Genomic DNA, 57425 nt, shown 5'->3' on the forward strand with positions numbered 1-57425 from the left:
GGGCGCTCGCGCATGGTGCTGTGCTCGGGGGAAGCGGGCATCGGCAAGACCCGGCTGCTCGGCGCACTGGCTCGCGAGGCCGCCGACGCCGCGGTCCCGGTGCTGTGGGCGCGCTCGGTCGAACTCCACGATTCCCCGCCGTTCTGGTTATGGCGGCAGCTGATGGGCGAATCCGGCGTGGCCGACACGCTTTCCGAAGCCGGTGACGCCGCCGAGCGCGCCCTGCTCTTCGAGCGCATCGCCGCCTGGCTGGACGAGCTCACCGCCGCGCACGGCGCGCTGCTCATCGTCGACGACATCCAGTGGGCCGACGAACCCTCCCTGGACGCGCTGCTGCACCTGGTCCGCTCGCTGCGCCGCCATCGCCTGCTGATCTGCGCCGCCGAACGCACCGCCGCCGACACGGTATTACCCGGCTGGCGCGCCGTCCGCCCCCGCCTGCTCCCCGAAGCCGATGTCGAAACGGTCCTGCTGCAAGGACTCTCACACCCCGACACCGCCGCCTACCTCCGCCGCGAATCCGGCCGCGAACTACCCGTGCCGCTCGTGCGGCAAGCCCACGCGCTCACCGCCGGAAACCCCTTCTACATCCGTGAACTCGCCCGCGGCCTGCGCCACCCCACCCCGAATCCGATACTCCCGCAGTTCACCTCGGAACCGCGCGCGTCCCGCCGCAGCGACCCGGCGCCGTCCACCTTCACGGTGCCCGCCGCCCTCGAACAGGATCCGCCGCTGCGCCCCGGCGACGACGAGATCTCCGAGACCGCCGGCCTCGACGTTCCGCCCCGCCTGACCGATATCGTGACCGTCCGCATCTCGATGCTGTCCCCGGCGACCCAGGAATTCCTGCGCGCCGCAGCGATTCTCGGCCAGGAGTTCGACCTGGCGGTGGCGGCGCGACTGGTCGAGCGGACCACGGCGCAATGCCTGCCCGAGGTGGACGAGGCGGTCCACGCCGGTGTGCTGGCCGAGACCGCGCCGCCGGGCCGCGTCGAATTCGTGCACGGTCTGGTGCGTTCGGTCTTGATGTCCGGCCTGTCCCTGCACCGCCGCACCGAACTCCATCACCGGGCCGCGGCGGCGATCGAAGCGCTGTACCGGGACTGCCTGGACGCCCACCTCGCCGAATTGGCCCACCACTGGTCGACGGTGGCGGTGACGGGCGACCGCCCGACCGCCGTCGCCTGGTGCACCCGCGCCGCCGAATACGCCCTGTCGCAACTCGATTTCGACGAAGCGCAACGCCTGTACGACCTGGCCTCGGCGACCGCCGCGGAATCCCTGCCGCTCACCGCGCGCGGTCACCTGGCCCTGGCGAAGGCCGACGCCGCGTTCCGAGCCGGCCGGCTCCCTGCCGCCCGCCAATGCTGCCGCGATGTCGTTTTCGCCGCCCGCCGCGCCGGCGACCCGCTGCTCCTGGCGACCGCCGCCCTCACCCTCGAACCGATCGGCCGCCTGGACTGGGACCGCGACCTTCGAGACTGGTGTGATGCCGCCCTCGCCGCCCTCCCGCTGTCCGGCCCGGATCGCACGTCGATGGTGGAAGTGCTCGCAGCCAGTGACGATCGACTGACGATAGGGGAGTTGCGGGCGCGGTTGGTGGCGCGGCGGACCGAGGCGGCGGTGTATTGCGGGGCGGGTGGGGATGCGGAGGTGGTGTCGGCGGCGGCGTTGATCGCGGCGGATCGGGCTGGGGGTGAGGCGGTGGTGGATGCGCTGCGGTCGCGGCAGTGTGCCTGTGGGGGACCGGAGTTCGTGGAGGAGGGGGCGCGGCTGGCGGGGCGGTTGATCGAGATCGGGGTGACGGAGCATCGGCCGGAGGTGGAGTTGCGGGGGCGATTATGGGCGGTGGAGGTGTATGGACAGCGGGGGCGGCTGGATCGGATGGATCGGGAGATCATCCGGATGGGGTGGTGTGTGGAACGAGTAGGCGGGCCGGTGGCGCGGTGGCAGTTGCTGCGGGCGCGGGCCGGGATGGCGCAGGCGCGTGGGGAATTCGAGGCGGCGCTGCGGCTCGGGCGGGAGGCGTTCGAGACGCTGGAACCCGGTGGTTATCCGCGGGTGCTCGCCTATGCGGGGCTGCTGACCATGGTGGGTCACCACTATGGGCATCGGCCGGAGTTCGTGGGGGAGTTGCTGACCCGGGCCGAAGGCGAGGTGCGGGCGGAGTTGTTCGTACTGCTCGCACCCGCCTGGATCGCCGCCGATCAGGGTCGCGTCGAGGTGGCCGAGCACCTGTTCCGCCGCGCGGGACCGCCTGCCGCGTGGGATATTCCGGACGATCTCCGGCTGGCCTACTACGCCGTCGGCGCCCGGATCGCCGCCGCGATCGGCGATCTCGACGCGGTCCGCTTCTTCCACGGCCGCCTGAGCCCGTGGCGCGGCCGCCACATCACCTGCACCGCGGGCAGTCTCGGCCCGGTCGAACTGATCCTCGCCGTCTGCGCCAGCGCGCTCGGCGAAGGGGAGAAAGCCGCCGCCGAACTCACCGCCGCCGCGACGGCCTGCGTCGGCAGCGGCGCGGCCGGTTACGCCGTCGAGATCGCCTGTCTGCAAGCCGAGGTCGCGCGCCGGTCCGGAGACCACGCGGCCGCAACGGCTTTCGCCGAACCGGCAGTGAGCGCCGCCCACGCCCTCGGCATGATCCCGTGGGCCGAACGCCTGTGCGCCGTCCTGGAACCGCCGCAACCGGTGACACGGCTGCGCGCCGCCGACGCGCCCCCGCCCGCGGCGGCCCCGCTGTCGGAACGGGAATGGCAGGTGGCGGTGCTGGTGGCGGCCGGTGCGACCAACCGCGCCATCGCCCGCGAACTGGTGATCTCCGAACGCACGGCCCAGAACCACGTGCAGCACATTCTCACCAAACTCGGTTTCGGCAGCCGCAGCCGAATCGCCGCCTGGGTCACCGGATTGCGATGAGTAGCGGATGAGTAATTCGGCGGATTCGGTCGTTGCGTTCGGTCGCTACCGTGAGTACAAGTCTGTCCCCGACCACCCGAAAGGCATTCGTACGCAACGCGGTACTGGGGCTCGAGGGGTGCTCCGGATCGCCGGCCGGTCCGCAATGAGCAGCGGCGGCGCGGACCCTGCCCGCGCCGCCGCTCGGCGATGTCACGCCGGCTCTCAGACGTTGACCCCGTAGTCGCGGGCGATACCCGCCAGCCCGGACGCGTACCCCTGCCCGATGGCCCGGAACTTCCACTCGTTGCCGTGCCGGTACAGCTCCCCGAACACCATGGCGGTTTCGGTGGAGGCGTCCTCGGTGAGATCGAACCGCGCCAGCTCGGCGCCCGTCATGGCGTCGACCACGCGAATGTAGGCATTGCGGATCTGGCCGAAGGACTGCCGCCGGATCTCGGCCTCGTGAATCGAGACCGGGAAGAAGATATTCGTGATGTGCGGCGGCATGCCCGCGAGATCGACATTGATGGTCTCGTCGTCGCCCTCGCCCGCGCCGGTGAGGTTGTCACCGGTGTGCTCGATGGTGCCTTCCGGCGAGCGCAGGTTGTTGTAGAACACGAAATGCGCGTCCGACAGCACCCGCATATTCGCTCCACAGGCCAGCGCGCTCGCGTCCAGGTCGTAATCCGCCCCGGTGGTGGTCCGCACATCCCAACCCAGGCCGACCGCGACCTTGGTCAGATTGGGGGCCTGCTTGGACAGCGAAACATTTCCGCCCTTGGCCAGACTGACGCTCACAGTTCTCCTTCCCCGCGGTGCCGTCACACCGCATCCCCACCCGATTATGGTCGATGCGGGGACCCCTCGCGCACGTTCAATTACGCCGTCCGGCCGCCATTTCCTGCAGCGTCGCCACGCGCGATTCCAGGTACTTCAGTTCGGCGGGGTCGAGCACCGTGCGCTGAATGCCGGTGAGTACCGCGAACGCGGACTGCCGGTGATCGTCGATCACCTCCACGTCGATGGCGACCGCCGCGTAGTCCGCGGTCCCGGGCATCGGATCGGCCAGCACCCGCGCCCGGCCGCGTGCGCACAGGGCCACATTCCCGCCGCCGAGAATCAACAGCGCCACCTCCGGCCGCTCCCGCAGCCGGGCCAGTGACCCGCGATCGGATTTCAAGCTGAGCAGCACCTGCCGGTCACCCGCGCGCACCGGCCACGAGACCGGAATCGCGTGCGGCGCCGGATCGGTGGTCACCAGCACCGCGATGGTGTCCCGGGGCCACTCCGGCAGGGTGTCGAGTTCGGGGTGGTCCGGGTACATTGGCGTCGAGGGCTCCTGACGTTCCCGCGCTTCGGCTACCATCCGCGTCACCTCACCATCGGTTTCGCACAGCGGGCTGGACTGTGCTGTCACGAGTGTATGTCGTTGTCGCCGTACCGTGCTGGCGTCCGAATCGAGTGGCCGCAGGGCGCGTCCGGCGCGACTCGCCGGTTACGAGTGTGAAAACACGGCCGGACCTGCGGGGTAATGGATTGACGAGAAGCGATAACGGCTGCATCATTCGTTACAGTCCCCCGTCCAGTCGGGGTCTTGCGAGTAACCGGCCGATGACCGCCCGGTGAAGATCGTCCGTCCAGTTCTTGGCGGAGACGAACGCAAACCAGCAATGCCAACGTGACGCGCCCGCGTCCATCGAGTGAGAGAGGTGAACCCGAATGATGTTCCGGACCGATCCAGATCAGTTGCCCGCTACCTCGGGCGTCACGCTCTCCGCACCGTTCTTCTGAATGCGCACACCGGGTTTCGTGGCGAGCGCCGGTTCCGGGTCATCCGGGACCGGCGCGGACCGCGGCCACGCGGTGATCGGTCGTGAGGTGTAGCAGCGCAACAACAGAGCGGAGACGGTGATGGTGGATATGGGTTCGGGGCAGCAACCGGTACCGGGTGCGGTGGAGATGGTGTCGAGCGCCACGGTGGCGAATCTGGTGGTGTCGGCGGCGGTGATCGACGACTTGCGTTATCTGCGAGCCGAATTGACCGCGGCCGAGGTGTCCTTCCTGCTGGTCCGCGATGCCGATCACCGGCTGGTGCTGGCGGTCGACAGTACGCATCGCGCGGCCCTGCGCCGGGTGCTGGGCGCGGCGATGGTGGCGGGGTTCTCCTGTAACGAGAAGCAGCACAATGTGTTCCGGCTGGGGCGTGACCTGGATCCGGCGCATCACGTGGAGCTCGAACTGTGGGATCACCACGGCGACACCGTGGAATGCCCGCGGCCGAACGCGTTGACCCGCAATGTCTTCGACGTCGCCGATGTCGAGCACACCACGGTGCTGCTCTACGACGTCGGCTGGCCCACCCTGGCCGGCATGTTCGCGCCGCATCCCACCGATGTCGGCTTCGATATCGATCTGGTGTTCTCCTGGGTGGACGGCACCGATCCCGAGTTCCGCGCGCGCCGTGCGGGAATGCTCGCGCAGGTGGTGGTCGGGGAGGGCGATGACGCCGACGCCCGCATCCGGCAGATCGACGAACTGCGGTACGCGTTGCGTTCGGTGCACAAGAACGCGCCGTGGATCCGCCGCATCTTCATCTGCACCGATTCCCGGGTGCCGGACTGGCTGGCCGAGGATCCGAAGGTGACCATCGTGCGCGCGGCGGATCACTTCTCCGACCTGTCCGCGCTGCCGGTCTTCAATTCCCATGCGGTGGAATGCCAGCTGCAGCACATCGAGGGCCTGTCGGAGCATTTCCTGTACTCCAACGACGATATGTTCTTCGCCCGCCCGGTGCGGCCGTCGATGTTCTTCACCCCGGCCGGGATCAGCCGCTATATCGAGGCGGGCACCCGAATCGGCCCGGGCGCCAACAACGAACGGCGCAGCGGTTTCGAGAACGCGGCCCGGGTGAACCGCCGCCTGCTGGCGGATCGCTTCGGCCACATCATCATCCGGCATCTGGAGCACACCCCGGTGCCGTTGCGGCGCAGCGTGCTGCACGAGATGGAGGCGGCATTCCCGGAGGATTTCGCCCGCACTCGCGCCAGCCGTTTCCGCGCCGCCACCGATATCTCGGTGACCAATTCGCTGTATCACTACTACGCGCTGCTCACCGGCCGCGCGGTGCCGCAGGAGGCGGCCAAGGTGCGGTACGTGGACACCACGCTCTACACCGGCCTGGCGCATCTCGACGGGCTCGCCAAGCGCCGCAATGTGGACTTCTTCTGCCTCAACGACGGCAGTTTCCCGGAAGTCCCCGAGGTGGAACGGGTGCGCGCGGTATCGGAGTTCCTGGAGACCTATTTCCCGGAACCGGCGCCGTGGGAGAAGCCCGACACTGTCGCGGGCGGTCTCACCGCCTTCGAATCCGGCGCGGCCTGAACGGGATTCGCCGCGCCGGACGGAACCGCTAGCCGACCGTCTCGCCGTCGGTTTCGGTGGCGGCGGCGCGGCGGCGCAGCACGTGCGGAATGCCGCCGGCGGGCGGGATCACGATCCCGGCGTCGGCGAGCCGCTTGGCCGCCTGCTCGGGAGTGGCCGGTTCGCCGACCGTCGGACCGGCCCCGATCGGCACCACCGAATGCACGATGGTGTCCGGGTAGATGTGCACGTAGTTGAAGCCCTGCGCCCCGTCGCGCCCGCGCAGGCCGCCGGTCTCCACGGCCAGGTCCTGGGTGTAGCAGGTGGCCGAGGCGACCGAGACCGGGATGCCGGCGAAGGTGGCGCTGGTGGAGAAGTGCAGGTGCCCGGCCAGAATCGCGCGCACATCGGTGCCGTCCAGCGCATCGGCCAGCCGGCGCTGATCGCGCAGCTCCACGGTGACCGCCAGATCCAGCACGCACGGGATGGGCGGATGGTGCATGGCCAGCACGGTGCCGAACGGCGCCGGTTCGGCCAGCACGTCGCGCAGCCATTCCAGCTGCTTGTCGGTGACCGCGCCCCAATGCTGCCCGGGCACCGTGGTGTCGAGCGCGACGACCCGCAGCCCGTCGAACATGTGCACGCTGTCCAGCGGTGTGACAGCACGCTTTTCGTCCAGCAGATGCTGGCGTAGCTCGGCGCGATTGTCGTGATTGCCCGCCACCCACACCAGCGGCGCGCCGATGCGGGCGGCCCACGGCTCCACCAGCTCCCGCAGCTTGCGGTACGCGCCGGGCTCGCCGCGATCGGTGAGATCACCGGTGAAGACGATGGCCGTCGGCCGGATCCCGCTGTGCTCGGCCTGCCCCAGCAGGTCCCGCAACCGCGCCACGGCGTCCACATCGCCGTACAGGTCTTCGTCCGGTGCGATCAGGTGGGTGTCGCTGAAATGGAACAGCACGTGGTCGGCCTTCGGGTACTCGGCGACTCTCGAGATGTGCACGGATCCTCCCCGGCTCTGGGTGTGCGCCTCTGGCTTGCCGATTCAGTTCGCCAGAATAGCGAAGCCCTTTCTTCCAGCGTGCCCGTGGCCAGTGACGGCATGCTTGCGAGAAGGTGAGTTTTACGTGTCGGCTCAATGCCCGAGGCTACCGGCCAGCACCCGCGGATGTTCCTGCTCACGTTCGTGCAACAGGGTGAAGTAGCGGCGCAGCATCAGCACAGCGGTGGTGGCGAGTCCCGCGGTCAAGCCCCACCACACCCCGGCCGCGCCCAGATGCGCCGGAAACGCAAGTAGCAATGCGGTGGGCAATCCCACAGCCCAGTACCCGACCAGGGACAACCGGAACCCGGCCTTGGTGTCCTTCAGGCCGCGCAGCAGGCCGACGCCGATGTTCTGGGCGGCATCGAAGAACTGCAGCACGATGGCGATGAGCAGCAGCGTGTGCGCCAGCGCGACGGTATCGGCGTCGGTGTCGTCCAGGAACGGCCGCAGCACCCAGTCCGGGGCCGCCACGTAGACGATGCCGGTGAGCGCCGCCACCGCCGCCGCGTAGCGCAGCGCCAGCCACGCCACCGAACGGGCATGCGGGAACTCGTCTTTCGCGACCGCCTTGCTGACCAGGATGGACGCGCCGTGCGAAAGTCCGATCGCCACTTGGAAAACGATGTAGACGATCTGGTAGACGACATTGTGCGCGGCCAGCGCGGCGGCCCCGATACTGCCCATGACCAGTGCCAGCACCGAGAACATGCCGGCCTCGGAGCCGTAGGTGAGCGCGATGGGAAAGCCCAGGCGCAGTTCGGCTTTCACCGTTCCGGCGTGCACCGGCCACATCCGGATCGGCAGCGTCGCGCCGAGTTTCGCGTCCCGGCGCACCATCGCCCAGAACACCCCGAAGGTGATCAGGAAGACCAGCGAGGTGGCCACGCCGATACCGGTCAGGCCGAGTTCGGGCAGGAAGAACCAGCCGTGCATGAGCGCCAGCGCGAGCACCACGTTCAGCGCCACCGAACCCAGCGTCACCAGCAGCAGCGCCTGCGGGCGCTGCATGCCGACGGTGTACTGGCGCAGCACCTGGAACCACAGGCAGGGCAGCAGGCCCGGGGCGAGCGCCACCATCATGGGCCGGGCCTCGGCCAGCACCGCGGCGTCCTGCCCGAGCCAGCGCAGCGCCCAGCCCAGGCCGATCAGCAGTGCGCCGCCGACGATTCCGGCGAAGGTGGCGATCAGGAAACTGGAGCGCACCACCTCCCGCACCTCGGCGTCGGCGGTGCGCCCGCGCTTCTCGGCGCGGCTGACCACCGTCGCCACCTGATTGCCGGTGCCGGTGATCAATCCGACGCACATGGTGCGAATCTGGTTGAACAGCACCAGCGCCAGCCCGCCCGCCGCCACCTGCCGCACGCCGAGCGTGCCCATCAGCGCGATATTGGTGGTGGACACCGCCACCTGCGCGAGCTGCGTCAGCGCGATGGGCGTGGCCAGCGCGGTGAGCTGGCGCCCGTCGGACTGCCGGAGGCCGAGGTTCATTCGGCCACGACCCCGTCCTGCTGACCGGCGGGCACGAGAATGGTGTGGGCGTAGGACGGGCGGCGCGGCTGGTTCCGGTGCCGCGGCCGGTAGCGATCCAGCAGTGCGGCGATCCGGCTCTCGGTATCGGCGTCGATCAGATCGCGATCGCTCATCCAGTCGTCGTCGAAGACGGTGTCGAGGTACTTCTCGCCGCCGTCGCAGACGATGCTGACCACGGTCGACCCGGCCGGGAATTCGTCCATGCGCTCCAGCGCCGCGCATACCGAGCCGCCCGCCGAGCCGCCGATCATCAGGCCGAGTTTCGAAGCCACCACGCGGGCCGCGGCGAAGGCGTCCACATCGGAGACCTTGACGCCCTCCTTGAGCAGCCCCAGATCCTCGGCCACGATCTTGCCCGGATCCGCGCCCTCCGGCGTGCCGGTGCCGGACTGCCAGTACGGCCCGGCCGGACCGCCGAAGGCGATGGAGCCCACCGGTTCCACGCCGTACAGCAGCGGTTCGTGCCCCAGATCGCGCAGCCGCCGGGCCGTCCCGAACATGGAGCCGCCGGTGCCGACCGCGGAGATGAGCACGTCCACGCAGCCCAGCGTCTCCAGCAGTTCGTCCGCCAGCGCGTAGTAGCCCAGCGCGTTGGCGTCGTTGTTGTGCTGTTCGGTGAAGTAGGTATTGGGGGTGCGCCCGGCCGCGAGCGCCGCCGCGCATTCCTCGCGGGCCAGCCGTTCGGCCAGATCCTCGCGGGCCGAGGTCGCCAGGCTGTCGGAGTCGCCGCCGTCATCGACGTAGACCAGCTGTGCGCCCATGGCTTTCATTGCTCGCAGTTTGTCCTTGCAGGCGTGGTGATCGACGACCGCGGTGAAGCGATACCCGCGTTCGGCCGCGACAACCGCCAGCCCGAGTCCGGTATTTCCGGAAGTGGACTCGATGATATGCCCGCCGGTTGCCAGCAGGCCGCGGCGTTCGGCGTCGTCCACCATGGCGCGGGCCATTCGAATTTTCGCCGTCCCGGTGGGATTCATATGTTCGAGCTTGAGGAACAATCGCGTACCGGTTTCGGTGGCGGCCAGCTCGAATAGCGGCGTCTGCCCGATGAGGTCTGTCACGCGGGTGGTGACAACCTGCATGTCCGTATCTCCTTGCGGGTGAAATGTGCGCGGATGAGTTGGTGCGGCCGGTCAGCGGAGCGCCGTTGTCCCGTCGAGGGTCCAATCGAATTTTGCACCCTCGGCGTCACGCAGGACGACCTTGGGGGGAATCGGCAATTCGTGAAACGTCGATTCGTTGCTGTCCATCTGATAACCGGCGGTATTCGGGTAAATCAGCAGATCGCCCGGACGGGCGGCGCGGGGGAACGGAATGCGCCGCCAGCTGATCATGTCGTCCTCCAGGCAGCTGGCCCCGCCGACACAGGCGGGGGTGACGCGGCCCGGGCGGGGTGGCCACAGCGCCGGATCGGGCAGGTATTCGGTGTCGAACCACTGCTCCGACAGGCTCAGGCTGGAGCCGTTCACGGTCAGGATGGAATACGGATGACCGTGTGCGGTACGGGTTTTGACGCCCTGCACCGCGAAAACCGTGCTGCCCGCGCGATCTACCAGGGCGCGGCCGGGCTCGATGGCCAGCCGGATATCGGCGGTGCGCAGCCGGGCGCCCAGTTGCCGGTGCGCCAGAATGGTTTCCAGCATGGCCGGACCCGGCGCGGGGCAGTGATAGGGGTAGAAGGATTCCGGCTTCGGCGCCCGATCCCGGTGGAACCACAGCGGATTCAGGCCGCGCAGGAAGGAGCGCCAGTGCTCGGCGGGCACGTAGTCCACGCCGAAGCCGCCGCCGATGGAGATGGTGTCGGCCGGATGCCCCAGATACCGGGCCTCGCGGCAGTATTCGATCAGGCGCAGCGCCAGCTCGGCGCGCGGGGCGGCCTCGTAGCCGCCGAGGTGAAAGCTGAAGCCTTCCAAGCGAATCGCGTCGCGGTCGAGGGTGGCGAGCGCCTGCTCGACCTCGCCGGCGGTGAGGCCGAAGCGGCTGTCGGAATGCGGCGGCAGCACCCGCAGCAGCACCCGCGCGCCGGTGCCCGCCAGCCGGTCCAGCTCGTCCGGCGCGTCGACGGCGACGAGGGCGTCGTGCCGCACCGCCGCGCCCAGCAGTTCCTCGGACTTGGCCGGTCCGGTGACGACCAGATCGGCGCCGCGCACCCCGCCGGCCAGCGCGGCCTCCAGCTCCCCGAGGCTGGAAACGTCAACGCCCGCACCGGCTTGCACGCAGGCTGCCACCACGCACGCGGCCTTGTTGGCCTTCTTGCCGTAGTAGATGGTGCCGGGGACGCCGGTGCGCTGGAACACCGCCTGGAATGCCCGGATATTGCGGACCACCCGGGCGGGATACATGACGTGGAACGGCCCGCCGATCGCGGTGGCGAAGACCTCGAGCATTTTCCGGTCCGCGAGCAGTCGCTGTTCCCATTCGTCACGATGGGCCGGCATCGGCAAAGCGGTGATTTCGGATGAATCGGGTGAAAAGTCCAAGGTTTTCGCGGCGGTCGTCAGAACTGTCCCCTCTCGTCTGCGAATCGGGTATTTCTCAGTCCCACAGCGGCACCTCTGTCCCCCGGCCCTCCGCGATCGCGCGCTCGGCCAGTGCGTGCGCGACCGCGATATCGGTGAGCACCAGGCCACTGTTGTACACGAAAATGCGTTCCCCGTCGGTAATACGTCCCACCGCGCGACGCGCGAGAATTTGCGGGAGTTCGGCATCGACCCGGCGTAGTCGGCCGTCCGGACCGGCCATATCGGTTCCGGTGAGCGACATCTGCTCGGCGCTGGTCGCGATGACGCGATCGGCCTCGGTCAGTGTCGAGGGGGCTAGACCGTATCCGACCAGCACCACCGTCGCGCCGGGAGCGAGATCCTTGGCGTCCAGGGCCACCTTGGTGCCCGGGCCGGCGGTGGCCAGCACCACGTCGGCGGTGCGGGCGGCGGCCACCGGATCGCTCACGATCTCCAGCTCGGCTTGCGGATGATGGTGCAGCAGTTGGCGATACACCGACTCCAAGCCCTCGGGATGGGTGCCGTAGAGCATCAGCCGGTTCAGGTGCGGGTTGGCCGCCAGCAGATGGGGGAGGGCGTTGCGGCCCTGGGTGCCGGTGCCGATCAGCAGCACGCTGCGGGCGCCGGGGCGCGCGGTCTCGCGGACCAGCAGCGCGGAGACCGCGGGCGTGCGCAGGGCGCCGATGCGCGAGCAGTCCATCATGGCGATGGGCATGCCGGTGGCGTCGTCGTAGAGCGTGATCGTCGTGTAGTAGCGCTTGGTGCTGCGATCGTGATGCGGATCGAACTTGTAGGAGGTCTTCATGGCCACCACCCGGCGGCGGCCGTCGCGGCCGAGCATGGCGTAGGCGACCGACCAGCCCTCCGGATGGGCGACGCTGAGCTTGCGGGGATTGTCGGAATCTCCCGATGCCAGGGCCAGATACGCCTCCTCGACGGCGCGCACCACCTCGGCCGGGGCGATCGGGACGTCGGCTAGGTCGCTACGGCTGAGCACACGTAGCGGGGTGGGTCTGCTGTTCACTTCGCGGGTCCTCGACTAGTGCGGAACGGAGCCACCACGCACTGCCCGTAGCCGTCCTCGGCGGCCTCGTAGGCGGCGCGCTGGCGCTGTGGCAGCCGGATATTGACCCGCTTGAGCCAGCGGTCGGTGCCGTCGTAGCGGGGCGTGAACGGCACCCGTCCGTGCACCACCACGTCATTGTCCACCAGCAGGATCTCGCCGGGGGTCAAAGCGGCCGTCACACAGACCCTTTCGAGCTCGGACGCGAGCCGATCGTAGGCGGCCCGGAATTCGGCGTCGGCATCGTCGAGTGGGGTATACGCCGGATCGAAACGCAGTGTGGCCTGGCCGTTCTCCTCGTGCAAGGTCACCACCGCCGGGGTGTGCGCGGCGGGGAAATCGCTGCCGTAGGACACGTCCGGCAGGATCGGCAGCGCGGCCCGCCCGAGCCGTTCGCGTTGCGCCCCATCGAGTTCGGCGCGGTGCACGCACGAGACCGTGGTCCCCACCCCGTCCGGATTCCGCAGGCAGCCCAGCATCAGCAGATTGGCCCGGCCCGGATGAAAAGCGTCCTCGGTGTGCGGACTCAGCAGCGTCGTACTCGATGCCCCCGACTGCTCGTGCTCGTGCCCCGGCGTCGGCAGAATATTGTTCACCAGCCGCCCGCCCTGCTGCCCCTGCCAGCCGAAAGGTTCGCCCGCGCAACGCGCCAGCAGCAGCATGGCGATATCGAGTTCGAAGGAGGCGGCGCGGCGCTGGGGATCACCGGCCCACGCGGCGGCCTCCCGCCAATCGTGCGGCGTCTGCCCGAGTTCGGCGTCGCCCAGCGGTAGCCGGCCGATCACCGTGACACCCGCGTCGGTGGCGGGCGGGCGCATGGCCTCGTGCACCGCGTCGGGGAGCCGGCCGTAGCGGGCGTCGATGTGGCCGAGCAGGATCGGATCGGCGAGCGTGGCGGTTGTCTCGGGATCGGGCGTCAGTGTGGCGGCAATCTCAGCCGCGAGATAGCGCACCGCGCGCGCGGCGGATTCCGGCAGGTCGCGTCGTTCGAGTTCCGTGGGGTGAAGCGTCTTACGTTCGGAGAGAACGCTTTTCACCAAGGGGAGTACCTTCCTGACTGGGAGGTGACGTGGTGTTTTCAGGCCCGGTGGGGAAAGGTATTCCCATCTAGAAGATTTGGCAAGGCTTACCTAAAGCGTGTCGTGACAAATAGCTGCGATGCATCAAAGGGCAAGCGGGAGGGTAACCGAACCGCATCGATGCGCGCGACTCGTCTCATCGGCGTTCACGAAGTTGGAAGAAGTACCGATCCATCTGGATGATGAATGGGGTGCGTTTCATGAAGGCCGGTGTCCGCGCCGCTCACTTTCGCGCCGGCCTGCTGGGCTCGGTGTGTGCTCTCGTGCTGCTGACCGGTTGCGGCTCAGTCGATCTCACGCCGATTCCCGACGGCACCCCACCGGGGCTCGGCGCGCCCCTGCCCGTCATCGACCTCGATGCCCCCGGCCGCAGCGCGACGCAGCTCGCCGCCTGGGCCGAGGAGAACTCCGGCATGGGGATCCCGTCGACGTCGCTCGAGGCCTACGGCTACGCCGCGGCCGTCATGGCGCGCTCGCGTCCCGACTGCGGGATCGGGTGGACCACCATCGCCGGAATCGCTTCCGTCGAAAGCAAACACGGCACCCACAAGGGCGCCGACGTGGCCGCCGACGGCAAGGTCACCCCGCCCATCCGCGGCATCGCCTTGGACGGCTCTCCGGGCGTAGCTCTCATCAAAGACACCGACGGCGGCAAGCTCGACGGCGACCCCGTCTACGACCGTGCCCTCGGCCCCATGCAGTTCATCCCCGAAACCTGGCAGCGCTGGGGCGTCGACGCCAACGGCGACGGCATCGCCGACCCGGACAATATCGACGACGCCGCCCTCACCACCGCCCGCTACCTCTGCGCCATGGGCGGCGACCTCACCGCCGCCCCCGGCTGGGAAAAAGCCCTCCTCACCTACAACCAGTCCACCGCCTACATGAAGAAAGTCCGCGACCGCGCCGCCGCCTACAGCGTCGGCCGCAAAGCCTGAGATAGCTCCCAGCGGCAGAGACAGCTTCTGAGCGGGGGTCCGGGGGTGAAACCCCCGGAATTCCCCTTCCCCACCCGGGGAGTGACCACCACGCCGACGGGGCGTTGTCACAGGAGCGCGTGCGCACGTTAGGCTCGGACCCGCACGGACTACCCGTGCGACCTGCCGAGTCAGCAGCCGAAGGAGTGTCGTTTCGTGGCCATCATCGAACAGGTCGGAGCTCGCGAGATCCTGGATTCGCGTGGCAATCCCACTGTCGAGGTCGAGATCGCTCTCGACGACGGCACCCTCACCCGTGCGGCGGTGCCCTCCGGCGCCTCCACCGGTGAGCACGAAGCCGTCGAGCTGCGTGACGGTGGCGACCGCTACAACGGCAAGGGTGTGCTGAAGGCCGTCGAGGGTGTCCTCGACGAGATCGCCCCCGCCGTCATCGGTCTCGACGCCGTCGAACAGCGCACCGTCGACCAGACCCTGCTGGATCTGGACGGCACCCCGGACAAGTCGCGCCTGGGCGCCAACGCCCTGCTGGGCGTTTCGCTCGCCGTGGCCCGCGCGGCCGCCGAGTCCTCGGGCCTGGAACTGTTCCGCTACGTCGGCGGCCCGAACGCCCACGTCCTGCCGGTTCCCATGATGAACATCCTCAACGGTGGCGCGCACGCCGACACCGGTGTGGACGTGCAGGAATTCATGATCGCCCCGATCGGCGCCGCGACCTTCAAGGAATCGCTGCGCTGGGGCGCCGAGATCTACCACTCGCTCAAGTCGGTGCTGAAGGCCCAGGGCCTGTCCACCGGTCTGGGTGACGAGGGCGGCTTCGCGCCGGACGTCGCGGGCACCAAGGCCGCGCTGGACCTGATCGCCGTCGCCATCGACAAGGCCGGCTACAAGCTGGGCACCGATGTGGCGCTGGCGCTCGACGTCGCCGCCACCGAGTTCTACACCGCCGGTTCGGGTTACAAGTTCGAGGGCCAGGTGCGCTCGGCCGCCGAGATGAACGCCTTCTACGCCGAACTGCTGGCGTCCTACCCGATCGTGTCCATCGAGGACCCGCTGTCGGAGGACGACTGGGACGGCTGGGTTTCGCTCACCGACTCGATCGGCGACAAGGTGCAGCTGGTCGGCGACGACCTGTTCGTCACCAACCCGGAGCGCCTGGAGGAGGGCATCGCCAAGGGTGCGGCCAACGCACTGCTGGTGAAGGTCAACCAGATCGGCACCCTGACCGAGACCCTGGACGCGGTCGACCTCGCCCACCGCAACGGTTACAAGACCATGATGTCGCACCGTTCCGGCGAGACCGAGGACACCACCATCGCCGACCTGGCGGTGGCGGTCGGCTCCGGCCAGATCAAGACCGGCGCCCCGGCCCGTTCCGAGCGCGTCGCCAAGTACAACCAGCTGCTGCGCATCGAGGACGCCCTCGGTGACTCGGCTCGCTACGCGGGCGACGTCGCGTTCCCGCGTTTCGCGTTCGAAGGCTAAGAATCCCAACGGAGTTCGAGGTGTGAGATGACGGAGCGACGGGCACGCGGCACCAGTCCGGCCGGACGGGGTGACCGCCGCCCGTCGCGGTCCGCCAAATCACGCACCGGTGGGAAGCGGGCCGATTCGGCGCGCAGCACCACATCGGAGTCGAGGTCCGGGAGCGGGGCGGCGAAGAGCCCCCGCGGCCGGACCACTTCGCGCACGACCGCCGGGCAGCGGGCGGTGGCGCGACGGCGGAAGGCGAAGGCCGGGCGTTCCGATCACAAGATCCTCGGGCTTTCCACGGGCCGCGCGGTGCTGCTGGCCGCGGTGTTGTGCGGTCTGGCGCTGACGCTCGCGGTTCCGCTGCGCACCTATTTCGCGCAGCGCGCCGAGGCCACCCAGTTGGCTTCCCAGCGTGCGCAATTGGAAGAGGACGTGGCCAAGCTGCGCGATCGCCGTGCGCAGCAACAGGATCCGAGCTACATCAAGGCCGAGGCCAAGGATCGCCTCCGCCTGGTCATGCCCGGTGAGACCCCCTACATCGTGCAGGTGGCCGGCATCGAACAGCCGGCCGTGCCGATCCCCGCCGCCAAGACGCGGGAACCCGACCCCTGGTACACGGAATTGTGGCGCTCCATCTCGTCGCCGCAAGCCGCTGCCGCACAACCGAATCCGGCGCAGCCAGCGCCCGCAACAGTCCCGACCGAGGAAGGAAAACCAAGGTGACCGCAGCCGAGAACTCCCGCCGCCTCCCCGGGGACCCCCCCACCGAGCAGGATCTCGAGGTCGTCGCCAAACAACTCGGCCGGGAACCCCGAGGCGTCCTGGAGATCGCCTACCGCACCCCGGACGGCGTGCCCGCCGTGGTGAAGACCGCCCCGAAACTCCCGGACGGCACCCCCTTCCCCACCCTGTACTACCTGACGGACCCCCGCCTCACCGCCGAGGCCAGCCGCCTGGAAACCACCGGCATGATGCGCGAGATGAGCCACCGCCTCACCCAGGACGCCGAACTCGCCGCCGCCTACCGCGCCGCGTACGACAGCTACCTGGCCGAGCGCAATGCCATCGAGGACCTCGGCACCGATTTCGCCGGCGGCGGCATGCCCGACCGCGTGAAATGCCTGCACGTGCTGATCGCGCACGCGCTGGCCAAGGGCCCCGGCCTGAACCCGCTCGGCGACGAAGCCGTGGCCGCCGCCGCCGACAACGGCTTGCGCGGCACCGCGATTCCCGCGGATTGGCCGAAATACGAACCGCGCCAGGCGCAGCCGGAAGACTAGTCATGACCGGCCGGAGCGTGAACCGGCCGGGCCGAAAGGATTCAGCATGACCGAGCGGATCGCCGCGATCGACTGCGGCACCAACTCCATTCGCCTTCTGATCGCCGATGTGGCGCGCGAGAACGCCGACGCCGCACCGCATCTCACCGATGTGCACCGCGAGATGCGGATCGTGCGCCTCGGTCAGGGCGTGGACGCCACCGGCGCGCTGAATCCGGAAGCCGTCGAACGCACCCGGGTCGCCCTGCACGACTACGTGAGCCTGATGGAACAGCACGGCGTCACCAAGGTCCGCATGGTCGCCACCTCGGCCACCCGCGACGCATCCAACCGCGACGACTTCTTCACCATGACCGCCGCCGAACTGGGCCGCGTGGTCCCCGGCGCGGTCGCCGAAGTGATCACCGGCGATGAGGAAGCCCGCCTGTCCTTCGCCGGCGCGGTCGGCGAATTGGCCGCCGACGCCGGGCCTTTCGTGGTGGTGGATCTCGGCGGCGGCTCCACCGAGGTGGTGCTGGGCGACAGCTCCGGCGTCGCCTCCGCCTACTCCGCCGATATCGGCTGCGTGCGCATCACCGAACGCTGCCTGCACGGCAACCCGCCCACCCGCGAAGAGGTCGCCGCCGCCCGCTTCTTCGCCTCCGAACGCCTCGCCCAGGCCTTCGGCGTGGTCCCGGTGGAACGCGCCCACACCTGGGTCGGCGTCGCCGGCACCATGACCACCCTGGCCGCCGTCGCCCTGGACCTCCCCGAATACGATTCGGACAAGGTGCATCTCACCCGCCTGCCGCTGTCCGAGGTCCGCCAGGTCTGCGACCGCCTGATCGGCATGGACCACGATCAGCGCGCCGCCCTGGGCCCCATGCACCCCGGCCGGGTGGACGTCATCGGCGGCGGCGCGGTCATCACCGAGGTGCTGGCCGACGAACTCGCGCGCCGCGCGGGCATCACCGAACTCATCGTGAGCGAGCACGACATCCTAGACGGAATCGCGCTGTCCATCGCCTGATTGGCGATCGTCCAGCTATTCACAGCGCTTGCCGAGCCGGGTTTCATCAGGCCTTTTCCGGGTAAATGTGACGTGAGTCAACCGATGAGGTTGCTGTCAGATTGCCCAATATGGGAAGGTCTGATTCATGTCAGAGGTAGCGCACCCCGCGAAACCGGTCACCGAACGCACCCTGTTCGGCCACCCCATCGGCCTCGCGAATCTGTTCGGCGTCGAGCTGTGGGAACGATTCTCGTTCTACGGCATGCTCACGATTCTCGGCTACTACCTGTACTACTCGGTGACCGACGGCGGCCTGGGCATGGAGAAGGCCACCGCCACCGGCATCGTCGGCGCGTACGGCGGTCTGGTCTACCTGTCCACGGTGCTGGGCGGCTGGCTTGCCGACCGGGTGCTGGGTATGGAGCGCACCGTGTTCTACGGCGGTGTGGTGGTCATGGCGGGCCATATCGCACTGGCCGTCATTCCCGATCTGGCGGGCGTCGCGGTCGGCTTGATCCTGGTGGCATTGGGCTCGGGCGCACTCAAGGCAAACGCTTCCTCGCTGCTGGGCACCCTCTACGCCAAGGGCGACCCGCGCGCGGACGGCGGCTTCACCCTCTTCTATCTGGGCATCAATCTGGGCGCGTTCGCCGGCCCGCTGATCACCGGCCTGCTGCAGTCGCATATCGGCTTCCACTGGGGCTTCGGCGCGGCCGCGGTCGGTATGGCGCTGGGCCTGACCCAGTACGTGGTCTTCCGGCGCAATCTCGGCGATCACGGCCGGGATATCCCGAACCCGTTGCCGCGCAACGCGATTCCGAAATCGGTGGCGTTCGTGGCCGGGTTCGTCGCCGTGGTGGTCATCGCCTGGGTGACCGGGCTGCTGACCCTGGACAACCTGCCCGACGTCACCACCGGCGCCATCGTCGTGGCCTCCATCGCCTACTTCGCCATCATGCTGACCAGCGCGAAGGTCGATGCCACAGAACGCACCCGGGTGCGCGCCTACATTCCGCTCTTCATCGCCAACGCCGTCTTCTGGTCGCTGTTCCAGCAGATCTTCACCGTGCTGGCGGTCTACTCCGACGAGCGCATCAACTGGAACGTCTTCGGCTGGGATGCCCCGCCGAACTGGATCGGCTCCATGGAACCGGTCTGGATCATCGCCCTGTCCCCGCTGTTCGCGATCATGTGGACGCGCCTGGGCAACCGCGCCCCGTCCACTCCGCGCAAGTTCTCCCTCGGCGTGATCGGTATGGGCGCGGCCTTCCTGCTCTTCGCCCTGTTCTCCGGCACCGAGGGCAAGACGGTCCCGATCCTGTTCGTGTTCGTGGTGCTGGGCGGCTTCGCCATCTCCGAACTGCTGCTGTCGCCGATCGGCCTGGCCGTCACGACCAAGCTGGCGCCCAACGCCTTCCGGGCCCAGATGATGGCCCTGTACTTCTTCTCGGTGGGCATCGGCACCTCCATGTCGGGCGTGCTCTCCAAGTTCTACGACCCCTCGCACGAACTCGCCTACTTCGGCCTGACCGGCCTCATCGCCATGGCGGTGGGCGTGGTCGTGTGGGCGATCTCGCCGTGGGTCTCCAAGCACATGGAAGGCGTGCACTGACCGCCCGGCGACACTGAGCTACAACGGCGCCGGTTCGGTCGCGGCCATGCGATCGGCCAGCGCCGTCAGCGTTTTCACGGCGGAGGTCGCGGTGGCGGTGGCGGCGATATCGGCCAGGCCGCTGGTGGCCAGGGCCTGATTCATCACCTTGCGGGTGAGCTGCCCGCGCCGGGTCGGGAACACCAGCACCCGGCGGCGATCGGCGTCGTCCACCTTGCGGTGCACCAGATTGTCGGCGATCATCGCGTCGATCAACCGGGTGAGGGTGGCGGAATTGAGCAGGGTGGCATCGACCAATTGCGACATGGAGACGCCCTCGCCGGCGGCGACGGCATTGAGCACATGCCAACGGCTGACCGAGCTTTCGCCCAGACAGGTCGCGATCGCCCGATCCATTTCCTGTGACGCGCGCCGCACCAGGCGAGTGAGATCGTCCAAGGCGGCCAGCGCGGTGCTATCGTCCACCTCAGCACTGTACAGCGCCGTATGAATTATTTTCACTTGCAAGCACTACGGTGGTGGCTTCCGTGGTAGTCCCCGAATCTCGTCGTGACACGGTGGACATCGCGCTGGTGGTGCCGCTGGGCGGCCCCGCCGGGCTGTTCGGACCGTCCGCGGAGGCCTGCGCCGATCTCGCGGTCGAGGACATCAATGCCGCGGGCGGCATCCTGGAACGCCCGGTGCGGCTGCACCTGGTCGACGCCGGAGCCCCCTTGCCGCGCTTGGCGGCTCGCATCGACGAGATGGTCGGGCGCGGGGTGATCGACGGGGTGGTGGGCTGGCATCTGTCCAATGCCCGCAAGGTCATCACGCCGCGCACCGCCGGCCGGGTGCCGTACGTGTACACCACCTTCTACGAGGGCGGCGAGGATTCCGACGGCGTGTACATGGTCGGGGAAACCCCTGAACAGCAACTTTTTCCGGCCCTGCGCTGGATGCGCGCGGAATTCGGCATCCGGCGCTGGTGCGTGATCGGCAACGATTACGTGTGGCCACGCGAAACCGCCAGGGCCACCGTCGAATACGCGCGCACCACCGACATCGACGTGGTCGGCGCGGCCTTCGTGCCGCTGGGCAGCCGGGATTTCCGCGCCGCCCTCGAATTGATCCACACCTCCACCGCGCAGGGGGTGCTGCTGTTCATGGTGGGCGCGGACTGCGCCGCCTTCAACGCCGCCTTCGCCGCGGCGGGGCTGGACGAGCGGCGGGTGCGGCTGAGCATGATGATCGGCGAGGACGTGCTGCTCGCGGGCGGCGTCGACAGCGCGCGCGGATTGTTCACCGCCTCAGGCTATTTCGAGAGCGTGGTGTCGCCGGCGAGCATGGCGTTCGGGGGCCGCTACGCCGCGCGGTACGGCCGTTCCGCCCCCGCGCTGAACAATATCGGCGAATCCTGTTACGAGGGCTTGCTGCTGTTCGCCTCCCTGGCCCAGCGTGCCCGCAGCCTGGAATTGCGCGCCATCGAACGCACCGCATCGCAGGTCAGCTACCACGGCCCGCGCGGCGAGGTGAGCGTCCGCGGCGCGCACACCACCCAGCCCGTCTACGTCGCGGGCGCGGATCTGCTCCAGTTCGAGGTGCACGCGCAACTGACCGGATGATCGATGGCGGGCCGGGCGAATCCGGCCCGCCACCAACGGTTTTCAGTCCAGCGCTCGCGCGGGCGCCAGCGGCAGATCCGCGGCGACCACCGAATCGGTGTAGGCCGCCGACTGGCACTGCTCGCCACAGTGTTTGGTGAGCGTGCAGGTCAGCGAGGACACCGGGCCGCCGTGGAACGGGCAGTCGTGCACCATGTCCGGGAGTTCGTAGCGTTTGCCGTCCACCACGTCGAGCAGGGTCTGACCCGCCCACAGCGGTTCCTTCTCGATCTCCTCGCGCAGCGGATTCGGCCGCGCCAGATAGTATTTGCCGCCGGTGGCCAGCGCGATCAACGGGGTGAGGGTCATGGCGACGGCCAGCGCCAGATACGGCGACCAGGCTTGCAGGAACTCGCCGAACGCCCCGAAGTAGGCCACGATGGACAGCGCCGAGCCCGCGAGCATGGACACGAAGCCGACCGGATTGATCGGGTACAGGTAGGCGCGCTTGAACTCCACGTACGGCGGGCTGATCTTCAGAATGCCCTTGTTGATCACCAGATCCGCCACGATGGCGCCCACCCAGGCGATCGCCACGTTCGAGTAGAACCCCAGGATGCTGTTGAGCACCGTGAACATATTGCCCAGCATGAGCGCCAGCGCGATGGCGATGTGCAGCGCCAGCCACACCACCCGCCCTGGATGGACGTGCAGCACCCGGCTGAAGAAGTTCGACCACGACAGCGAACCCGAATAGGCATTGGTGACATTGATCTTCACCTGCGAGAGCAGCACCATGACCGTTGCGATGGTCAGCGCGACCGCGTGATTGTGAATCAGTGCGCCGTAGCCGCCCAGGAACTCCTCGATCGGTTCGGTGGCCCGGGTGAAGCCGACCTGCCCCGCGACATAGAACGCCAGGAACGCGCCGCACAGCTGCTTGGCCGCACCCAGGATCACCCAGCCCGGACCGGCCGCCAGCACCGCCGACCACCATCGCCAGGCCGGGGTTTCCGACTTCTCCGGCATGAAGCGCAGGTAGTCGACCTGCTCACCGATCTGCGCGATGAGCGAAAGCGCAACGCCCGCACCGGCTCCGACGCCGACCGCGGTCACATTGGCGGTGCCGCCGTCACCGGCCCAGGACAGGAAGCCCTCGAAACCGGACGGATCGCCGACCGCGATGGTGACCAGCGGCGCGGCGAACAGGATCAGCCACAGCGGCTGGGTCCAGACCTGGAACTTGGCCAGCGCCGACATCCCGTACAGGACCAGCGGAATGATGATCAGTGAGCCGATGATGTAGCCGATCGGCAGCGGAATGTGGAAGGCCAGCTTCATGGCCTGCGCCATGATCGCGCCCTCCAGCGCGAAGAAGATGAAACAGAAACTGGCGTAGATCAGGCTGGTGAGGGTGGACCCGAAGTAGCCGAAACCCGCACCGCGGGTGAGCAGATCCATGTCCAGGTTGTACTTGGCGGCGTAATAGGCGATGGGCACGCCGGTCAGGAAGATGGTGACCGCCGCGACCAGGATGGCGATGACCGCGCTGGCCGAACCGTGCGTGACGGCGATGGACGCGCCGATGGAGTAGTCGGCCAGATAGGCGATGCCGCCCAGCGCGGCCACCGCGCAGGCCATCGGGCTCCAGCGCCGGAAGGATTTGGGCGCGTAGCGCAGGGAGTAGTCCTCGATGGTGTCGCGGGCGGCCCAGGTCTGGAACCGCTGCCACCTTGTCGTGCTCATGGTGTCGTTCTCCTCGCTGTCGAGGCCGTGCTGGGGCCCCGGGACTCAACGAGAAGGACCATAGAGTCAATATTTTCAGATGAATATAATGCATATGAAAATTTACAGGCTGGATACCGGGTCTGATCTCCGTAACTTTCACTTAATCCACTGGTTTCGCCGCCGAGACGAAGCGCCGTTCGTATCGTGGTCAACTGAAATAGCTTCAAATGAAAACAAACCGCCGGGGTTGTCGGCCCCGGCCCGACCGGAGGTATCGCGTGCCCAGCTACGAGTTCGCCTGTCGCGCCTGCGGCAGTTTCGAACGCTCCCACCCGATGGCCGAGGTGCCGGCGGCGGCCCCGTGCCCGACCTGTGCCGCCCCCGCGCGGCGGCGGATCGGCGGCGGGGCGCTGCTGCACGGCGGGACGAGCGCCATGCGCCTGCTCGACGCCACCGCCCGTACCGCGTCCGAGCCCGCGGTGGTGCCGGCCCCGGCGCCGGGCGGGCGCGCCCGCGTCACCCGGAATCCCCTGCACCGGCAACTGCCCCGGCCCTGAGAACTGGAGAACCCATGCCTGAATTGATCTTCCCGCTGGATTCCACCAAGCGGTTCACCGATCAGAAGCTCGTCGGCCACAATCGCTGGCATCCCGACATCCCGCCGGTCGCGACGCTCGCGCCGGGCACCGAATTCCGGGTGCACGTGCGGGAGTGGTTCGACGGGGCCATTCGCAACGACGACTCCGCCGAGGACGTCCGCGACGCGCCGCTGACCACCGTGCACTGCCTGTCCGGCCCGTTCGCGGTGCAGGGCGCGGAGCCGGGCGATCTGCTCATCGTCGACATTCTCGACATCGGGCCCATCCCGCAGGAGGATTCGGGTCCGCTGGCCGGGCAGGGCTGGGGGTACACCGGCATCTTCCCGACCGACAACGGCGGCGGCTTCCTCACCGAGCACTTCCCCGACGCCTACAAGGCGATCTGGGATTTCAGCGGCCACACCACCACGTCCCGGCACATTCCGCACGTGAAGTTCACCGGCATCATGCATCCCGGGCTGATGGGCACCGCGCCCTCGCCGGGCCTGCTGTCCACCTGGAACACCCGCGAGGCCGCGCTCATCGCCACCGACCCCGAACGTGTTCCGCCGCTGGCGCTTCCGCCCGAACCCCGCGACGCCATCCTGGGCACGCTGGCCGGCGCGGACTACGACCGGGTCGCCGCCGAGGCCGCCCGCACCGCCCCACCGCGCGAGAACGGCGGCAATCAGGACATCAAGAACCTCACCCGCGGCAGCCGCGTCTTCTATCCGGTCTTCGTCCCCGGCGCCAATCTCTCCGTCGGCGACCTGCACTTCTCGCAAGGCGATGGTGAGATAACCTTCTGCGGCGCAATCGAAATGGGCGGTTTCATCGATTTGCGCGTGGACATCATCAAGAACGGGATGCAGCTCTACAACGTCACCGAGAACGCCGTCTTCCTCCCCGGCAACGAAGGCCCCGTCTACTCCGAATACCTCGCCTTCTCCGGCACGTCGGTGACCCTCGACGGCGAACAGCGCTACCTGGACTCCCAGCTCGCCTTCGAACGCGCCTGCCTGCACGCCATCGACTACCTCACCACCTTCGGCTACTCCCGCGAACAGGCCTACCTGCTGCTCGGCGCCGCCCCCATCGAAGGCCGCTTCTCCGGCGTCGTCGACATCCCCAACTCCTGCGCCACCGTCTACCTTCCCACCGCCATCTTCGATTTCCCCCTCGCCCCCACCGCCGCCGGCCCCACCCGCATCGACCCCGGCCCCGGCGCGCCCCGCGCCACCCGCTGACCCGCGCGGGCCCGGACCCCCGGGCCCGCAAAATCACCCCCGAGGGTGATTCCAGCACGACCGTACGGCTCGGTAGTCTGGCCCAGACGCCCCCGTAGCCCAATTGGCAGAGGCAGCGGACTTAAAATCCGCCAAGTGTCGGTTCGAGCCCGACCGGGGGCACAACCGACAGCACCCCCTGTGCAAGTTGCTTGGCGAGGGGTGTTTTTCGACATTCGACAGGATCACAGTTTGGTGTCAGCCTCCGAGGGGGCGATCGCGATCCGCCGTACTCCGCCTGGGATTCGGGCGGTGCAACGCACGCAGGGCGGCGCCGAGTTCGAGGACGGCTCGGGGGTCGGTGAGGGAACGGCCGGTGATTTCCTCGATGCGGCGCAGGCGGTAGCGGACGGAGTTGGGGTGTAGGAAGAGTTTGCGGCCGGTGTCGGCGGCGGAGCCGTTCTCGGCGTACCAGGTGCGGAGGGTTTGCAGTAGCCGTTCGCGTTCTTCATAGGGCAGGGCCAGAAGTGAGCCGAGCGAAACTCGGGTCATCCGTTCGGCTTCGACCGGTGCTGCCGCGATCAGCATGGCGAGAGGGTCGTCGTCGAAGCGGGCCACGCCGCGGGGGCGGTCGCGTAGCCCGGTGAGGGCGAGCCGGGCGAAGTGCAGCGCCTGCGGTGTTTCGGGCAGGGCGTCGTAGGGCGGGCTGATACCCACGCGGGTGCGATGGGCACGTAATGCCTTCAGTGCCGATGGTTCTCGGGATTCAGGCAGAGCGAGTACGCCGATCTGCTGGTCGGGCAGCAATCGCCAGGCGGAGGTGATTTGTGCTGCGCGTAATGCTATTTCGATGCCGGGTAGGGCCTCACGGCCGGTGGCAGGCACTTCCGCCGCGACGACGACGTAGCGGCCGGTCGGGGGCAGGCCGAGGATTCGGGTTGCTTCGCCGAGGGTGGTCGGGTCGGCGATCACGCCTGTGAACAGGGCCTCGACCAGTACGGAGCGTTCATGTTCGCGTTGCAGTACCAGTTCGGTGGTGGTTTCTCGGTAGGCGGCCGCGACCGCGACCGCGTATTCACCCGATAGTGCCCAGACCTCCGCGGCGAGGGCGACGAGCATTGCATCGGTGACCTCGGGGTGGCGTCGTGAGGCGGAAACCAGTTCGGACCACAGGAATTCGAATCCGATGCGGAAGGCGTGCAAGGTTTCGGCCAAGGGCACACCCTGCTGTGCACGTAGTCGCCCGGTCTCCTTGGGCGGTTCCGGGTCCACCGGTGCGGTGGTGGTGAAGTGTCGCAGCATCAGAGTGAGATTGCGCGTGCAGGAGGTGCGAATGGTGTCGAAGGGCACCTGCGCCTCGTTGCGGTAGGTGTCGAGTTCGGCGAGGAAGCGCCGGGCCAGCCGCAGTCCGAGGTCGTCGATGGTCTCCAGGAGGAGCCCGGCTACTTCGACGATTGCTTCCGGCGGCGTTGTACGGGGCATTTCCGCAGGTTACCGGTTCGTGGTTGTTGCGGCGAACAGTTGGCGGACCGGTGATGTTGTCCCTGCATCCATGGGAGTGCGATCACATCGATGCGACGATTTCGGCGATGTTTTCGGCACTACCGGAAAGTTGACGATGCGCTCCTTGACCGTGAATCTGCTGCAGTCGGCCCTGCGCGTCCCGGACCGGATCGCGGTGCGATCGGGCGATACGGTCCTGACTTACGCGCAGCTCGAGGAGCGGACCGCGCGGGTCGCCTCGATGCTGCGTGCCGAGGGTGTGACTCCAGGGGGCCGGGTGGCTCTGATGATGCCCAACGTGCCGGAGTTCGTGGTTCTCTACTACGGGATCCTGCGCGCGGGATGCGTTGTGGTGCCGATGAATCCGTTGCTGAAGGCCCGCGAGGTCGCCTACTACCTGACCGATTGCGGTGCACGAGTGCTGTTCGATTGGAGGGGCGGTCCAGGGGAGGGTCCGCAAGGGGCGGCGGCGAGCGGGACCATGGTCCGGACGATCGATCCGACGTCGTTTGCCGCCCTGCTGGCGAGGCACGCGCCACGCCATGACAGTCCAGAGGTGGAGCTGGATCAGGTGGCGGTGATCCTCTACACCTCGGGGACCACCGGCCAACCCAAGGGTGCGGCGTTGACGCTCGCCGGGCTCGCGCACAACGCCGAGGTGTACGCCTCGACCGTGCAGGAGCTCCACCACGATGATGTGATCCTGGGCTGTCTGCCGTTGTTCCACACCTTTGGGCAGACCTGCGCACTCAATGCCGCGATCTATTGCGGGGCCGCGCTGACACTGGTTCCGCGCTTCGATCCGGCCACGGTATTCGAGGCGATCGCCCGCGACCGGGTCACTGTCTTCGCGGGTGTGCCGACCATGTACTCCGCGCTGCTGCACGACGCGGGTGCGGCGACAGCGGATGTCACGTCGTTGCGGCGCTGTGTATCCGGTGGTGCGTCGCTGCCGGTGGAACTGCTCACCGCCTTCGAGAAGACCTTCGGCTGCGAAATCCTGGAGGGCTACGGTCTGTCGGAGACCAGCCCCGTGGTCACGTTCAATCACGCCGGGCGGCCGCGCAAACCCGGCTCGATCGGTGTGCCGATCCGTGACGTCGAGGTCGAGTTGGTCGATGTGATCGACGGGGTCGGCGAGATCGCGGTCCGCGGCCCGAATGTCATGTCCGGCTACTGGAATCGGCCCGAGGCGACCGAGGCCGCGATTCCCGACGGCTGGTTCCGCACCGGCGACCTCGCCCGGCGCGACGACGACGGCTACTACTACATCGTCGACCGCAAGAAGGACATGATCATTCGCGGCGGGTACAACATCTACCCACGCGAAATCGAGGAGCTGCTCTACGAACACCCCGATGTCGTGCAGGCCGCCGTCTTCGGCATCGCCGACGATCATCTGGGGGAGGAGATCGTCGCCGCGATCGTCTTGAGCGCGGAAGCGAATACCACCGGGGAGGAATTGCAGCGCTTCGTGCGCGAACGCGTCGCTGCCTATAAATACCCCCGCCACGTGTGGCTGCTCGACGAACTGCCCACCGGCCCCAGCGGCAAGATCCTCAAACGCGCCATCACTCGGCCATGAAACACGCTGCCACTCTTCATATTTCATCCCTCGAAGTCGCAGGAGCATCTCCCATGTCCACCTTCACCAGCAGCGACGGCACTGTCATCCATGTCCGGGAATGGCTGCCGGCCGACCGGGAGCCGGTCGGGATCGTGCAGATCGCGCACGGGATGGGCGAATACGCCGCTCGCTACAGTCATCTCGCCGAGCGACTCGCCGACGCCGGATACGCCGTCTACGCCCCGGACCATCGCGGGCACGGCCACAGCATCGCGGGCACGCCCGGCGACCTCGGCGAGAACGGGTGGAACCTACTGGTCGAGGACCTTGTGACACTTACGGGGCTGTTGAGGGCCAAGCACACCGGGATTCCCGTTGTCCTGTTCGGTCACAGCCTCGGATCCTTCGCGGTCCAGCAGTACATTCTCGAACACTCGGGCCTCGTCGACGATGTCGTGCTGTGCGGTACCACCGCAGTCGACCAGCTGTTCGCCATGATCGCCGAGGCCGAGGGAGATCTGCTGGGGCTGTTCAATGCTCGATTCCAGCCCACACGCACGACCGCGGACTGGCTCAGCCGTGACGAGGCGCAGGTCGACGCGTATGTGGCGCATCCGTGGTGCGGGTTCGATCTCGACCCGGCGAATATGACGCTCTTGGCAATGGTTGCCGCCGAACGGCTTTCGAAGCCGACAACCGTTCCCACCGATCTACCTGTCTACGTGATGGTGGGTGATCGGGATCCGCTCAACGACAATCTGCGGTTGAGTGATCTGCTGATCGACCGATATCGCGAGGCCGGGCTGACCGATATCACCTACCGTGTCTACCCGGGCGCTAGGCACGAGATCCTCAACGAGATCAACCGCGACGAGGTGGAGGCCGACCTGATCGCCTGGATCACCCGCATGTCGAGTCCGTAATCCTCATCCGCCCTGAGCATCTCGTAACGGTGAGGGCGGAAGCGGCTGGGCGAGACGACTGTTCATCGCGCTCGTAAGTTCGATCAGGAAGTTCTCGAACTGCCGGAGCTGCTCGGGGGAGTGCCGGGCCATGACGGCGGCGACCTGCTCGCCGAGCGGGCGGAAGAACTCGTCGGCAAGCTCGTGCACTTCCGAACTGCCGCGCAAGGTGATGACGCGCCGGTCGTTGTGCTCGCGCGTGCGCATCACATGGCCGGCCTGCTCGAGCCGGTTCAACAGCGCCGTCGTGGCGGGCTGGGACAACGAGATGCGTTCGCTCAGGCGGGCGGGCGACAAAGCCGCGCCACGTTCTTCGGCGCTGAGGATCTCGATGAGCGCTTCGGCATCGGTGGAGTGCAGACCCAGCCACGCCGCGAACCGTCGGCTGAATTCCCGATAGTTCGCGCCGTAGGCGCGCAGACCCTCGGTCAGCTGATCCTGCTGAGCCCGCGCGACCGGGTGGTTCATCTGCCCTGTCCACCTTTCTCGCACCGGTGCGACACCGGTGACACCGTTGACAACCTACTCCGAGGTTGCGTACTTTCGCCATGGAATAATTCCATCATGGAAGTAGGTGTTTCAATGGATGACACGGGAACCGGCGAGCCGCAGGCGGCGGTGAAGACGCCACTGCTGCACTGGCTCGGCTTGCTCGCCATCGCCCTCGGTGTCGCGCTGATCGTGGTCGACACCACGATCGTGAACGTGATCATCCCGTCGATCATCGAGGACCTGAACACGGGTTCCACTGAGGCGCAATGGATTCAGGAGTCCTACGCGATCGTTTTCGCGGCGCTGCTGCTGGTGGTCGGCCGCGTCGCCGACATCATCGGCGCGAGACGGGTATTCGTGGCCGGTGTGGTTGTCTTCGGCGTGACCAGCATCCTGGCGGGGCTCGCACCCGGTGGTGGACTGCTGGTCGTCGCGCGGTTCCTGCAGGGCTCGGGTGCGGCGATGATCCTGCCGACCTCGTTGGCGCTGCTCAATGTCACATTCACCGGTAAAGCCCGTGGTCAGGCGTTCGCCGTCTGGGGTTCCACGATCGGTGCGGCCGCCGCGCTGGGCCCGCTGCTGGGCGGCTGGCTCGCCGAGCATGTGTCGTGGCGCTGGGCTTTCGGCATCAATGTCCCGCTCGCCGTGGTGATCGTGATCGGTGTGATGGCGTGCATCGAGCGTTCGCCCCGGATGCCGGGACGGCTCGACGTCCTCGGTTCGGTGTTGTCGGTGCTAGGCCTGGGCCTGCTGGCCTTCGGTTTGGTCGAGGGCCGTGTCTACGGCTGGATCACCACCAATCACACGCTGGAGATCGGTGGCTTTACCTGGGACAGCGGCCCGTCGCCGGTGCTGGTCGCGCTCGTTCTGAGCGTGGTCGCGCTCGCCGGATTCCTCGGGCGGCAGGCGGCCCTGCGCCGGGCCGGCGACGCCGATAAGGCGCTGATGGATCTGAGCCTGTTCCAGCTGGCGTCGTTCCGCAACGGCAATATCGCCACACTGATCATTGGACTCGGCGAGTTCGGCATCGTCGCGGTGCTGCCGCTGTGGCTACAGTTCACCCTCGGCTACAGCGCGGTGCAGGCGGGTCTGGCGCTGGTGCCGATCGCCATCGGAAGCTTCATCGCCAGCGGAGCCAGCTTCGGCCTGGCCGACAAGAATGTCTCGCCGGTCAACCTGGTTCGCCTCGGCCTGGCGTTCGAGGTCATCGGCCTGGGTGCGCTGGCACTGTTCGCCGCACCGGACAGCTCATGGTGGTCGCTGGCGCTGATCCTGTGCCTGTACGGCATCGGTGTCGGCTTCGCGACCGCTCAGGTCACCAATGTGGTGCTGGCCGATATCCCGGACAGCGACAACGGCCAGGCATCCGGCATCCAGAGCACGTTCCGCCAACTCGGCTCCGCGCTTGGGATCGCGGTCCTGACCACGGTCTTCTTCACCACGCTCGGATCGCAGGTCACCGGCCATCTCACTGCGGACGGCATACCTACCGTCCAAGCTGAACAGCACGCGCACGCGATCACCAACAGCGCGGGCGCGGCAATCGAAGGGTATGCGGCCCAACCGCAGACCGAGCCGATCGCGGCGGCGGGCCGTACCGCGATGACCGACGGTATCGAGCTGGGTGGCTATCTCGCAGCAGGATTCGTCCTGCTCGGCTTGATCGCTACCGCCCTGATCCCGAAATCGGCAGCGCGCGATGGACAGCCGAATCAGGTGTCAGCCGCGCACATCTGACCGAAAACGATCTCCGGCCCGCCCAGCCACCGGGTGCGCCGGAGATCGTGAAGTCGCTGATTCTCTCAAGGGGCAGCTGGAGCCAGCAGCTACAACGACCGGCGATGAACCCGCCGAACAATCGGCATATCGGCGGAAATACGCAGCTCACGGCGGTTCCGATTTGTTGTAGATGCTGTACGTGCCACCCCGGGGGCACATTGCCGCTGATCCCGATGAACGGGACCCCACGGCCGATTCGGGAAAATAGCTGCTTTTGTGATGGGCGACACTCCAATTCCGGTGTTGGCATACCTGAATTGGCGTTCCCCTGATGAAAGGCATTCCCACCTATGCGAATCCGATCCATTCGCCTGTCCATCGCTGTGCTGGCGACCGCGGTCGCAACCACCACCACCGGCGTCGCGGCCGCCGACATCGACTTCGGCAGCTCGGGGGGCAACTCCGGCAGCAGCTCCCTCAGCAGCGGCGACATGGTCATCACCCTGGTGCGCCATGCCGAGTCCACCGGCAACACCTCCGGTCTGATCGACACCAAGGTGCCCGGGCCCGACCTGACCGCTCGCGGCAAGGCGCAGGCGGACAAGCTGGCCACCCAGCTGGCCGACAAGAAGTACGACTGCGCGTTCGCCTCGAATATGGTGCGTACCTCGCAGACCGCGGCGCCGACCGTGGCGAAGAAGAACCTGAGCCTCGAGGTGCAGCCCGGATTCCGGGAGATCGAGGCGGGCCAGTACGAGGGCACCCCGGAAGCCGAGGCGATGTCCGGGTACCTGCAGGCGCCGATCAAATGGCTTTCCGGCGATCTGAGCGCGCGTATTCCGGGCTCCATCGACGGCAATGAATTCGACGGTCGCGTCGATCAGGCGCTGCTCGACGTGCAGCGTCGTGGCTGCTCCAACCCGGTGATCTTCTCGCACGGCGGCACCATCATGTTCTGGGCCATGATGAACGCCGACAATGCCGACAAGAGCAAGCTGGGCAGCGATCCGATGCGCAACGGCGGCCACGTCATCCTCAAGGGCAACCCGAAGAAGGGCTGGACGATCACCGAGTGGGTCGGCCACCCGGACCTCGGCTGATCCCTTCCTGCCGCGCCCCGGATGTCACCGGCACCACCGGTGGCGCCGGGGCGCAGTGCTACCCCCGGGAGCACTGCGCCGGCCGATACGGGCGACCCGGGTGTCAGCGGCGATTGGCCATGTAGTCGGATCCGGAGCTCAGCACTCCGATGCCTTTTCCGAAGAGCGAGAAGAGGACTCCGAGGATTTCCATCTGGTATGTGTTCCTTACTGGCTGGTATTGCATGGATCTTTTCTGGCGAACACACGCATATCACGGGCCGGGCGCACGACGGATCGGTCATCGTATCGGTAGGCGAACAGACGGCAAACAGCATCGGAATTCGGAGTGCGAGAAGGCATCTCCGGACAAGGTGGGGGACTGGTGGTATTAGTTGATGCGAGCTACGCCACATTTTGCGATCGGGTTGTCGGCAAGCCCCGAATTCTATTGGGTTGGATGGGCTATCGCTCTGTGCTGATCCGTTCCTATATCGCGCACCGAATCGGTCATTGAATCGGTCGTTTTGGCACGCTGTGTCAGTGTCATCGCTCTGACCTAGGGTTTTGTATTGAAAGCGGATGGCTATCGCCGTCCGTCGCGTTTGCGAACGCCCTTGCGAGGCATTAACGTTTCGCAAAATTGCAAAATCCGAGCAGACCACGAGCGCATGCTCATCCAGTTCGCTGCCGGGGAGGAATCAGTTCGCCAGCGAACAGATGCGACGCCGCCACCAGGAGTGGGGCGTCGCGTGTCTGTCGGAAAGTTATCGGGGACAGTTAATGACAGCGGTCGTCTCGGTTCAGACCGAACCGAAAGCCATTCCTAATGCCCATCCGCCGTTCGCATTCCGCGGCGTCGCGCTCATGTCCGTGATCTCGGTGATCGTGCTGACGGCGACGGCCGGCCGGTACGAGTTCTTCGGCGACGAACTCTATTTCCTTTCCGCCGGACGGCGGCTCGACTACACCTATGCCGATCAGGGCGTCGTGGTGGCGTTCTTCGCGCATCTCGCGGACGTGCTGGCGCCGGGATCGGTGACGGCACTGCGGGTTCCGGCCGTGCTCATGAGCGTGGGCGCGGTCGTGGTCTCGGCGCTCATCGCCTACGAACTCCGGGCGAACCGCAAGGTGCAGCTGCTGGCCGCGTTCACCTACGCCACGTCCTACCTGCTGGTCACCCAGTGCGCGTTGAGCACTTTCTCCTTCGACGCCACCCTCACCGCGGTCATCACCTGGCTGCTGATCCGCTGGGTGCGCACCCGCCAGGATCGGCTGATCGTCATCGCGGGCCTGGTCGCCGCGCTGGATATGCAGGTCAAGTGGATGATCCCGCTGGTGTGGGCGTGCCTCGGGGTCGCGGTCATCCTGTGCGGTCCGCGTGAGATCCTGCGGCGGCCCGCGCTGTGGGTGGCCACCGGCATCCTCGCTCTGTCCCTGGTGCCGATTCTGTACTGGCAGTCGCAGCACAACTGGCCGCAGCTGGCCATGGGCACCATCATCGGCGCGGAGCAGGACGCCACCGGGTACGGTCCGCCGGGATTCTTCCCGCAGTGGCTGGGCTTCGCCGGTTTCCTCGGCGTGCCGTTGATCGCGTTCGGTTTCTGGGGCGTCTTCAAGCAGAAGTCGTTGCGCCCGTATCGTTTCATCGCGATCGCGCTGGTGCTCATGACCGTCTTCGTGGTCATCACGCACGGCCGCCCCTACTATCCGACCGGCTTCTTCCCGGCCATGTTCGCGCTCGGCGCGGTTGCTTTCTGGCAGTTCGATCGCAAGCGCTGGATGAACCTGGCGACGATTCCGCTCATCGCGATCACCGTCGTGACCTTCATCGGCACCCTTACGCTGCTGCCGCTGCCGCCCAGCTGGCGCGGCCAGACCGTGACCCCCATCGACCTCGGCATCCGGTCGGCGTTCTGGGGCACCACCAATTGGGACCGCATGGTCGCCGCCGTCGACACCGGGTACGACACGCTGACGCCCGAGGAACAGGCGCATTCCGCCATCGTCACCCAGGGCTATTGGCAGGGCGGCGCCGTCGAGCAGTGGGGCGGCAAATACGACCTGCCCGCCACTTACAGCCCGAGCCGCGGTTTCGGATTCTTCGGCCCGCCGCCGGATTCCACCACCACGATCGTCTTCGTCGGCCTGAACACCGCCGAAGCCGACCTGAAGTCCCGCCTCACCGAGGTGCAGCGCGTGGTGGAACTCGACGATCCGATGGGCATCCCCGGCATCGACCGCATGGTCGCCGTCTGGAAGTGCAAGGGCCCGAAGCAGGAATGGCCGAAGCTGTGGGACACCTGGACCACCCTCTTCTTCGACCTCGGCCACTGGCACGATTCCCGCGCCACCACTCGCGCCACCCACTGACCCCCGTCCGGAGTCGCCCCATCTCGATCAGGGCGACTCCGTTCGCATTTCCCGGGGACCCCCCGTAGCGTCGAACCATGGTGAGCCGCCGCGATCTCCAGCATGCCGTCGTAACCACTCTCCAACGCCGCATAGGCAATCCGATCCTCTCCCGCCTCCCCATCCAAACGCTCCTGGAAACCACCGGCCGCACCACCGGCAGACCCCGCATCACCCCCATTGGCGGCCGTCGCACCGGCACCTCGTTCTGGTTTGTTTCCGAATTCGGCGACCGCTCCCAATACATCCGGAATATCAAGGCCGACAACAAGGTCCGCCTGCGGATTCGCGGCCGCTGGTATATCGGGACCGCTCATTTGGTCCTCGACGATGATCCGGTGGCACGTTTGCGTACGCTGCCGCGGGCCAACAGTACGGCGGTGCGGGCGGTGGGCACAGACTTGATGACGGTGCGAGTCGATCTCGATTGACGAGCGGGGCCGAATAGCGAGCGAGGCGGATCCGCTGGTGCGGATCCGCCTCGGGTACTCAGGGGGTGGTCAGTCCTTGACCAGTTCTGGGGTGCGGAGTTCCTCTTCGTCGGGGACGGGGGTGCCGTGGGGGTCGCCGGAGGAGCGGTTGGGGAGCAGGACCGCCATGACGATCACCAGGATGGAGAGGGCGGCGGAGACGGCGAAGGCCAGTTTCATGCCGTCGAGGTGGGCTTGTACCTCGTCCGTTCCGGATTCGATCAATTGGGTACGGCGGGTGGACATCACGGTTACCACCAGGGCGGTGCCGAAGGCGGCGGCCACCTGCTGGAGGGTGCCGAGCATGGAGCTGCCGTGGGAGTACAGGTGCGGTGGCAGGGCGCCCAGGCCGAGGGTGAAGACGGGGGTGAAGGCGGCGGCCAGGGAGACCATCAGCAGGATGTGCAGGGCCAGCAGCTGCCAGTACGGCATGGACAGCGAGATCTGGGTGAAACCGGCCAGGGCGAGGGTGATGCCGATGGAACCGGGAATCACCAGCACCCGGCCGCCGAAACGGTCGAAGACCTTGCCGACGGTGGGTCCGAGCAGACCCATGGCCAGACCGCCGGGCATGATCAGCAGGCCGGTCTGCAGCGGGGTCAGATGGCGCAGGATCTGCAGGTACAGCGGCAGCAGGATCATCGAGCCGAGCATGGCCAGGAACGCCACCGACATCAGCACCAGCGCCTTGGTGTAGGTACCGGAGAGCAGGATGCGCAGGTCCAGCAGCGGAGAACCGTTGCGCTGCAACCGGATCTGCCGGGCCGCGAACACCGCGATCAGCACCGCGCCACCCGCGACCAGCAGGGCGGGCACCACCGCGCCACCGGATTCGAACTTGCTCAGCCCGTAGACCAGCCCGCCGAAACCGAACGCCGCGAACGCCACACTGAGCCAGTCGATCGAACCGGTCTGGGGTTCACCGATATCTTCCAGCTTGCGCAGCCCAAGCCAGGTCACCGCGGCCGCGATCGGCAGCACCAGCACGAACAGCCAGCGCCAGGAACCGACCTGGAGCACCAGCCCGGAAATCACCGGACCCATGGCCGGCGCCACCGAAATGGCCAGCGTCACATTGCCCATCACCTTGCCGCGATCGGACTCCGGCACCACCGTCATCAGCGTGGTCATCAGCAGCGGCATCATGACCGCGGTGCCGCCGGCCTGCACCACGCGCCCGATCAGCAGCACCGCGAAGGACGGCGCGACCGCCGACAGCGCGGTACCGGCGATGAACACGCCCATGGCGATGGCGTACGCGCGCCGCGTGGTGACCCGCTGCAGGAACCAGCCGGTGACCGGGATGACCGCCGCCATGGTGAGCATGAACGCGGTGGAAACCCATTGCGCGGCGCTCTCGGTGACCTTCAGATCCGTGATGAGCCGCGGGATCGCATTGATCATGATGGTCTCGTTCAGGATCACCACGAACGTCGCGAGCACCAATAATCGGATTACCGTAGGCGTTCGCCCTGGTGCGTGCACGGATAGATCGGCGGGCATTCGGAAACCTCCGGTACAGGTGTGGGGTCGGGCGTCGGGTGGCCAACGGCGAGTCACCGACTCCGCCGCCGGAAGGCCACACAAGGACAGACGGGTTCGGTTCGCTCAACTCATCGGGTTGCCGCAAGTATTCCTGGCGGGTCCGACAGAAATCACTCGATTTTCCGGCCGCCCCGGGTTCGCCAGCCCGCGCGGTGTTGCGCTTTCGGGTGTAGAACGGATGATCTTGGCAGATCTATCGGCAAAAGTGTTGGGCCGCAGGGGGTGAACTACCCGGCGGGGACGGGGAGTTGTGATGGCCGCGCGGATGAGATTCTGCTTCCTGGTCGAGGAGCAGTATCGCCACGATGGAATGCCGTTGGACGTGGCGCGTCAGCTCATCGGCTGGGGGCATCGGGTGGATGTGGTGCGGCCGGGCGCGGAACTGCTGGACCTCAACAGCCTGGTACGGCGCGGACGGCACGACGCCTGGGTGCTCAAGACGGTGTCCGGCGGCCCCGGGCTGGGCCTGCTGGAGGCGGCCGCGGCGGCCGGGCTGACCACCGTGAACGACGCGAGATCCATTCGGGGCGTACGGGACAAGGTGCAGGCGGCCATGATCGCCGCCGACAGCGGGCTGCCGGTCCCGGCCACCTGGGCGGCGGCGCGGCTGCGTGACCTGGCGCGAGTGCCCGGATCGCGGTATCCGCTGGTCGTGAAGCCCGCCGACGGCAGTTCGGGACGCGGGGTGCGATTGATCAGGCGGCCCGAGCATTTGGACGTGCTGATCGACGAGGGAGCGGCGGACAGCGTCCACATCGCGCAGCCCTATGTGCCGAATTCCGGTGTGGATCTGAAGGTTTACAGCGTGCGCGGGCAATTGTTCGGCACCGAACGCACCTCGCCGCTGGCCGGCGCCGGCTCCGCCGACCGTCCGGTGCGGCTGAACCGGGAAGTGCGCAAGATCGCCGCCCGGGTGGGCGAGGTCTTCGGACTGGACCTGTTCGGCGTCGATATCGTGATCGGCCCCGACGGCCCGGTCGTGGTGGACGTCAACGACTTTCCGAGTTTCCGGCAGGTGCCCGATGCCGTCGCCACGGTCGCGCAGGCGATCGTCGAATTGGCCGGGACCGGTTCGGAATGGCCGGCGGCCGAACAGCTGGCGAGCCGGGCGCTGTGAGAATCAGCCTGCTGACCGGTGATCCGGCGCATGCGCTGCTGGCCGCCGCGACGGAGATCTGGCGCGGCGGCGGGCATCGAGTCGAACATCTGGCTCCGGACGCGTCCGCTATCCCCGCCGACCCCGCCGACGTCTACCTGCTGAAAGCCCGTACCCCGCAGGCGATCTCGCTGGCGCGCGACCTGGAACGGCGCGGCATCCCCGTCCTCAACTCGGCCGCCGCCACCGAGTTCTGCCAGGACCGAATCAGCATGGCGCACTTGGCCGCAGCATCGGGTCTCCCGTTCCCGGCCACCACCGCCCTACCCGCCCTGCGCGAACTCACCACCATCGAGCGCCCGCTGGTGGTGAAGAGCAGGCACAGCCGCCGCGACGACCTGGTCGCCCGCCTCGACGACCCCGCCGACCTGCGCACCCTCACCGCCGCCTGGCCCGAAGAACCCGTCGTACTACAGGATTTCGCGCCCGGCGACGGCTGGGATCACAAACTGTGGGTGGTCGCCGACCAGGTGTTCGCCGCCCGCCGCCGTTCCGAACTCGCCGCGGGACCGAAGGTTCCGGACCTGCCGCTCGCCGGCGTCCATCCGTGGAGCGAGCTGGCACTGCGCACCGGCGAAGTCTTCGGCCTGCGCATCTTCGGCGTGGACCTGCTCGAGGTCGAGGGGCGGCCATTGATCGTGGATATCAATGCCTTTCCCGGCATCCAGGGCAGCGCGGCGGCCGCGGCGGTGCTCGCCGAGTTCACGCTCACCGCCGCGCACTGACCGCCTACTCCCCGCCCACCACCATGATCGGGCACTCCACCGACAACAACAGCGATTGGCTGGTGGAACCGAAGACCCTGCTGGTGAATCCGCCGCGACCCCGCGTGCCGACCACGAGCAGCTGTGCGCCGGTGGACCATTCGAGCAGCGAGCGTTCGGGCCGGTCGTTCGCCACCTCGCGCTGGATGCGGACCTCCGGGTAGCGCTCCTGCCAGCCCGCGAGGCTTTCGGCCAGGACGTAGTCGTCGGTGCCGGGATCCTCCGCGCTGTTGTCGTGAGCGTGCAGGGCGATGAGATCGACACCCCTGGCGGCGGCCTCGTCCATGGCGGCGGCCAGCGCGGGTTCGCTGACGGCGGTCCCGTCCACGCCGACCAGAACGGGACGGGTGCGCGTATCGGGCGGGAACACGACGCCGTCGCGAATCACGGTCACGGGGCAGTGGGCGCGGCGGGCCAGGGCGGAGCTGACCGAGCCGAGCAGGGCGCGGCGCAGGGTGCCGGCGGGGCGCGCGCCGGTGACCAGCATGCGGGCCTTCTCCGAGCGATCCATCAGGGTGGGGGCCACCATGCCGGGGGTGAGTTCGGTGGTGATGGCGATCTCGGCGGAGGCGGTGGCGGCTTCGAGCGCGGCGGCCTCCAGCAGCCAGCGGCCGTGTTCCTCCAGGCGTTCGTAATCGTCTTCGGTGAGGACCGAGCCCAGGCCGAGGCCCTCGGCGGCGGTCATCTCGAGCACGCGCAGCAGGTGCAGGGGTGCGTGATGCAGTGCGGCGGTCCGCGCCGCCCAGCCCACCGCGGATCCGGCGGATTCGTCGATGGCGACGATGATGGGCGCACTCGTCATGCTGGGTCCTCCTGCTGTCGGGGAGGAAATCCCGCGACCCCGCCCGTGGGGGTGTACGTGGCTGGGCGGGGCCGCGGGTTCCCTCATCCTGGTTCCTCAACCGAAGTTGAGGTCAAGGCGGTGGGGGATGGCTCACACCTACTCGCACGTTACCGCGTCCTCACCCGTGGTTTGCGACAGGATTGCGACAATCGCGATTCGTTAGGTCTGTATGCGCAAAGCTAGGTGGAAACCGCGACGCTGGGAGGTAGCCCATGGCGGGCAATGATGGTCACGCGCAGGAACTCCGGCCGTACGTACTGCTGCTGGCGCGGCTGGTGCTCGGCGTGAACTTCGTATTCTCGGGCACGTCCGCGCTGGCCGGGTGGCCGAATACCGCACCCCAGGCGACCCCCGGTGAATGGCCGTGGTGGTGGGCCGGACTGTTCGAACTGGTGGTCGGCGTACTGCTGATCCTGGGCACGTACACCTTCGCCGCGGGCCTGTTCGGCGCGGGAATGATGGCCTACGCCTACATTTTCGTGCACGCGGCCGACCACCCCGACCATTGGTGGAACGCGTACCGCAATGGCGGCCAGGCGGCATCGGCCTTCGGTGTCGGCCTCCTGCTCATCGCCTTCTTCGGCCCCGGCGCGGCCGCCTTCCAACCCGGCAGCCGCACTCCCGCCCGCCGCTGAAGTCGCCGCGCGAAACTTTCCGGGATGACGAAGGAGCTGCCGGGAGGCTCAATCTCGCTGCGCGCCAAGCGGCCAGATGCGGGCGACGGGTATGCCGCGCCGGATCGCCGCCGCCACCGCATCGGCTGTGCCGCCGAATCCGCGCGCCGGTTCGCCGTCCCAGACCGCGAGCAGTTCGTCCGCGTCGTCGAGCATGCGCAAGCTCGCGGCCTGGTGCGCCTCCGGCGCTGATTCCCGAAAGTCCAGCCGGGTAACCGAACTCGCCGCCGCGAGCAGCCGATCGTAGGTGCAATGGTGTTCGACCGGCAGGCTCTCGCGGTACTCGTGCGCCGGAATCACCACTTCGAGCCGCCCGCCCGCGTCCAGCACCGCGTCCGCGAACAGCGAATCCGGCCCGTCGGCAAGGCAACTCACGCCCACCAGGTCGTCGCTCCGCCCGGCCACCGCGTCCCGCAGCGCGGTCTCGACCAGCGCCAGTGTCGGCGCGGGCAGGCCGCGATGCCCGGTGATGGCGATGCGCGTCATTGCTCATCTCGTCCGTACAGCGTGGCGAGGGCTTCGTCCAGCGCCCTGGCCTCGACGGTACGCGCGGGCAGCCCGGCCCGGAATGCCCTGGCGGTGCGGGTGATCCGCTCGCTGTGATAGGTCAGTCCGACCAGCAGCGCCTCGGCCGCCAGCGCACATCCGGCCTCGATATCGCCGCTGCGCGCCAGCGCCTGCGCGTGCTCCACCTTGGCCAGCGCCCGCGGTTTCTCGGCGGTCAGAGCACTGTCGGCCAGCTGGAACGCCGCGTGCGCCGCCCGATTGTCGCCGAGCCGGGTCAAGGCGCTGGCTTGATACCGCGCCGCTTTAGGGGCGTCGAACGCGAACACCCACGGCCACTGCGGTTCTCCGCGCTGCCGCTCCACCAGCCGCTCGGCCCGCCGCAATGCCGTCAGGGCGTGCTGCCGTTCCCCGGTGGCGGCATGGGCGATGGCCAGCAGCGAGGTCAGCCACGCCATCGCACTGTCGGGCGCGCCGCGCCCCAATTGCCCCGCCGCCGTGCGCAACAGCACCAGCCCGGCCCGCCCGTCACCCATCTCCACCGCGTAATGCCCCAGGCTGGCGGTCATATACGACACCAGCAGCGGATGATGCGTCCGCTCCGCATGCCGGATGGCCTCCACGTACCGCCGCCGCGCCGCCGCGTCGTCCCCGCGATCGGCCGCCAGCCACGCTGCCAGCCCGGCGATTTCGGACAAAACCCGGAACCCGCCCGAAGTCCGCAGCCGGTCGCGCACCACCCCCGACACCAGATTCAGGTGCGCGTCCACCACCGGCGCCAGCCGATCCGACGGCACCGAGGACTCCATCCGCCGATAGTTGGCGGTCGGCCCCGCCAGGGTGTCGATCAGTTCGGTCTCGGTGGGCGCGGTATTGGCCAGCACCGCGCCCGTGGTCACCACGAGTGCGCTGGAGAGGAATTGCTTGCGGTTCACGCTCGCGTCATCCGCCGCCGGCTGCCCGGTGCCGAAGCCGAGATCGGCATCGGTGGTCACGTTCAGCACCGCGCGCAGTGCGGCCCGGTAATGCCTTCTGGGCCATGTCGTTTCGCCTCGCTCCCACTTGCCGACATGCCGTTCGTCGACCGCCCCGCGCTTGCCGGTGGCGCGCAGGACATGGTCGTTGACGGCGTCCGCCAATTCCCGGCGCGTCATCGATCGGCCGGGCGATCCGGGTGACTCCATGTGCAGCCGAGCTGCCAGGAGCAGCTCATTGCGACCGGTCACGGCATGCGGCTCCTCGTGCTGGACCTATCCCGAGAATAGGCTTTCCACGGATTTGCCGCGCCGCCATGACCCTCGATTGCCCACTAATTTCCCCACCGCACGCCGTCGATCGATCGCGCGGCATGGATGAACGTTGAAGTCGGCGACCGACTTCGGCCGTAGACCTCCTCGAGGGATAGCCATGACAACGGAACCGAATGCCATCGGATGGTTGCGGAGTGACGTATCCGGGGCTCGGCAGGAATGGGACGAGGCGCAGATCCGCGGCGTCGCACAGCGGCTCGGCTACGACCTGCGCAAGACGGTGGTGTTCGGTCCGTGCACCGATCGCCCGCTGCACCGGCTGCGCATGCTGGTCTCGCGGCTGGCCCTGGAAGCCGTGATCGTGCCCAGCGTCGAGCATTTCGAGCACGGCATGGTGCCCGCCGAACTGGTCGCGGTCGCGGACGTCATCACCGTGACGCCGGTGCAGACCTACGCCCGATACGCCACCGGTGAGCTCCCCGAGCTCAGCGGCGGGTGAGGGGTGGGCGTAGGTCCAGGTGTTCGCGCAGGGTCGCGCCGGTGTAGCTGGTGCGGTAAGAACCGCGTTCCTGGAGTTCGGGAATCAGCCAATCCACGATTTCGTCCAAACCGGTCGGCACCAGATACGGGGTGATATTGAACCCGTCGCTCGCGCCGTGCCGGACCCAGCGGGTGAGTTCATCGGCGACCTGACCCGGGGTGCCCGCGAAACCGAACCGGGCGGTGGTCTCGATGGCGACCTGGCGCAACGAGAGTCCCTTGGTCTCGGCCAGCTCCCGCCACTGCGCCACGATGGCGGTGCGATCCTGGCCGTCGCGCTGGGCGCCGCGAGTGCCCGAAATCGTGCTCTGCTCAGGGTCTTCCGCCGGCAGCGGGCCGTCCGGGTCCAGGTGCGAGAGGTCCTTGCCCCACACCTGCCCGGCCAGCGACAGCGCGGTCGCGCCGGTGATCTGATGCTCGAGCACCCAGCGCTTCTTCTCCGCCACCTCGGATTCGCTTTCCGCCAGCACGATCTGGGTGCCCGGCAGGATGCGGATGTCGTCGGCGGGGCGGCCGGCGGCGACCAGGCGGGCGCGGATATCGGTGGCGAATTCGCGGGCGGGTTCGAAATGGGTGCCGAAGGGGGAGAAGATGACTTCGGCGTGCGCGGCCGCGAAATCCCGGCCGGCGGGGGAGACGCCCGCCTGGAAGATCACCGGATGGCCCTGGGCGCTGCGCGGGACGGTGGGGGCGGCGGCGAAGCGGAAGTGCGCGGTGTCGCGCTCCACGGTGCGAGGTGCGGTGTCGTCCCAGGCGTCCCAGAGTTCTCGTGCCGCGCTGAGGAATTCGGCGGCGCGCTCATAACGCAGGGCGTGATCCAGGAACCCGCCGCGCCGGAAATTCTCGCCGGTCCAGGCATTGTCGGTGGTGACGGCATTCCAGCCGGCGCGGCCGCCGGACAGCACGTCCAGGGAGGCCAATCGGCGGGCCAGGTCGGCGGGCTCGTTGTAGGTGGTGTTCTGGGTGGCCACCAAACCGATCCGGGAGGTGATGCTCGCCAGCGCCGCCAATTGGGTGATGGCGTCCGGGCGGCCCGCGATATCGGTATCCAGGAGCTGGCCGTCCTGTTCGCGCAGGCGCAGGCCCTCGCCCAGGAAGAAGGCGTCGAAGAGCCCGCGTTCGGCGGTGGTGGCGACGTGGCGGAAGGTCTCGAAGTCGATCTGCGAACCGCTGCTCGGATCCGACCAGATGGTGTGGTGATTGACGCCCTGGAAGAAGACGCCGAAATGCACCTGGGCGTCGGGGAACGGGACCTCGGTCATCGGTTGAGCTCCTTGGCGAAACGATTGACGGGGCGGGGCAGGCCGAGGTTCGCGCGCAAGGTGGAACCGGGGACCGGGCGGTGCGCGTGGCCCGAGCGCAGCAGGGCGGGCAGCACGTGGCGGGACAGTTTTGGGAGGTCTGCGTCGATCGAGGCCGGGTGCAGGCGGACGCCGTCGGCGCGGGCGGCCAGATCGGTGAGCAGGACGGTGAGGTCGGCGGTGGAGCCCGAGAAGTGCAGGCGGGCCGAGGAATTCGTGCCGGAGGTGCGGCTCGGCTCGGCGCCGAGGGCGATCTCGAGATCGACCAGGACGCGCGGGACGCCGGAGGTGCGGGCCTGGTCGACCGCCGCCAGGGCGTCGGGTACGGTCGCGCCGCTCACCAGTGCGACATCGACGCCGTCGGAACCCGTTGTCTCGTACGCGAACACGACCACCTGACCCTGCGGCGGGCGGGGCACGATGGCCGGGCCCTTCACCGAGAAGGTGGTGCCCGTGAAGTCGGCGTAGTGCAGCTTGTCGCGGTTCAGGAACTTCCCGGCGGCGTAGTCGCGCACCACCGCGTCGTCCTCCCAGGAATCCCACAGCCGGCGTGCGACCTCGATGGAATCGACGCGCTCCCTGCTGATTTCGGCTTCGGTGCGCAGTTCGGTAGCACCCCAGGCGCGCGCGGTGGCCGGATCGTTGGCGGCCAGCCAGCCCGCCCGGCCGCACGAGGCGTAATCCAGGGTCGCCAGCTGCGAGGATAGGTGGAACGGTTCGGCATAGGTGGCCGCCACCACCGGCACCAAACCGAGTGTGCTGGTGCGGGGCGCGACGAAGGCGGCCCGGGTGACGGCATCGATGCGCCCGCCCGGCACCGGCCGCTCCGGTGCGAGGGAATCATCGAAGGTCGCGAAGGTGAAACCCGCGTTCTCCGCGGCATTCACGCGTTTTCGCAGTACGTCGGCGGGGTGGAAGCCGTCCCCGTCGAGTTCGATGCCCACCGCGAACAGGCTTGTCCGGTAATCGCTCTCGCTCGCCATGGGTTCGATGTTCATCGAACGGATTGGTCGCGGCCACGGTTGCCGTCAGCGTGATCCGAACCCGGGTGACGTGGATCACCGCCCCGGGTCTTGCAGATACCCCCAGGGGGTATTAACTTTCTCTCTGTCGGACAACGAAGTAGATCACGAAAGAGGCTGGGGCAATGACCACCAACGCGCACACCACCCACACCGCCACCCCGGCTGACGCCCACGGCGACCACACCGCGCACACCGGCCACGGTGCCCACGCGGCCCACGCCGCGCATGGTGATCACGCCGGCCACGTAACTGCTGCTGTAGCCGTCGACAATGCGGCGCAGGCCGACCACGCGGCGCACGGTCGGCACGCCGCACCTGTCACGCACGACGACCACACCGGACATGTGGACCACGCGGCGCACGCCGGACATGCTGCGCCTGCCGCGGCCGACCATGCGGGACACGCTGCACCTGCCGCGCACGACGCTCATGCCGGCCACGTCGGTCATGACGCTCACGCTGGTCACGACGCTCACGCTGGTCATGACGCTCACGCTGGTCATGACGCTCACGCCGGTCACGACGCCCATGCCGGTCATGACGCTCACGGCGGCGGGCTGCCCGGTGGGTTGCAGGTCACCCAAGACGGGTACACCCTCGACTTGGCTGAAACCATCACCGCCGCAGGTGAAATCGACTTTCGGTTCCGGATTCTCGGTCCGGACGGTGAGGCCGTCACCGCGTACGACGACATTCACGACCGCCGCCTGCACCTCATCGTCGTGCAGCGTGAACTCACCGGTTTCTGGCATGTTCACCCGGAGCTCGCGGCCGACGGCACCTGGCAGGTGAAGCTGAATCTTCCGGCGGCGGGCGCCTATCGCGCGTTCACCGATATCGCCCCGACCGCGCTCGGCCGCACCATCACCCTCGGCGCGGACTTCGCCATCCCCGGCGACTACGCCCCGCAGCCGGTACCCGTGGCCGCACGCACCACCGTGGTGGACGGTTACGAGGTCGCCCTGGACGGGGATCTCGTTGCGGGTGAAGGCCGGATGATCACCCTGACCGTGCGCAAGGACGGCGCGCCCGTCACCGACCTCCAGCCCTACCTGGCCGCCTTCGGCCACCTGGTGATCCTGCGCGCCGGCGATCTCGCCTACATTCACGTGCACCCGAACGGCGAGCCCGGCGACGGCGTTACCGCTCCCGGCCCCGATATCGCCTTCCACACCGTGGTCCCCGGTCCGGGCGTCTACCGCCTCTTCCTCGATTTCAAGCACGGCGACGTGGTCCGCACCGCCGCCTTCACCCTGGCCACCGCCTGACCTGTCCTGCAAAGGATTTCATCGCCGCGACGAGCCGACGCTCGTCGCGGCGTTTCCTGTTCGGTCGCACGGGCGGTTACTCCACCCAGGGTGGATGTCATTGTGCGCTGGTCTTGCGAGCCGTTCCCGCTGCACGGGCGCTCCCAGGGAACTCCCAGCCGAGGCGCAGGAAGATCGCAATCCGCGGTCCTAGGCTCCGCTGGTCGAGCGGAGTGGGTCAGCGGAAGGGTTGTGGATGACGGTGATGACCGGTGTGACGGGTGCGGTGGCGCCGGGGCGGGCGAAGGGGATCGCGCATTGGGCGAGATGGTTCGGCGGGGCTCCGGATCGTCCGCGCTGGGAGCGGCCTGGGACGCTCGCGCTGCTGGTGAGTACCGCCGTGCTCTATCTGTGGGGGCTCGGCGGGGCCGGTTGGACCAACCAGTACTACGCGGCGGCGGTGCAGGCCGGGACGCAGAGTTGGAAGGCGCTGCTGTTCGCGTCCCTGGACTCACAGAACGCCATCACCGTCGACAAGCCGCCCGTCGCCATGTGGGTGATGGGGTTGTCCGGCCGCGTTTTCGGGTTCAACTCGTGGTCGATGCTGGTGCCTGAAGCACTCATGGGCGTCGCCGCGGTAGGACTGCTGGCGGCCTGCGTACGCCGCTGGGCCGGTCCCGCCGCCGGGCTGCTGGCGGGCTTCGCGTTCGCCGTAACCCCGGTGGCGGCCTTGATGTTCCGCTACGACAACCCCGACGCCATGCTCATGCTGCTACTCGTCGCAGCCGCGTACTGCACCGTCCGCGCCGTCGATGCCGAGTCGGCGAAATGGTGGTCGGCGAGCACCGGCTGGCTGGTGGCGGCGGGCGTGCTCATGGGCTTCGGCTTCCTCACCAAGATGATGCAGGCGTTCCTGGTGCTGCCCGGCCTCGCCCTGGTGGTGCTGGTGGCGGGTGCGGGCGGAATCGGCTTGCGCATAAAGCAATTGCTGACCGCCGCGGCCGCAGTGGTGGTGTCCTCCGGCTGGTACGTCGCCCTGGTAGCCCTGTGGCCCGCCGGCTCCCGCCCCTACATCGGCGGCTCCACCACCAACAGCCTGTGGGAACTCGCCGTCGACTACAACGGCCTCGGCCGCATCTTCGGCAACAACCGCGGCGGCATGCCGAACTACCGCCCCTCCGGCGGCGCCGGCGCGGCCGCGACCCCAACCCCGCAGCCCGGCGGCCAATTTCCCCGTGGCATGGCCGGATTCGGCAGTGAGCCCGGGATCACCCGCCTGTTCACCGGCGAACTCGGGACCGAATTCTCGTGGCTGCTGCCCGCTGCCCTCATTGCTCTGATTGCCGGACTCTGGCTGACCCGCCACGCTCCGCGCACCGACCGGGTCCGCGCCGCCCTGCTTCTTTGGGGCGGCTGGCTGCTGGTGACCGCCGCGGTGCTCAGCACGATGAGCCGCAGTTTCCACTCCTACTATTCGATCGCTCTGGCTCCCGCGATCGCCGCTCTCATAGGTGTGGGCGCGAACCAATTGTGGTCGCGCCGAACCCATCCGGCCGTTCGGGGCACGTTGGCCGCGGCCGTTGTCGTCACCGGCGCCTGGGCTTTCGTACTGCTCCGCCGGACCCCCGACTGGCTGCCGTCCTTCCGCTGGGCGGTCCTGGCGGCAGCGATCGTCGTCGCTGCATTCCTGCTCCTGCCCGCCCGCTCTCACCGCGCAACTCGCGTAATCGGGATAGCTGCACTGCTTTCCATGCTTGTCGCTCCGACTGCGTATGCGGTGGAAACCGTCGCCCAACCACACTCAGGCGGCAGCCCGGTGGCCGGACCGCCGCGTAACAGCCACGGGCCCGCACGAGGCAACAACCAACTCGATCCGCAAATAGCCGAGCTGATCACCACCGCCGGAACCCGCTGGGCCGCAGTCGCAGTCGGAGCTTCCGATGTCAGTACCCTCGAACTGCAAACCGGCGCACCGCTACTCGCAGTCGGCGGCTTCAGTGGTCGAGACGATTTCCCGACCCTCGAACAGTTCCAGCAATACGTAGCCGACCATCAGATCGGCTACTACCTGGTTCGCCAACGCCAGCAGAGCCAGGAGGGCGAACAGGCCGAGAACATCGAAGGGCAGCAGGCCGACCCCACCGCCCCGAACGCCCAACGCCGCGAGCCGGATCAATCGACGTCGGCCAAGATCACCGCCTGGGTCAAGGCGAACTATCCCGAAACCACGATCGGCAACATGACCGTCTATCGCCTGACCCAGTGAGAAGTTCGGCTCAGTTGGCGAGGGCGGCTACGCCTTCCTGGGCGAACTTCTCGTCCAGGTCGCCGCTGGGTGCGCCCGCCACGCCGATGCCGGCGATCGGAGCGCCGCCCTTGGCGTCGACCGGAGCCCCGCCGGCGAGGAAGAGAGTGCCGGGGATATCGGCCAGGTGCGGGGCCGAGTCGAGGCGCTTGGCGAGGGTGGAGGTGGTGGCGTTCCAGGAGACGGCGGTGAAGGCCTTCTGCTGGGCGGAGTCGTAGGACTGGGGGCCCGCGCCGTCGCCGCGCAGGACGACCACGGTATTGCCGTTGCGGTCGACCACGGCCACGGTGACGTGCTGGTTTTCCTTGACGGCGGCGTCGAGGGCGGCCTGGGCGGCCTTGGTGGCGGCCGCGATCGAGAGATGGGTGCTGGTGGTCAGGTTGGCGTCGGCGGCATCGACGACGACGGGCGTGCGGGCGCCGGGATCGGGGTTCTGGGCGTTCACCGAGACCACGCCGATCGCACCGGCGGCGACCACGGCCGCGGCCGCGCCGCCGATGATGAGCCGGGTGCGGGTGGACTTGGGCTGCTTGGTTTCGGTCATGGCGATCGCTCCTGTACATGGTTGCGCGCTCCGGATGCCCGGCGCGCCGGATCGGGTGCCGTGTGGCAACCCGTGCACTATCGATCCTGGTGTGGAGCGGGCGGTTTGCCATCGGCTCACCGGGTGGTCGCGGCGCGCGGGGTGGGTGACCCGGGTGTCAGCCGATCGGTTGATACGGGCGGGCCGAACGGGCGGCAGAATTAGGGTGTTTGCGCAGATCGATGTCGTGGAGGAGGTGGACCGGGTGACAGTGAAAGAGCGAGAGCGCGGCGATTCGCGGTTGCTCGGGACCATCGTGCATTGCGCGTTTTATGTGTTGCTGGCTGCTTCGGTGCTGCGGTATTTCCTGAAGCATCACGACAGTCCGCGGGCGCCTTGGGTTTTCGCGTTGGCCGCGGTGCTGGCGGTGCTGTATGTGGTGAGCGAGTTGCGGGAGTCGCGGCGGGTTCTGTGGTTCGCGCTGCTGGTGGGCACGTGGGTGGTGCTGGTGTTGCTGGCGCCGAGTTTCGCTTGGTGCGCGGTGGCGTTGCTGTACACGGGGTTGCGGATCCTGCCGCTGCGGGCCGCGTTGGTGCTGGTGACGGCGTTGACGGCGTTGATCGTGATCGCGCAGGTGAAGCTGGCCGGGTGGGCGGATCCGAACCTGCTGCTGGCCCCGCCGGCGGTGGCGGCGATCAGTACCGCGTTGTTCGTCGGGATGCGGCGGCACACCGAGCAGCAGGCCGCGTTGATCGCCGATCTGCGAGCCACGCGGCGAGAGTTGGCCGCCACCGAGCGCCGTGAAGGCACGCTGGCCGAACGGCAGCGGCTGGCCATGGAAATCCATGACACGCTCGCCCAGGGCTTGTCCAGTCAGCGCATGTTGTTGCAGGCCGCCGACCGGATCTGGGAAACCGATCCGGACCGCGCCCGCACCCACATCCGCACCGCCGCCGCCGTCGCCGAGCAAAACCTCACCGAGGCACGCCGTTTCGTCGACGACCTCGCCCCAGCCGATCTCGCCGCTGGCGGATCACTGGTGGCAGCCCTGCACGCTCTAGCTGAACGCGAGGGCACGATCGCCGTGAATGCCCCGGCTGAACGGAAGGGGCCGATCGGCCTGAATGCCCCTGGTCTTTCCTCGGATTCGCCGCCCGCGCTGACAGTGCGGGTACAGGTGGACGGCGAGCCTGCCGCCTTGCCCGGGCAGGTGGAGGCGGCGCTGCTCCGTATCGCCCAGGGTGCGCTCGCCAATGCCCGCGAGCATGCTGCCGCGAGCACGGTGACGCTCACCGTCACTTACCTGGGCGATCAGGTGGTCCTCGATATTGCCGATGACGGAACGGGTTTCGACCCGGCGGCTCCGGTCAGCGGCGAGCAGCGCGGTCACGGCCTGCCCGCCATGCGCGCTCGGCTGCGGCAATTGGGTGGCACGCTCATGGTGGAATCGGCGCCGGGTGAAGGGACCGTACTATCGGCCGTCGTACCCCTGGCTGCCGGATGAAGACACGCAGGTCGTACCCGTGCGCCAGTCGCGCGTTTACCAGGTGGGAGGCCCCGTGGATGCTGTGAAAACCGTTGTCCGGCTGCTGATCTGCGACGACCACGCGGTGGTGCGCGCCGGTCTGCTGGCCTTGCTGGCCAGCGCACCGGATATCGAGGTGGTGGGGGAGGCGGGCAGCGGGACCGAGGCGGTGACGCTGGCCGCGGCCGTGCACCCGGACGTGGTGCTGATGGACCTGCAACTCGGCGCGGATATGGACGGCATCGAGGCGACGCGGCGCATCTGCGCGCTCCCGAACCCGCCGTACGTGCTGGTGCTGACCACTTTCGACACCGACGCCGACGTCACCCGCGCGATCGCCGCCGGCGCCACCGGCTACCTGTTGAAGGCGGAGCGCCCGGAGGAGCTCTTCGCCGCCGTGCACGCCGCCGCCCAGGGCCGTACCGCGTTGTCCCCGCCGGTGGCCGATCGCGTCATGACGCAGATGCGCCGCCCGCGCCCCACCCTCACGCCCCGCGAGCTCGACATTCTGGCCCAGCTCGCGCACGGTCTCGGCAATCGCGAGATCGCCCGCGCCCTGCACATCAGCGAGGCCACCGTGAAAACCCATCTGGCCCGCATCTACGACAAACTCGAGGTGGAGACCCGCGCCGCCGCGGTGGCGGTGGCGAAGGAGCAACGCCTGCTGCCGTGAAACCGGGGGGCGTGAGACGGGCCGGGAAGTTACAGTGGCGGGAGTCTGACCGGGGGCGATGGTGAGGAGTTGCCGATGGCGCAGGTGCGGGCGCAGGTGGGGGTGCTGGGTCCGGTCGAGCTCACCATCGATGGGGTGGCGCAGCAGCTGGGCGGTCCGAAACAGCGAGCGGTGCTGGCCTACCTGGTAATTCATGCCAACCGCCCGGTTTCGGTCGATGCCCTGGCCGCCGCCGTCTGGGAGGAGAACCAGCCCCCCGACGTCCGCGTCAGCCTGCACGCCATCGTGTCCAACCTCCGCAAGCCCCTGCGCGACGGCGGCATCGACGCCCGGAACATGTTGCAGCACATGGGAACCGGCTACCGCATCGTGGTGGAGGAGGCCGCCTGCGACGTCTTCCGCTTCCGCATCCGCCGCGAAAACGGCCTGCGCGCCCTGGCCGCCGGCCGTTTCGCCGCCGCCAGCGAAGCCCTCTCCGACGCCCTCGCGCAATGGCGCGGCCCGGTGCTGTCCGATCTGCGCGGTCTCGGTTTCGCCGACGCCTACGCGGTGGCCCTGGACGATGAGCGCATCGGCGTCATCGAGGCCCGCGCCGAGGCCGATATCGCCCAGGGCCGCGCCGATGCCGTGGTCTCCGAACTCACCCTGCTGGTGCGCGATCACCCACTGCGGGAATCACTCTGGGAGCAGCTGATCACCGCGCTCTACCTGGCCGGCCGTCAGTCCGACGCCCTCGATGCCGCCCGCCGCCTGCGCACCGTGCTCGCCGACGAACTCGGCATCGATCCCGGCCCGCGCATCCGGGAGCTGGAAGCCCGTATCCTGCGCCAGGATTCGCTGAGCGTGCGCGCGGTCGCCGCCGCCTCGGCGACCCGCGCCACCACCATCGTGGATCGCAGCTGGCACGAACCGCAGGCGATCCTGCGCGGCCGCGACGGCCAGGTGTTCCCCATCGTCGGGACCGTGACCCGGATCGGCCGGCTCTCCGACAATGACATCGCGCTGCCCGACGGCCGGGTCAGCCGCCATCACGCCCTGGTCATCGACAACGGCCTCACCTATGTGGTCAAGGATCTGAGCTCCTCGAACGGCGTGTTCGTGGACGGTATCCGGGTGGTGGACAGCGCGATTCTGGCCAATAACGCGACGGTGCGGATCGGCGACAGCGAGTTCACCTTCCAGCTGGTCCGGGACCAAGACTGAAACCGGTTCTAGACAGAATCGAGTATTTGTCTTACCGTCGATGCATGAGTTCAACGTCGTCTCATGCGGTCAAGTTCGAACCGCGCTCGGGCGAAACCTGGCGTGACCCCTGGCCCATGTATTCCGCACTGCGCGAAAACGATCCGGTGCACCACGTCGTGCCCGAAGGCCGCGAATCCGACGACTACTACGTACTGTCCCGGCACGCCGACGTGTACGCGGCCGCCCGCGACCCGCAGACCTTCTCTTCGGCTTCGGGCCTGACCCTCGATTACGTCGGCATGGATGCCATCGGCGGCGGCGTGCTGCGGCCCTTCGTCTTCATGGACCCGCCGGAGCACACCGACTTCCGCCGCCGCGTCTCCCCGGGATTCACGCCGCGACAGGTGAATTCGGTCGAGCCCGCGGTGCGCCGGTTCGTCATCGAACGCGTCGAGAAGCTGAAGGCCGCGGGCGGCGGCGATATCGTCGCCGAACTCTTCAAACCCCTGCCGACCATGGTCGTGGCGCACTACCTCGGCGTCCCGGAGGCCGACCGCGCCAAGTTCGACGAATGGACCTTCGCGATCGTGGGCGGCGCCATCTCCAGCGGCGATATCAGCAAGGCCAGCGGCGACGTCATGGCCGTGATCGGCGAAATGGCCGGGTATTTCACGCAATTGATCGATCGCCGCCGCGGCGAACCCGGCGACGACACTATCTCGCACATGCTGGCCTCCGGCATCGGCGCGGACGGCGACACCGACGGCCTGCTCGCCATGCTCGGCTTCGCCTTCACCATGATCACCGGCGGCAATGACACCACCACCGGAAACCTCGGCGGCGCGGTGCAATTGCTCAGCGCCAACCCCGAGCAGCGCCGCCTGCTGGTCGAGGACCCGAGCCGCATCACCGTCGCGGTCGAGGAATTCCTGCGCATGACCTCACCCGTGCAGGGCCTGGCGCGCACCACCACCCGCGATGTCGAACTGCACGACACCGTCATCCCGGCGGGCCGCCGCGTCCTGCTGCTCTACGCCTCGGCCAATCACGACGAACGCGAGTACGGCCCCACCGCGGAACAACTCGACGTACTGCGCAACCCCAAGCAGATCATGACCTTCAGCCACGGCCATCACCACTGCCTGGGCGCGGCCGCCGCGCGCATGCAGGCCCGGGTGGCGCTGGAGGAACTACTGGCCCGCTGCCCGGAGTTCACCGTGGATATCCCCGACGTAGTCTGGTCCAACGGAAATTACGTCCGCTGGCCCATGTCGGTCCCGTTCCATGTGACCGCCTGAGCCGTGCGGGCGGGGTGACCGCGAATACCGAAGGGACAGCGCATGAGCCGCGATTGGCTGGCAACCGACCGGGCCGACCTGGCGGCCGAGCGGATTCTCGACGCCGCCGCCGAACTGTTCGCCGCACGCGGCGTGACCAATGTCGGCATGGGCGATATCGCCAAGGCGGCGGGCTGTTCGCGGGCCACCCTGTACCGGTATTTCGACAATCGGCAGGCGGTGCGGCTGGCTTTCGTGCATCGCGAGAGCCGCCGCATCGCGGCGCGGGTGGCGGCCGAGGTCGGCGCGGTGGAAGACCCCACCGAGCGGATCATCGAGGCCATGCTGGCCGCGGTGCGCGAGGTGCGCGCCGACCCCATGCTCATCGCCTGGTTCCGGGCCGGCGAGGCGGGCCCGGCGGGCGAGATCAGCCAGGACTCCGCGGTCATCGAATCGCTGGCGACCAGCCTGTTCACCCCGAACGGGCTGGGCGATCCGGAACGCGGGCGGCTGGCGCGCTGGCTGACCCGCATCATCGTCTCGCTGCTGGCCGCGCCCGGCCGCGACGCCGACGAGGAACGCGCCATGCTGACCGAATTCGTCGCGCCGATCCTCGTCCACGCCTTCGCCTGAACCGCGCTACTGCCCGCCGATGGCCGTCACCCCGCCGTCGACGGTGAGGTGGGTGCCGGTGATGAACGAGGCGTCATCGCCGAGCAGGAAGCGCACCGCCCGCGCCACCTCCTCGGCCGCGCCGAGCCGCCCGAACACCGAGCGCGCGGCCTCCTGCGCGATCACCTCCTCGGGGATATTGGTGCGCATCATCGGCGTATCGATGTATCCGGGGCAGACGGCGTTGACGCGAATCCCGCTGCCGCCCAACTGTTGTGCCATGGCGCGGGTGAGCCCCAGCAGGCCCGCCTTCGACGCGCAATAGGCCGGGATGAACGCCTGCCCGATGAACGCCTCGATGGAGGAGATGCCCACCACCGCCGAACCCGGATTGCTCTGCAGATCGGTGAGAATCGCCTGCGTGATGAGCGCCTGCGCGCGCAGATTCACATCCAGTACGGCATCCCATTTCCCGGCATCCAGGTAACCCAGCGGTTCGGCCCGCACCACGCCCGCCGCGTGCACCAGCCCGCCGATACTGCCGAGCGCGGTCCGGGTGGCATCGACCGCGGCCTCCACCGCCGCGATGTCGGTGACGTCGACCGCCACGGCCATGGCCGTCGTGCCGTACTTCTCGCGGACGGCCGCCGCTGCGGTCCGCGCGGCCGCACCCGCCACATCCCACAGCGCCACCGGCCGTCCGGCCTCGGCCAGCGCATACGCGCAGGCCAGCCCGATCCCGGAAGCGCCACCGGTCACGATCACGCCCGTGCCGGGCGAGTAATCAGCAGCGGCCATCAGTTTCACCTTTCGTCCAGGAGACGGTGACCGGGTGGCACACCGCCGGGAATTGCCCGAGGCCCGCCGCGTGTGCCGTGCAGCCGTCGCCGGATGCCTGCCCGGTAGGGCGAATCGCCGCTGGCAGAGCTGTTTTCGCGGCTGCGCGGTAGGTGGGCGGGAACCGCACGGCGGCCGGTACGCCACAATGAGGCCATGTCGTCTCGTGCCCTCTCGGCCACCTTCACCACCGTGCACCCGCTGTCCAGCAGTCAGCGGGAACGGCGGCAGCGGCTGCTGGTCGCGGCGCGCGAACTGGCGGGGCAGGGCGGGTACGGGGCGGTGACCATGCACGCGGTGGCCGACCATGCCCAGCTGGCCAGGGCCACGGTGTACCGGTATTTCGGCAGTAAGGATCAGCTGTTGACCGCCGCCGGGGTGGAATGGGCGCGCGAGATCGCCGAAGAGCAAGCGCGGGGCGGGATTCGGCTGGCCGGGGGCTCGGCCGCGGAGCAGATGGCGGAACTCATGGCGGCCGTGATCGACCATTCCGCCGCCGAACTGCCGCTCATGTCGGCCATGGTGTCGGCCATCATCTCCGGGGACCGCACCGCCGACCGGGAACGCCGGGCGCTCTACGCGATCATGCTGGAGCGTTTCGATCAGATCATGGGTGACGATCTCTCCGCCGAGGAGCGCGCGGACATGTCCTACCTGCTCGGCCAGCTGATGCTGGCCGCCCTCACCAGCCTCTGCCTGCTCGAACAACCCGCGAAGCTGGTGCGCGACATGGCGATCGGGGCCGCGCATCGCCTGCTGCCCTGAGCGGTGAGCGAGCGCGGCCATCGGTCATTCTCCCGAGCGGTAGCCGGTGTGATGGCCGTACAGGGCTTCGGTGAGGGGCTTCGCCAGGTCCGCGATGGCTTCGCGGGAGGCTTTCATGGGCATGGCGTGGAAGACGTGCCACAGGCCGCGATACTCCCGATGCCGCAGCGGCGCACCGGATTTCGCGGCGTGTGCGGCGAACCGGCGGGCGTCCCCGGCGAGCAGGTCGTCGCCCGCCGATTGCAGCACGATGGGCGGCAGTCCGGTGATGTCGCGGTGCACCGGTGACATCGCGCGCCGTTCCGACTCGGGAACGCCGGGCAGGTAGGCGTCGATGCAATCGCGCATGAGCGAGCCGGTGAGCAGCGGTTCGCGAGGCGAATCGCCTTGGAATGCCGATGATTCGGTGCTGTAGTCGAGCACCGGGCAGATCATGGCGAGCAGTGCGGGCTGCGGCCAGCCCTTGGCGCGCAGCCGCTCGGCGAGATCCAGGGTGAGCGTGCCGCCGGCCGAATCACCCGCGACGGCAATCTGTTTCGCCGGAACGCCGCGTGCCAGCAGGGCGCGGTACGCGGCGAGCACATCGTCGATCGCAGCGGGCCACGGATGCTCCGGGGCGAGGCGGTAGTCCAGGGCGTAGACGGTGGTGTCGGTGGCCGCCGCCAGGGGGCCGGTGAGCGGCCGGAGCATGGCGGGGGCTCCGCTGACGAACCCGCCGCCGTGCAGATACAGGATGGCCGCATCGGTGGGAGCGTAACGGGGCGTGAGGATTTCGGCAGGGGTGCCGCCGAGCGAGCCGGTCGTCACCGTCACGCCCGCGGGCGCTTTGACGAAACGGGTGCCCGCGACCAGTCGCCGCCGGACCCGGTCCCAGTCCGGGGCGGGGCCGAACGACCACCGGCCGATCAGTCGCGACAGACCACGCATCGAGGAAATCTGCACGGGCCCGCTCACTTTCGGGCGCCGGCGCGTTCCAGCCGGTAGTCGACCGGATCGGGGGCGCTGCGAATCAGTTTCTCGTAGCGGCCCGGACTCCACGGCCACAATTCGGGCAGTCCGTCCTTGCCGAGATACCAGCTCCGGCAGCCGGTGGTCCACACGGTGCTGGGAGCGGCGGCTTTGAGGCGCGCGTTGTACCGGTCGGTGGCGGCGTGGGTGGGCGCGAGCGCGCCGAATTCGCCTGCCTGCCAGCGCTTCAGCCAGCCGACGATGCGCGCGGACTGCGCTTCGGCGACCGCGGTGAGCGGGTGGTTGGCGAACGGGCTGTGCGGGCCGATGAGCATGAACAGGTTCGGGAAGTCGGGCATCATGACGCCCTCGAAGGCGCGCGGCCCGTCCGCCCAGGCTTGATCCAGGGTGCGTCCGGCGGTGCCGGTGATCGCCATCGGCCGCATGAAGGCGTGCGAGTCGAATCCGGTTGCCAGCACCAGCATGTCGAGCTCGTGCAGCACGCCGTCGGCGGTCACCACCCCGTCCGGTTTCACCTGTTCGATACCGCTGGTCACCAGTTTCACATCCGGCCGCTGCACCGCCGCGTAGAAACGGTCCGACACCACCAGCCGCTTGCACATGGCCTGATAATCGGGGGTCAGCTTGGCGCGCAGTTCAGGATCCTTGACCGACCGCAGGTTTCGCGCCACCACCCACTGGATGAAGCGCCGGATGCGTCCCGGGTGCACCAGCCCCTGCGAGAACGCCGCGAAGATCATCCGGTGCATGCCGTAGACCAGTGTGTTCAAGGCCGGCACCCGCCGGTAGATCGCCTTCGAGATCGGCGTGTAGGCGCG

General features: G+C 68.2%; 52 protein-coding genes and 1 tRNA gene (2 of these 53 running past the window's edge). 30 read left to right on the forward strand and 23 right to left on the reverse strand.

Annotation, left to right across the window (positions count from 1 at the left end):
• A protein-coding gene (locus NY1_RS09830; RefSeq protein ID WP_067710587.1) for a helix-turn-helix transcriptional regulator crosses the window boundary here: on the forward strand, positions 1–2919 show its 3' portion. Its footprint begins 78 nt before the window's first position; the window shows 2919 of its 2997 coding nt (coding positions 79–2997); its start codon lies beyond the left edge, outside the window; the stop codon is at positions 2917–2919.
• A gap of 204 nt (positions 2920–3123) precedes the next feature.
• On the opposite strand, the gene NY1_RS09835 is transcribed toward NY1_RS09830, so the two are convergent.
• Both NY1_RS09835 and NY1_RS09840 read right to left on the reverse strand, forming a co-directional pair.
• Positions 3124–3699, reverse strand: coding sequence for a TerD family protein (locus tag NY1_RS09835; RefSeq protein WP_067710588.1), 576 nt, complete (start codon positions 3697–3699; stop codon positions 3124–3126).
• Positions 3700–3775: 76 nt separating this feature from the next.
• Complete coding sequence (locus tag NY1_RS09840; protein ID WP_067710589.1) at positions 3776–4267, reverse strand: hypothetical protein; 492 nt, start codon at positions 4265–4267, stop codon at positions 3776–3778.
• Between the two features lie 554 nt (positions 4268–4821).
• Between NY1_RS09840 and NY1_RS09850 the strand changes: the two genes are divergently transcribed.
• Positions 4822–6282 (forward strand): stealth family protein, encoded by a 1461-nt coding sequence (locus NY1_RS09850; protein WP_439956006.1) that lies wholly within the window; start codon positions 4822–4824, stop codon positions 6280–6282.
• 28 nt (positions 6283–6310) lie between these two features.
• Here NY1_RS09850 and NY1_RS09855 read toward each other — a convergent pair whose 3' ends face one another.
• The 6 genes from NY1_RS09855 to NY1_RS09880 all read right to left on the reverse strand — a co-directional run bounded on the left by NY1_RS09855 (position 6311) and on the right by NY1_RS09880 (position 13437).
• Entirely contained in the window at positions 6311–7264 is a 954-nt protein-coding gene (locus tag NY1_RS09855) for a phosphodiesterase (protein WP_084534819.1), read from the reverse strand.
• 132 nt (positions 7265–7396) lie between these two features.
• Positions 7397–8794 carry an MATE family efflux transporter gene (locus NY1_RS09860; protein WP_067710591.1) on the reverse strand — a complete coding sequence of 466 codons (1398 nt, stop codon included), beginning with the start codon at positions 8792–8794 and terminating at the stop codon, positions 7397–7399.
• Complete coding sequence (locus NY1_RS09865; protein WP_067710592.1) at positions 8791–9918, reverse strand: PLP-dependent cysteine synthase family protein; 1128 nt, start codon at positions 9916–9918, stop codon at positions 8791–8793. Before NY1_RS09865 ends, NY1_RS09860 begins: the two co-directional genes overlap by 4 nt.
• 51 nt (positions 9919–9969) lie before the next feature.
• Positions 9970–11274, reverse strand: a complete 1305-nt coding sequence (locus tag NY1_RS09870) for a type III PLP-dependent enzyme domain-containing protein (RefSeq protein ID WP_067710593.1) — start codon at positions 11272–11274, stop codon at positions 9970–9972.
• 97 nt (positions 11275–11371) lie between these two features.
• Positions 11372–12334 carry an ornithine cyclodeaminase gene (locus NY1_RS09875; protein ID WP_067710594.1) on the reverse strand — a complete coding sequence of 321 codons (963 nt, stop codon included), beginning with the start codon at positions 12332–12334 and terminating at the stop codon, positions 11372–11374.
• Between the two features lie 23 nt (positions 12335–12357).
• Positions 12358–13437: a TauD/TfdA family dioxygenase gene (locus tag NY1_RS09880; RefSeq protein WP_067710595.1), complete on the reverse strand. Its 1080-nt coding sequence runs from the start codon at positions 13435–13437 to the stop codon at positions 12358–12360.
• A 242-nt stretch (positions 13438–13679) separates the two neighbouring features.
• On the opposite strand from NY1_RS09880, the gene NY1_RS09885 reads away from it, so the two are divergent.
• From NY1_RS09885 to NY1_RS09910, 6 genes are all read left to right on the forward strand, one after another.
• The gene (locus tag NY1_RS09885) at positions 13680–14417 is read left to right on the forward strand and encodes a lytic transglycosylase domain-containing protein (protein WP_233434265.1); all 738 of its coding nucleotides are present in this window, start codon (positions 13680–13682) and stop codon (positions 14415–14417) included.
• 195 nt (positions 14418–14612) lie between these two features.
• Positions 14613–15899, forward strand: coding sequence for a phosphopyruvate hydratase (eno, locus tag NY1_RS09890; protein WP_067710597.1), 1287 nt, complete (start codon positions 14613–14615; stop codon positions 15897–15899).
• Positions 15900–16124: 225 nt separating this feature from the next.
• Positions 16125–16610, forward strand: coding sequence for an FtsB family cell division protein (locus NY1_RS09895; protein ID WP_233434266.1), 486 nt, complete (start codon positions 16125–16127; stop codon positions 16608–16610).
• A complete protein-coding gene (locus tag NY1_RS09900; RefSeq protein WP_067710599.1) occupies positions 16607–17167 on the forward strand; it encodes a DUF501 domain-containing protein in 561 nt (186 codons plus the stop codon). Before NY1_RS09895 ends, NY1_RS09900 begins: the two co-directional genes overlap by 4 nt.
• A 46-nt stretch (positions 17168–17213) precedes the next feature.
• Positions 17214–18176 (forward strand): Ppx/GppA phosphatase family protein, encoded by a 963-nt coding sequence (locus NY1_RS09905; protein ID WP_067710600.1) that lies wholly within the window; start codon positions 17214–17216, stop codon positions 18174–18176.
• Between the two features lie 127 nt (positions 18177–18303).
• Positions 18304–19770, forward strand: coding sequence for a peptide MFS transporter (locus NY1_RS09910; protein WP_067710601.1), 1467 nt, complete (start codon positions 18304–18306; stop codon positions 19768–19770).
• Positions 19771–19788: 18 nt separating this feature from the next.
• Here NY1_RS09910 and NY1_RS09915 read toward each other — a convergent pair whose 3' ends face one another.
• Positions 19789–20235, reverse strand: coding sequence for a MarR family winged helix-turn-helix transcriptional regulator (locus NY1_RS09915; RefSeq protein WP_067710602.1), 447 nt, complete (start codon positions 20233–20235; stop codon positions 19789–19791).
• Positions 20236–20288: 53 nt separating this feature from the next.
• Between NY1_RS09915 and NY1_RS09920 the strand changes: the two genes are divergently transcribed.
• Positions 20289–21371: a substrate-binding domain-containing protein gene (locus NY1_RS09920; RefSeq protein ID WP_233434267.1), complete on the forward strand. Its 1083-nt coding sequence runs from the start codon at positions 20289–20291 to the stop codon at positions 21369–21371.
• A gap of 42 nt (positions 21372–21413) precedes the next feature.
• On the opposite strand, the gene NY1_RS09925 is transcribed toward NY1_RS09920, so the two are convergent.
• Positions 21414–23096, reverse strand: a complete 1683-nt coding sequence (locus NY1_RS09925; protein ID WP_067710604.1) for a purine-cytosine permease family protein — start codon at positions 23094–23096, stop codon at positions 21414–21416.
• 260 nt (positions 23097–23356) lie between these two features.
• Between NY1_RS09925 and NY1_RS09930 the strand changes: the two genes are divergently transcribed.
• The 3 genes from NY1_RS09930 to NY1_RS09940 all read left to right on the forward strand — a co-directional run bounded on the left by NY1_RS09930 (position 23357) and on the right by NY1_RS09940 (position 25065).
• Positions 23357–23635, forward strand: a complete 279-nt coding sequence (locus tag NY1_RS09930; protein WP_233434268.1) for an FmdB family zinc ribbon protein — start codon at positions 23357–23359, stop codon at positions 23633–23635.
• 14 nt (positions 23636–23649) lie between these two features.
• Positions 23650–24903: a formamidase gene (fmdA, locus tag NY1_RS09935; protein WP_067710606.1), complete on the forward strand. Its 1254-nt coding sequence runs from the start codon at positions 23650–23652 to the stop codon at positions 24901–24903.
• Positions 24904–24991: 88 nt separating this feature from the next.
• A tRNA-Leu gene (locus NY1_RS09940) sits at positions 24992–25065 on the forward strand.
• 75 nt (positions 25066–25140) lie between these two features.
• On the opposite strand, the gene NY1_RS09945 is transcribed toward NY1_RS09940, so the two are convergent.
• Positions 25141–26364: a PucR family transcriptional regulator gene (locus NY1_RS09945; RefSeq protein WP_084534820.1), complete on the reverse strand. Its 1224-nt coding sequence runs from the start codon at positions 26362–26364 to the stop codon at positions 25141–25143.
• Positions 26365–26500: 136 nt separating this feature from the next.
• Here NY1_RS09945 and NY1_RS09950 point away from each other — a divergent pair, with 136 nt between their 5' ends.
• Both NY1_RS09950 and NY1_RS09955 read left to right on the forward strand, forming a co-directional pair.
• Positions 26501–27970, forward strand: coding sequence for a long-chain-fatty-acid--CoA ligase (locus NY1_RS09950; protein ID WP_067710737.1), 1470 nt, complete (start codon positions 26501–26503; stop codon positions 27968–27970).
• A 53-nt stretch (positions 27971–28023) separates the two neighbouring features.
• On the forward strand, positions 28024–28875 hold the full coding sequence (locus NY1_RS09955; protein ID WP_067710607.1) for an alpha/beta hydrolase: 852 nt from the start codon (positions 28024–28026) through the stop codon (positions 28873–28875).
• Between the two features lie 3 nt (positions 28876–28878).
• On the opposite strand, the gene NY1_RS09960 is transcribed toward NY1_RS09955, so the two are convergent.
• Complete coding sequence (locus NY1_RS09960; RefSeq protein WP_067710608.1) at positions 28879–29382, reverse strand: MarR family winged helix-turn-helix transcriptional regulator; 504 nt, start codon at positions 29380–29382, stop codon at positions 28879–28881.
• A 114-nt stretch (positions 29383–29496) separates the two neighbouring features.
• Between NY1_RS09960 and NY1_RS09965 the strand changes: the two genes are divergently transcribed.
• From NY1_RS09965 to NY1_RS09980, 4 genes are all read left to right on the forward strand, one after another.
• On the forward strand, positions 29497–31143 hold the full coding sequence (locus tag NY1_RS09965) for an MFS transporter (protein WP_067710609.1): 1647 nt from the start codon (positions 29497–29499) through the stop codon (positions 31141–31143).
• 332 nt (positions 31144–31475) lie between these two features.
• Positions 31476–32225 carry a histidine phosphatase family protein gene (locus NY1_RS09970; protein ID WP_067710610.1) on the forward strand — a complete coding sequence of 250 codons (750 nt, stop codon included), beginning with the start codon at positions 31476–31478 and terminating at the stop codon, positions 32223–32225.
• A gap of 762 nt (positions 32226–32987) precedes the next feature.
• Entirely contained in the window at positions 32988–34577 is a 1590-nt protein-coding gene (locus NY1_RS09975; protein ID WP_067710611.1) for an ArnT family glycosyltransferase, read from the forward strand.
• A 77-nt stretch (positions 34578–34654) separates the two neighbouring features.
• Entirely contained in the window at positions 34655–35047 is a 393-nt protein-coding gene (locus tag NY1_RS09980; protein ID WP_067710612.1) for a nitroreductase/quinone reductase family protein, read from the forward strand.
• Between the two features lie 69 nt (positions 35048–35116).
• Here the strand turns inward: NY1_RS09980 and NY1_RS09985 are convergent, their stop codons facing one another.
• Complete coding sequence (locus NY1_RS09985) at positions 35117–36589, reverse strand: MDR family MFS transporter (RefSeq protein WP_067710613.1); 1473 nt, start codon at positions 36587–36589, stop codon at positions 35117–35119.
• A gap of 295 nt (positions 36590–36884) precedes the next feature.
• Here NY1_RS09985 and NY1_RS09990 point away from each other — a divergent pair, with 295 nt between their 5' ends.
• Positions 36885–37748, forward strand: coding sequence for an ATP-grasp domain-containing protein (locus tag NY1_RS09990; protein ID WP_218028339.1), 864 nt, complete (start codon positions 36885–36887; stop codon positions 37746–37748).
• Positions 37745–38512 (forward strand): ATP-grasp domain-containing protein, encoded by a 768-nt coding sequence (locus NY1_RS09995; RefSeq protein WP_067710738.1) that lies wholly within the window; start codon positions 37745–37747, stop codon positions 38510–38512. Before NY1_RS09990 ends, NY1_RS09995 begins: the two co-directional genes overlap by 4 nt.
• A 4-nt stretch (positions 38513–38516) precedes the next feature.
• On the opposite strand, the gene NY1_RS10000 is transcribed toward NY1_RS09995, so the two are convergent.
• Positions 38517–39353: a universal stress protein gene (locus tag NY1_RS10000; RefSeq protein ID WP_067710614.1), complete on the reverse strand. Its 837-nt coding sequence runs from the start codon at positions 39351–39353 to the stop codon at positions 38517–38519.
• 254 nt (positions 39354–39607) lie between these two features.
• Here NY1_RS10000 and NY1_RS10005 point away from each other — a divergent pair, with 254 nt between their 5' ends.
• Positions 39608–40030, forward strand: a complete 423-nt coding sequence (locus NY1_RS10005; protein ID WP_067710615.1) for a DoxX family protein — start codon at positions 39608–39610, stop codon at positions 40028–40030.
• A gap of 48 nt (positions 40031–40078) precedes the next feature.
• On the opposite strand, the gene NY1_RS10010 is transcribed toward NY1_RS10005, so the two are convergent.
• Positions 40079–40555: a hypothetical protein gene (locus NY1_RS10010; RefSeq protein ID WP_067710616.1), complete on the reverse strand. Its 477-nt coding sequence runs from the start codon at positions 40553–40555 to the stop codon at positions 40079–40081.
• Positions 40552–41799 carry an NsdA family TPR-like regulatory protein gene (locus NY1_RS10015; protein WP_218028340.1) on the reverse strand — a complete coding sequence of 416 codons (1248 nt, stop codon included), beginning with the start codon at positions 41797–41799 and terminating at the stop codon, positions 40552–40554. Before NY1_RS10015 ends, NY1_RS10010 begins: the two co-directional genes overlap by 4 nt.
• Positions 41800–41980: 181 nt before the next feature.
• Between NY1_RS10015 and NY1_RS10020 the strand changes: the two genes are divergently transcribed.
• Entirely contained in the window at positions 41981–42322 is a 342-nt protein-coding gene (locus NY1_RS10020) for a hypothetical protein (protein ID WP_067710618.1), read from the forward strand.
• On the opposite strand, the gene NY1_RS10025 is transcribed toward NY1_RS10020, so the two are convergent.
• From NY1_RS10025 to NY1_RS44475, 3 genes are read right to left on the reverse strand one after another with little or no spacing between them, the layout of a single operon-like run.
• Positions 42309–43625 carry an NtaA/DmoA family FMN-dependent monooxygenase gene (locus tag NY1_RS10025; protein WP_067710619.1) on the reverse strand — a complete coding sequence of 439 codons (1317 nt, stop codon included), beginning with the start codon at positions 43623–43625 and terminating at the stop codon, positions 42309–42311. The two genes, NY1_RS10020 and NY1_RS10025, sit on opposite strands and share 14 nt — an antisense overlap.
• Entirely contained in the window at positions 43622–44647 is a 1026-nt protein-coding gene (locus tag NY1_RS10030; protein WP_067710740.1) for an LLM class flavin-dependent oxidoreductase, read from the reverse strand. The genes NY1_RS10025 and NY1_RS10030 overlap by 4 nt, the downstream gene beginning before the upstream one ends.
• An 11-nt stretch (positions 44648–44658) precedes the next feature.
• On the reverse strand, positions 44659–45273 hold the full coding sequence (locus NY1_RS44475; RefSeq protein WP_233434269.1) for a hypothetical protein: 615 nt from the start codon (positions 45271–45273) through the stop codon (positions 44659–44661).
• Positions 45274–45291: 18 nt separating this feature from the next.
• Between NY1_RS44475 and NY1_RS10035 the strand changes: the two genes are divergently transcribed.
• Both NY1_RS10035 and NY1_RS10040 read left to right on the forward strand, forming a co-directional pair.
• Entirely contained in the window at positions 45292–45957 is a 666-nt protein-coding gene (locus NY1_RS10035; RefSeq protein WP_233434270.1) for a DUF8832 domain-containing protein, read from the forward strand.
• A gap of 235 nt (positions 45958–46192) precedes the next feature.
• A complete protein-coding gene (locus NY1_RS10040; protein WP_067710620.1) occupies positions 46193–48202 on the forward strand; it encodes an ArnT family glycosyltransferase in 2010 nt (669 codons plus the stop codon).
• 10 nt (positions 48203–48212) lie between these two features.
• On the opposite strand, the gene NY1_RS10045 is transcribed toward NY1_RS10040, so the two are convergent.
• A complete protein-coding gene (locus NY1_RS10045) occupies positions 48213–48785 on the reverse strand; it encodes a GlcG/HbpS family heme-binding protein (protein WP_067710621.1) in 573 nt (190 codons plus the stop codon).
• A 244-nt stretch (positions 48786–49029) separates the two neighbouring features.
• Here NY1_RS10045 and NY1_RS10050 point away from each other — a divergent pair, with 244 nt between their 5' ends.
• The 5 genes from NY1_RS10050 (at position 49030) to NY1_RS10070 (ending at position 54057) form a co-directional block, all read left to right on the forward strand.
• Positions 49030–50268, forward strand: coding sequence for a sensor histidine kinase (locus tag NY1_RS10050; protein WP_067710742.1), 1239 nt, complete (start codon positions 49030–49032; stop codon positions 50266–50268).
• Positions 50269–50332: 64 nt separating this feature from the next.
• A complete protein-coding gene (locus NY1_RS10055) occupies positions 50333–50962 on the forward strand; it encodes a response regulator (protein ID WP_157762147.1) in 630 nt (209 codons plus the stop codon).
• Positions 50963–51037: 75 nt separating this feature from the next.
• Complete coding sequence (locus NY1_RS10060; RefSeq protein ID WP_067710623.1) at positions 51038–52165, forward strand: BTAD domain-containing putative transcriptional regulator; 1128 nt, start codon at positions 51038–51040, stop codon at positions 52163–52165.
• A gap of 44 nt (positions 52166–52209) precedes the next feature.
• On the forward strand, positions 52210–53445 hold the full coding sequence (locus NY1_RS10065) for a cytochrome P450 (protein ID WP_067710624.1): 1236 nt from the start codon (positions 52210–52212) through the stop codon (positions 53443–53445).
• Positions 53446–53487: 42 nt separating this feature from the next.
• A complete protein-coding gene (locus NY1_RS10070; RefSeq protein ID WP_067710625.1) occupies positions 53488–54057 on the forward strand; it encodes a TetR/AcrR family transcriptional regulator in 570 nt (189 codons plus the stop codon).
• A gap of 6 nt (positions 54058–54063) precedes the next feature.
• Here the strand turns inward: NY1_RS10070 and NY1_RS10075 are convergent, their stop codons facing one another.
• The gene (locus tag NY1_RS10075; protein WP_067710743.1) at positions 54064–54834 is read right to left on the reverse strand and encodes an SDR family NAD(P)-dependent oxidoreductase; all 771 of its coding nucleotides are present in this window, start codon (positions 54832–54834) and stop codon (positions 54064–54066) included.
• A 195-nt stretch (positions 54835–55029) separates the two neighbouring features.
• Between NY1_RS10075 and NY1_RS10080 the strand changes: the two genes are divergently transcribed.
• A complete protein-coding gene (locus NY1_RS10080; protein WP_067710626.1) occupies positions 55030–55638 on the forward strand; it encodes a TetR/AcrR family transcriptional regulator in 609 nt (202 codons plus the stop codon).
• Between the two features lie 24 nt (positions 55639–55662).
• Here NY1_RS10080 and NY1_RS10085 read toward each other — a convergent pair whose 3' ends face one another.
• Both NY1_RS10085 and NY1_RS10090 read right to left on the reverse strand, forming a co-directional pair.
• The gene (locus NY1_RS10085; RefSeq protein ID WP_157762134.1) at positions 55663–56565 is read right to left on the reverse strand and encodes an alpha/beta hydrolase; all 903 of its coding nucleotides are present in this window, start codon (positions 56563–56565) and stop codon (positions 55663–55665) included.
• Positions 56566–56588: 23 nt separating this feature from the next.
• On the reverse strand, positions 56589–57425 hold the 3' portion of the coding sequence (locus NY1_RS10090) for a flavin-containing monooxygenase (RefSeq protein WP_067710628.1). It continues 624 nt past the right edge of the window; 837 of the gene's 1461 nt are visible here — the last part of the coding sequence; its start codon lies beyond the right edge, outside the window — the gene reads right to left on this strand; its stop codon occupies positions 56589–56591.

The sequence above is a fragment of the Nocardia yamanashiensis NBRC 100130 genome (assembly GCF_001613325.1).
GTDB lineage: Bacteria > Actinomycetota > Actinomycetes > Mycobacteriales > Mycobacteriaceae > Nocardia > Nocardia yamanashiensis.

Bases quoted from the DNA above. Each gene is read 5' to 3' on its own strand.
- NY1_RS09840 (WP_067710589.1), bottom strand. From the start codon at position 4,267: ATGGTAGCCGAAGCGCGGGAACGTCAGGAGCCCTCGACGCCAATGTAC.
- NY1_RS09850 (WP_439956006.1), top strand. From the start codon at position 4,822: ATGGGTTCGGGGCAGCAACCGGTACCGGGTGCGGTGGAGATGGTGTCG.
- NY1_RS09860 (WP_067710591.1), bottom strand. From the start codon at position 8,794: ATGAACCTCGGCCTCCGGCAGTCCGACGGGCGCCAGCTCACCGCGCTG.
- NY1_RS09865 (WP_067710592.1), bottom strand. From the start codon at position 9,918: ATGCAGGTTGTCACCACCCGCGTGACAGACCTCATCGGGCAGACGCCG.
- NY1_RS09870 (WP_067710593.1), bottom strand. From the start codon at position 11,274: ATGCCGGCCCATCGTGACGAATGGGAACAGCGACTGCTCGCGGACCGG.
- NY1_RS09885 (WP_233434265.1), top strand. From the start codon at position 13,680: ATGAAGGCCGGTGTCCGCGCCGCTCACTTTCGCGCCGGCCTGCTGGGC.
- NY1_RS09905 (WP_067710600.1), top strand. From the start codon at position 17,214: ATGACCGAGCGGATCGCCGCGATCGACTGCGGCACCAACTCCATTCGC.
- NY1_RS09910 (WP_067710601.1), top strand. From the start codon at position 18,304: ATGTCAGAGGTAGCGCACCCCGCGAAACCGGTCACCGAACGCACCCTG.
- NY1_RS09925 (WP_067710604.1), bottom strand. From the start codon at position 23,096: ATGAGCACGACAAGGTGGCAGCGGTTCCAGACCTGGGCCGCCCGCGAC.
- fmdA (WP_067710606.1), top strand. From the start codon at position 23,650: ATGCCTGAATTGATCTTCCCGCTGGATTCCACCAAGCGGTTCACCGAT.
- NY1_RS09945 (WP_084534820.1), bottom strand. From the start codon at position 26,364: ATGCCCCGTACAACGCCGCCGGAAGCAATCGTCGAAGTAGCCGGGCTC.
- NY1_RS09950 (WP_067710737.1), top strand. From the start codon at position 26,501: ATGCGCTCCTTGACCGTGAATCTGCTGCAGTCGGCCCTGCGCGTCCCG.
- NY1_RS09955 (WP_067710607.1), top strand. From the start codon at position 28,024: ATGTCCACCTTCACCAGCAGCGACGGCACTGTCATCCATGTCCGGGAA.
- NY1_RS09960 (WP_067710608.1), bottom strand. From the start codon at position 29,382: ATGAACCACCCGGTCGCGCGGGCTCAGCAGGATCAGCTGACCGAGGGT.
- NY1_RS09965 (WP_067710609.1), top strand. From the start codon at position 29,497: ATGGATGACACGGGAACCGGCGAGCCGCAGGCGGCGGTGAAGACGCCA.
- NY1_RS09970 (WP_067710610.1), top strand. From the start codon at position 31,476: ATGCGAATCCGATCCATTCGCCTGTCCATCGCTGTGCTGGCGACCGCG.
- NY1_RS09975 (WP_067710611.1), top strand. From the start codon at position 32,988: ATGACAGCGGTCGTCTCGGTTCAGACCGAACCGAAAGCCATTCCTAAT.
- NY1_RS09980 (WP_067710612.1), top strand. From the start codon at position 34,655: ATGGTGAGCCGCCGCGATCTCCAGCATGCCGTCGTAACCACTCTCCAA.
- NY1_RS09985 (WP_067710613.1), bottom strand. From the start codon at position 36,589: ATGCCCGCCGATCTATCCGTGCACGCACCAGGGCGAACGCCTACGGTA.
- NY1_RS09990 (WP_218028339.1), top strand. From the start codon at position 36,885: ATGGCCGCGCGGATGAGATTCTGCTTCCTGGTCGAGGAGCAGTATCGC.
- NY1_RS10000 (WP_067710614.1), bottom strand. From the start codon at position 39,353: ATGACGAGTGCGCCCATCATCGTCGCCATCGACGAATCCGCCGGATCC.
- NY1_RS10005 (WP_067710615.1), top strand. From the start codon at position 39,608: ATGGCGGGCAATGATGGTCACGCGCAGGAACTCCGGCCGTACGTACTG.
- NY1_RS10010 (WP_067710616.1), bottom strand. From the start codon at position 40,555: ATGACGCGCATCGCCATCACCGGGCATCGCGGCCTGCCCGCGCCGACA.
- NY1_RS10020 (WP_067710618.1), top strand. From the start codon at position 41,981: ATGACAACGGAACCGAATGCCATCGGATGGTTGCGGAGTGACGTATCC.
- NY1_RS10025 (WP_067710619.1), bottom strand. From the start codon at position 43,625: ATGACCGAGGTCCCGTTCCCCGACGCCCAGGTGCATTTCGGCGTCTTC.
- NY1_RS10030 (WP_067710740.1), bottom strand. From the start codon at position 44,647: ATGGCGAGCGAGAGCGATTACCGGACAAGCCTGTTCGCGGTGGGCATC.
- NY1_RS10040 (WP_067710620.1), top strand. From the start codon at position 46,193: ATGACGGTGATGACCGGTGTGACGGGTGCGGTGGCGCCGGGGCGGGCG.
- NY1_RS10045 (WP_067710621.1), bottom strand. From the start codon at position 48,785: ATGACCGAAACCAAGCAGCCCAAGTCCACCCGCACCCGGCTCATCATC.
- NY1_RS10060 (WP_067710623.1), top strand. From the start codon at position 51,038: ATGGCGCAGGTGCGGGCGCAGGTGGGGGTGCTGGGTCCGGTCGAGCTC.
- NY1_RS10065 (WP_067710624.1), top strand. From the start codon at position 52,210: ATGAGTTCAACGTCGTCTCATGCGGTCAAGTTCGAACCGCGCTCGGGC.
- NY1_RS10070 (WP_067710625.1), top strand. From the start codon at position 53,488: ATGAGCCGCGATTGGCTGGCAACCGACCGGGCCGACCTGGCGGCCGAG.
- NY1_RS10075 (WP_067710743.1), bottom strand. From the start codon at position 54,834: ATGGCCGCTGCTGATTACTCGCCCGGCACGGGCGTGATCGTGACCGGT.
- NY1_RS10080 (WP_067710626.1), top strand. From the start codon at position 55,030: ATGTCGTCTCGTGCCCTCTCGGCCACCTTCACCACCGTGCACCCGCTG.
- NY1_RS10085 (WP_157762134.1), bottom strand. From the start codon at position 56,565: ATGCGTGGTCTGTCGCGACTGATCGGCCGGTGGTCGTTCGGCCCCGCC.